This window comes from Psychrobacter immobilis (genome assembly GCF_904846175.1).
GTDB classification, from domain to species: domain Bacteria; phylum Pseudomonadota; class Gammaproteobacteria; order Pseudomonadales; family Moraxellaceae; genus Psychrobacter; species Psychrobacter immobilis_E.
Genome location: NZ_CAJGZM010000002.1, coordinates 230,685 through 288,355, shown reverse-complemented (window position 1 = coordinate 288,355; position 57,671 = coordinate 230,685). Strand labels below are relative to the sequence as shown.

At 41.6% G+C, this 57,671-nt stretch carries 48 protein-coding genes and 1 pseudogene (2 of these 49 cut by a window edge); 12 read left to right on the top strand and 37 right to left on the bottom strand.

All coding sequences use genetic code 11. From position 1 onward, the window contains the following. Both JMW39_RS03760 and JMW39_RS03755 read left to right on the top strand, forming a co-directional pair. Positions 1-1,361 carry the 3' portion of a hypothetical protein gene (locus tag JMW39_RS03760; protein ID WP_201543962.1) on the top strand. It extends 247 nt beyond the left edge of the window, so 1,361 of the gene's 1,608 nt are visible here — the last part of the coding sequence; the start codon falls outside the window, past its left edge; its stop codon occupies positions 1,359-1,361. Then, positions 1,336-4,740, top strand: a complete 3,405-nt coding sequence (locus JMW39_RS03755) for a site-specific integrase (RefSeq protein ID WP_201543960.1) — start codon at positions 1,336-1,338, stop codon at positions 4,738-4,740. Before JMW39_RS03760 ends, JMW39_RS03755 begins: the two co-directional genes overlap by 26 nt. Before the next feature lie 270 nt (positions 4,741-5,010). On the opposite strand, the gene JMW39_RS03750 is transcribed toward JMW39_RS03755, so the two are convergent. Beyond that, a complete protein-coding gene (locus tag JMW39_RS03750) occupies positions 5,011-5,667 on the bottom strand; it encodes a helix-turn-helix domain-containing protein (protein ID WP_201543958.1) in 657 nt (218 codons plus the stop codon). 188 nt (positions 5,668-5,855) lie between these two features. Between JMW39_RS03750 and JMW39_RS13300 the strand changes: the two genes are divergently transcribed. From JMW39_RS13300 to JMW39_RS03735, 4 genes are all read left to right on the top strand, one after another. Continuing rightward, a complete protein-coding gene (locus JMW39_RS13300; RefSeq protein WP_265088440.1) occupies positions 5,856-5,978 on the top strand; it encodes a hypothetical protein in 123 nt (40 codons plus the stop codon). Next, on the top strand, positions 5,975-6,166 hold the full coding sequence (locus tag JMW39_RS03745; protein WP_201543957.1) for a type II toxin-antitoxin system HicA family toxin: 192 nt from the start codon (positions 5,975-5,977) through the stop codon (positions 6,164-6,166). The genes JMW39_RS13300 and JMW39_RS03745 overlap by 4 nt, the downstream gene beginning before the upstream one ends. 367 nt (positions 6,167-6,533) lie before the next feature. Then, positions 6,534-6,812 carry a hypothetical protein gene (locus tag JMW39_RS03740; RefSeq protein ID WP_201543955.1) on the top strand — a complete coding sequence of 93 codons (279 nt, stop codon included), beginning with the start codon at positions 6,534-6,536 and terminating at the stop codon, positions 6,810-6,812. Positions 6,813-6,962: 150 nt separating this feature from the next. Continuing rightward, complete coding sequence (locus JMW39_RS03735) at positions 6,963-7,616, top strand: hypothetical protein (RefSeq protein ID WP_201543953.1); 654 nt, start codon at positions 6,963-6,965, stop codon at positions 7,614-7,616. 184 nt (positions 7,617-7,800) lie between these two features. On the opposite strand, the gene JMW39_RS03730 is transcribed toward JMW39_RS03735, so the two are convergent. From JMW39_RS03730 to JMW39_RS03710, 5 genes and pseudogenes are all read right to left on the bottom strand, one after another. Beyond that, positions 7,801-7,983, bottom strand: a complete 183-nt coding sequence (locus JMW39_RS03730; RefSeq protein ID WP_201543951.1) for a hypothetical protein — start codon at positions 7,981-7,983, stop codon at positions 7,801-7,803. Positions 7,984-8,278: 295 nt separating this feature from the next. Beyond that, a pseudogene (locus JMW39_RS03725) lies at positions 8,279-9,444 on the bottom strand (IS3 family transposase). A 63-nt stretch (positions 9,445-9,507) separates the two neighbouring features. Then, positions 9,508-10,026: an IS630 family transposase gene (locus JMW39_RS03720; RefSeq protein WP_265088443.1), complete on the bottom strand. Its 519-nt coding sequence runs from the start codon at positions 10,024-10,026 to the stop codon at positions 9,508-9,510. Then, a complete protein-coding gene (locus JMW39_RS03715) occupies positions 10,001-10,369 on the bottom strand; it encodes an IS630 transposase-related protein (RefSeq protein ID WP_320157908.1) in 369 nt (122 codons plus the stop codon). Before JMW39_RS03715 ends, JMW39_RS03720 begins: the two co-directional genes overlap by 26 nt. 209 nt (positions 10,370-10,578) lie before the next feature. Next, positions 10,579-11,319: a sulfite exporter TauE/SafE family protein gene (locus JMW39_RS03710; protein ID WP_265088439.1), complete on the bottom strand. Its 741-nt coding sequence runs from the start codon at positions 11,317-11,319 to the stop codon at positions 10,579-10,581. Positions 11,320-12,029: 710 nt separating this feature from the next. Between JMW39_RS03710 and JMW39_RS03705 the strand changes: the two genes are divergently transcribed. Beyond that, on the top strand, positions 12,030-12,830 hold the full coding sequence (locus JMW39_RS03705) for an XAC2610-related protein (protein ID WP_201543949.1): 801 nt from the start codon (positions 12,030-12,032) through the stop codon (positions 12,828-12,830). 71 nt (positions 12,831-12,901) lie between these two features. Here the strand turns inward: JMW39_RS03705 and JMW39_RS03700 are convergent, their stop codons facing one another. The 6 genes from JMW39_RS03700 to JMW39_RS03675 all read right to left on the bottom strand — a co-directional run bounded on the left by JMW39_RS03700 (position 12,902) and on the right by JMW39_RS03675 (position 19,799). Continuing rightward, on the bottom strand, positions 12,902-13,738 hold the full coding sequence (locus JMW39_RS03700) for a tetratricopeptide repeat protein (RefSeq protein ID WP_227679225.1): 837 nt from the start codon (positions 13,736-13,738) through the stop codon (positions 12,902-12,904). Between the two features lie 105 nt (positions 13,739-13,843). Continuing rightward, entirely contained in the window at positions 13,844-15,067 is a 1,224-nt protein-coding gene (locus JMW39_RS03695) for a tetratricopeptide repeat protein (RefSeq protein ID WP_201543948.1), read from the bottom strand. Between the two features lie 297 nt (positions 15,068-15,364). After that, positions 15,365-17,017 carry a WG repeat-containing protein gene (locus tag JMW39_RS03690; RefSeq protein ID WP_201543946.1) on the bottom strand — a complete coding sequence of 551 codons (1,653 nt, stop codon included), beginning with the start codon at positions 17,015-17,017 and terminating at the stop codon, positions 15,365-15,367. A gap of 640 nt (positions 17,018-17,657) precedes the next feature. After that, entirely contained in the window at positions 17,658-18,143 is a 486-nt protein-coding gene (locus JMW39_RS03685) for a hypothetical protein (protein ID WP_201543944.1), read from the bottom strand. A 297-nt stretch (positions 18,144-18,440) separates the two neighbouring features. Beyond that, the gene (locus tag JMW39_RS03680; RefSeq protein ID WP_201543942.1) at positions 18,441-19,193 is read right to left on the bottom strand and encodes a hypothetical protein; all 753 of its coding nucleotides are present in this window, start codon (positions 19,191-19,193) and stop codon (positions 18,441-18,443) included. A 216-nt stretch (positions 19,194-19,409) separates the two neighbouring features. Then, positions 19,410-19,799, bottom strand: a complete 390-nt coding sequence (locus JMW39_RS03675; RefSeq protein WP_201543940.1) for a hypothetical protein — start codon at positions 19,797-19,799, stop codon at positions 19,410-19,412. 1,316 nt (positions 19,800-21,115) lie between these two features. Here JMW39_RS03675 and JMW39_RS03665 point away from each other — a divergent pair. Beyond that, positions 21,116-21,967 (top strand): leucine-rich repeat domain-containing protein, encoded by an 852-nt coding sequence (locus JMW39_RS03665; RefSeq protein ID WP_201543937.1) that lies wholly within the window; start codon positions 21,116-21,118, stop codon positions 21,965-21,967. 242 nt (positions 21,968-22,209) lie between these two features. Here JMW39_RS03665 and JMW39_RS03660 read toward each other — a convergent pair whose 3' ends face one another. Both JMW39_RS03660 and rluF read right to left on the bottom strand, forming a co-directional pair. Continuing rightward, positions 22,210-22,488, bottom strand: a complete 279-nt coding sequence (locus tag JMW39_RS03660) for a peptidylprolyl isomerase (RefSeq protein ID WP_201543935.1) — start codon at positions 22,486-22,488, stop codon at positions 22,210-22,212. A gap of 166 nt (positions 22,489-22,654) precedes the next feature. Beyond that, on the bottom strand, positions 22,655-23,653 hold the full coding sequence (rluF, locus tag JMW39_RS03655) for a 23S rRNA pseudouridine(2604) synthase RluF (protein ID WP_201543933.1): 999 nt from the start codon (positions 23,651-23,653) through the stop codon (positions 22,655-22,657). A 415-nt stretch (positions 23,654-24,068) separates the two neighbouring features. Here rluF and JMW39_RS03650 point away from each other — a divergent pair, with 415 nt between their 5' ends. Beyond that, positions 24,069-25,064 (top strand): diaminopimelate dehydrogenase, encoded by a 996-nt coding sequence (locus JMW39_RS03650; protein ID WP_201543931.1) that lies wholly within the window; start codon positions 24,069-24,071, stop codon positions 25,062-25,064. A gap of 197 nt (positions 25,065-25,261) precedes the next feature. On the opposite strand, the gene JMW39_RS03645 is transcribed toward JMW39_RS03650, so the two are convergent. The 13 genes from JMW39_RS03645 to JMW39_RS03585 form a co-directional block, all read right to left on the bottom strand. Next, a complete protein-coding gene (locus JMW39_RS03645) occupies positions 25,262-25,975 on the bottom strand; it encodes a DUF6977 family protein (RefSeq protein WP_201544287.1) in 714 nt (237 codons plus the stop codon). A 459-nt stretch (positions 25,976-26,434) separates the two neighbouring features. Next, entirely contained in the window at positions 26,435-27,001 is a 567-nt protein-coding gene (gene tehB / locus JMW39_RS03640) for a tellurite resistance methyltransferase TehB (protein ID WP_201543929.1), read from the bottom strand. A gap of 40 nt (positions 27,002-27,041) precedes the next feature. After that, positions 27,042-27,707: a glutathione S-transferase gene (locus tag JMW39_RS03635; protein ID WP_201543927.1), complete on the bottom strand. Its 666-nt coding sequence runs from the start codon at positions 27,705-27,707 to the stop codon at positions 27,042-27,044. A 317-nt stretch (positions 27,708-28,024) separates the two neighbouring features. Then, the gene (locus JMW39_RS03630) at positions 28,025-28,660 is read right to left on the bottom strand and encodes a hypothetical protein (RefSeq protein ID WP_149489158.1); all 636 of its coding nucleotides are present in this window, start codon (positions 28,658-28,660) and stop codon (positions 28,025-28,027) included. 344 nt (positions 28,661-29,004) lie between these two features. Further along, positions 29,005-29,589, bottom strand: a complete 585-nt coding sequence (locus JMW39_RS03625; protein WP_201543925.1) for an alpha/beta hydrolase family protein — start codon at positions 29,587-29,589, stop codon at positions 29,005-29,007. A 57-nt stretch (positions 29,590-29,646) separates the two neighbouring features. Continuing rightward, positions 29,647-30,561 (bottom strand): hypothetical protein, encoded by a 915-nt coding sequence (locus JMW39_RS03620; protein ID WP_201543923.1) that lies wholly within the window; start codon positions 30,559-30,561, stop codon positions 29,647-29,649. A gap of 755 nt (positions 30,562-31,316) precedes the next feature. Continuing rightward, positions 31,317-33,362 carry a choline BCCT transporter BetT gene (gene betT / locus JMW39_RS03615; protein WP_201543921.1) on the bottom strand — a complete coding sequence of 682 codons (2,046 nt, stop codon included), beginning with the start codon at positions 33,360-33,362 and terminating at the stop codon, positions 31,317-31,319. A 331-nt stretch (positions 33,363-33,693) separates the two neighbouring features. Continuing rightward, positions 33,694-35,394 carry a choline dehydrogenase gene (gene betA, locus JMW39_RS03610; RefSeq protein ID WP_201543919.1) on the bottom strand — a complete coding sequence of 567 codons (1,701 nt, stop codon included), beginning with the start codon at positions 35,392-35,394 and terminating at the stop codon, positions 33,694-33,696. 116 nt (positions 35,395-35,510) lie between these two features. Continuing rightward, positions 35,511-37,037 (bottom strand): betaine-aldehyde dehydrogenase, encoded by a 1,527-nt coding sequence (gene betB, locus JMW39_RS03605; RefSeq protein WP_227679223.1) that lies wholly within the window; start codon positions 37,035-37,037, stop codon positions 35,511-35,513. Between the two features lie 200 nt (positions 37,038-37,237). Further along, the gene (locus JMW39_RS03600; RefSeq protein WP_149489153.1) at positions 37,238-37,810 is read right to left on the bottom strand and encodes a TetR/AcrR family transcriptional regulator; all 573 of its coding nucleotides are present in this window, start codon (positions 37,808-37,810) and stop codon (positions 37,238-37,240) included. A 14-nt stretch (positions 37,811-37,824) separates the two neighbouring features. Next, positions 37,825-38,019 carry a hypothetical protein gene (locus tag JMW39_RS03595; RefSeq protein ID WP_201543910.1) on the bottom strand — a complete coding sequence of 65 codons (195 nt, stop codon included), beginning with the start codon at positions 38,017-38,019 and terminating at the stop codon, positions 37,825-37,827. A gap of 504 nt (positions 38,020-38,523) precedes the next feature. After that, the gene (locus tag JMW39_RS03590) at positions 38,524-39,657 is read right to left on the bottom strand and encodes a flavin monoamine oxidase family protein (protein ID WP_201543908.1); all 1,134 of its coding nucleotides are present in this window, start codon (positions 39,655-39,657) and stop codon (positions 38,524-38,526) included. 1 nt (position 39,658) lies between these two features. Continuing rightward, positions 39,659-40,372, bottom strand: coding sequence for a cupin domain-containing protein (locus JMW39_RS03585; RefSeq protein WP_201543905.1), 714 nt, complete (start codon positions 40,370-40,372; stop codon positions 39,659-39,661). Between the two features lie 106 nt (positions 40,373-40,478). On the opposite strand from JMW39_RS03585, the gene JMW39_RS03580 reads away from it, so the two are divergent. Beyond that, positions 40,479-41,414, top strand: a complete 936-nt coding sequence (locus tag JMW39_RS03580; protein ID WP_201543903.1) for a LysR substrate-binding domain-containing protein — start codon at positions 40,479-40,481, stop codon at positions 41,412-41,414. 136 nt (positions 41,415-41,550) lie between these two features. Here the strand turns inward: JMW39_RS03580 and JMW39_RS03575 are convergent, their stop codons facing one another. The 6 genes from JMW39_RS03575 to JMW39_RS03550 form a co-directional block, all read right to left on the bottom strand. Then, positions 41,551-42,837, bottom strand: coding sequence for an NAD(P)/FAD-dependent oxidoreductase (locus tag JMW39_RS03575; protein WP_201543901.1), 1,287 nt, complete (start codon positions 42,835-42,837; stop codon positions 41,551-41,553). Positions 42,838-42,854: 17 nt separating this feature from the next. Then, complete coding sequence (gene nhaC, locus JMW39_RS03570) at positions 42,855-44,315, bottom strand: Na+/H+ antiporter NhaC (RefSeq protein ID WP_201543899.1); 1,461 nt, start codon at positions 44,313-44,315, stop codon at positions 42,855-42,857. A gap of 279 nt (positions 44,316-44,594) precedes the next feature. After that, positions 44,595-46,085: an aldehyde dehydrogenase family protein gene (locus JMW39_RS03565; protein ID WP_201543897.1), complete on the bottom strand. Its 1,491-nt coding sequence runs from the start codon at positions 46,083-46,085 to the stop codon at positions 44,595-44,597. Positions 46,086-46,253: 168 nt separating this feature from the next. After that, positions 46,254-47,654, bottom strand: a complete 1,401-nt coding sequence (locus JMW39_RS03560; protein WP_413786214.1) for a VOC family protein — start codon at positions 47,652-47,654, stop codon at positions 46,254-46,256. Between the two features lie 199 nt (positions 47,655-47,853). After that, entirely contained in the window at positions 47,854-49,125 is a 1,272-nt protein-coding gene (locus JMW39_RS03555; RefSeq protein ID WP_201543893.1) for an aspartate aminotransferase family protein, read from the bottom strand. A gap of 269 nt (positions 49,126-49,394) precedes the next feature. After that, on the bottom strand, positions 49,395-50,342 hold the full coding sequence (locus JMW39_RS03550) for a LysR substrate-binding domain-containing protein (RefSeq protein ID WP_201543891.1): 948 nt from the start codon (positions 50,340-50,342) through the stop codon (positions 49,395-49,397). Between the two features lie 415 nt (positions 50,343-50,757). Here JMW39_RS03550 and JMW39_RS03545 point away from each other — a divergent pair, with 415 nt between their 5' ends. Continuing rightward, positions 50,758-51,957 (top strand): sugar transporter, encoded by a 1,200-nt coding sequence (locus JMW39_RS03545; protein ID WP_201543889.1) that lies wholly within the window; start codon positions 50,758-50,760, stop codon positions 51,955-51,957. A gap of 108 nt (positions 51,958-52,065) precedes the next feature. Here the strand turns inward: JMW39_RS03545 and arfB are convergent, their stop codons facing one another. Further along, positions 52,066-52,479 carry an alternative ribosome rescue aminoacyl-tRNA hydrolase ArfB gene (gene arfB / locus JMW39_RS03540; RefSeq protein WP_201543887.1) on the bottom strand — a complete coding sequence of 138 codons (414 nt, stop codon included), beginning with the start codon at positions 52,477-52,479 and terminating at the stop codon, positions 52,066-52,068. A gap of 354 nt (positions 52,480-52,833) precedes the next feature. Between arfB and uvrA the strand changes: the two genes are divergently transcribed. Then, positions 52,834-55,401, top strand: a complete 2,568-nt coding sequence (gene uvrA / locus JMW39_RS03535; RefSeq protein WP_201543885.1) for an excinuclease ABC subunit UvrA — start codon at positions 52,834-52,836, stop codon at positions 55,399-55,401. A gap of 111 nt (positions 55,402-55,512) precedes the next feature. Here the strand turns inward: uvrA and JMW39_RS03530 are convergent, their stop codons facing one another. The 3 genes in view from JMW39_RS03530 to JMW39_RS03520 are tightly spaced (at most 45 nt apart) and all read right to left on the bottom strand, a layout consistent with a single transcriptional unit that may run on beyond the window. Continuing rightward, positions 55,513-56,274 (bottom strand): SDR family oxidoreductase, encoded by a 762-nt coding sequence (locus tag JMW39_RS03530; RefSeq protein ID WP_201543883.1) that lies wholly within the window; start codon positions 56,272-56,274, stop codon positions 55,513-55,515. Between the two features lie 45 nt (positions 56,275-56,319). Continuing rightward, entirely contained in the window at positions 56,320-57,102 is a 783-nt protein-coding gene (locus JMW39_RS03525; protein WP_201543881.1) for an SDR family NAD(P)-dependent oxidoreductase, read from the bottom strand. Positions 57,103-57,105: 3 nt separating this feature from the next. Beyond that, on the bottom strand, positions 57,106-57,671 hold the 3' portion of the coding sequence (locus tag JMW39_RS03520; protein ID WP_201543879.1) for an NADP-dependent oxidoreductase. It continues 442 nt past the right edge of the window; only the last 566 of its 1,008 coding nucleotides appear in the window; its start codon lies beyond the right edge, outside the window; the stop codon is at positions 57,106-57,108.

Sequence of the window (57,671 nt, the reverse complement as noted above, 5' to 3'; positions counted from 1 at the left end):
TACCTGAGGTTGGTTGCAAACTTGTTTTCAATAGATTGGCTACTGATATTAAAAGTAATGATAGTGAAGTTAAGGCTATCTCATCTGTCCTATTACTATCCATGATTACTGCATGTCCAGTTTCCACATTAATGGAAAAGGGATTTTTGACGGATTCAGGCCTATTCGTTATCGGTAAATATAGATCGTATCTACAGTCAGATTTAAACATTACACAAGTAGAAAACTACGATCCACAAAAGAACCTGAATGAAAAATCTTTGATAAAGCTTCCACTACCAACTTATTTGTTGAATCACGTGAAAGAAACTGCTTATAAAGTAAAGAAAGAGCAAATTACCAACTATTTAAAAATACTGAAAGCTGAGCTAGGACTGACCAATTTATCTATTTCTAGTATAGAACCTGCATTACATAATTTTTTGTTACGTTACACTGATGGTAGCGACTCTCATATTGCTGATCTTATCTGTCGAACGCCATCATCAAAAGCTCCAGCCATTTTTTATAGCAGTCATAGTAATCAGGAGCTGGTCAGTCATTATAGAGCAGCCCTGGAAACACTGGATATAAATAATATTTTCGATCTTGGCTTCATTGACAAATATAAGGAAAATTTCACCACTGGATCTGGATTTGCTCTATCGTTAGACTATGTAAAATCACTCATACAAAAACTGGCGTCTTGGGTATTTTCTAGCAAATCTGAAAATGATTTCTTCAATCGTTTTACCACTTATGTCTGGTATGTATTCTGTATTTTGACAGGTGCTAGGCCAAATAATGGACTGACCAATGTAATGGATTTAGACCTTGAGACCGGTTGGTTCTTAGTTGATGATAAGCCAAATCGCAAAACCCAAAGCCATCGTTTGATTCCTCTTTGTAATTCTCTTATTGAACTATTTGAGCTATATAAAATTTACCTAAGTGTGTTCGACGCCCCTTATAAACATCAAATCAGTACTGATATCTATAATATAAAAAACGGGCATGATATAAGTCTATTAAACCTTCTTAGTAAAACCCACGACTCCTTGGACGCTATAAAACGTGGGCAAATCATTGAGCTGAGTCGAGAATTCGCACCGTTCTCTGATCCATATTGGACCAGGCACTTCGTACGCGTACAACTAGAAGTTCAGCAGCTTAACATGTCGCTAATTAACACTATCATCGGTCATGAGAAACCACGACAACAAGCATTAGGTAGCTTATCCTCAATTAGCAAAGCTCAAATCTTTAATGCTCGTAAGAACTTTGAGCATATAGCTAAAAGCTTAGACTTTAAAAACCATACTCCTTTTATTGATAAAATTATTGAGATCTACCCTTATGCTAAAGCCTATTTACCCACCTAAAATTGTTGATGGCTTTACTCATCCACATGGCAACTTGGGTTACCAACTGATCAGAAATGAACAGGATACGCCAAGTCATATCTATGATAAATATCAATTTTTAATTTATATGCAAACACAGTGGGATAAGAAAATCACACTTCAAAATACTGTGAACAACATCCAAAACGATAATTACCGTCAACTCAAATCTGGAAATAAATATCTTCAAAACTTCAAAAATATTCTCCCTGTATTGCAATTCTCATTTGCAACGAAACCTTTATTAGACAGTGACTACCTCACTTGGCATCAATACATTGACGCACACCAGCAGATGTTAAATGCTCGTAGGCAAGTCTTATCTAATGAGAATTTTGAAAAACTTGTAGATACAATCGAAAACTATATTAAAAAAACCTATATCACTGCTGCCAAGTTTAGGTGGTCTTATAACACGTTAGCTAAATTTATAAAATTTTATAATCATTACTATATTTTAGAGCCTTATCATTACCCCATACCTCAAGAGCCCAAACAGGTTAAAGTCAACCCACTGCGTATAGGGGCTGATTGGCTACATAACGGTAAGAACATAAAACAAGTTATTGATGCCGTTCACTGTCATTGGCAAACTCAAAAAACATTTACTTTAGAGCAAACAGTCGCATGGTTAGTGTTTTCTGGGATAGTCTACGGTGGTATAAATAATAAAAACTGGCTGTTGCCATGGCTACATCAATGCTTAAACAATAAATTTCAGCCCTTTATTGATTACCACTTAATAACGACGATTCGCTACTCTCATCCTAGCTACGGTAATGAACGTGTTGAATATAATGAAAGAAGTAAAGATCAAATCAAAAGTAAAATGTATAACAGCCAGCAAATTGTATTAGACCGAGTTAGTCAGTGTTGGCTAATTCACTATCATCAAATTAGAAAGGACAATCATTTTGGATTGAGCTCTATAAAAGATATAGAGCAACTACTAAAGCAAGCCCTATCACCTTTGCTCAAACCATTAGGCATTAAGGTACCAACGCTAATTAATTTGCTTGGACTTTCAAGCTACCATTGGGAAATGCTACCAGGTGTTAGTATTGATCAAGCATCCGTAGGTGTGCTTCAAGGAGATGAGAGAACGACTGGGTTGATGGCTCATGACTTTATCACTTTAATGGGTAAATCATACGTCAATATAGACAAACCCTACTCTCTTCAGGAGCTACTGAAATTATCAATAAATGCCAAAACCTATCAAAGCAGTCAGAAAAATTTAAAAACTGATTATCGTAAGGCAGATATTGTTAGCTATCTAAAGAAAATACTACAAAAGACTCAACCTAAAAAATCACGCTATCCTAAGTTTTGTCAGTCATCACTTCAGTGGGATCTAACACCGTATTATTTAAAACCACCAAACTTACTCATTGACTGGTTGACTCATGGGGTAGATAAAGAAATAAGCATCTTGCTGACTGAGCAGCGACCATTATATGAAAAAATTATCGTTCAATGGGTTATCTTGTTATTAAAATCACCTGAAGAGCCCAAGCGTACAACTATTGATGGATATCTTGGCGTTGTCGGCTATGAATGGTGTTACTTTTATAAAGAACAAGATATCGAAGGATGGGACGAAGAGGACTTTACTGACCTTTATGAGGATATTCTAGAGCACAAAGCTATAGAACGAGGTAATACTGACATTCAATACTCAGCAAAACTCTTACAGAGGCTGCACAAAGTAGCAGAAAAATATTTTGATTTTCCATCTGTCACAATTAAACAAGCCAAATCGCAAATTAAAGTACGATCAGAATGGGTATCACCACAAGCCTACTATGCAACTCTCAATCAAATAAAGATTTCAATAGACAGCGTTGAGCGTGACATGCTGATGTCATTATTTATCTTAGCCTATCGAACGGGTATGCGCAAAAAAGAGCTTCTAGGTTTAAAAATTAATGATATTGAAGGGCTAAAAATAAGCGAGCCTTCTGCTGTATTACGACCGAATAGCTATCGTAAGCTTAAAACAGAAATTAGCAAAAGACGAGTGCCTATATTTGCACTATTGACTCCTACTAAGCTGCGTTTTTTTAACCGTTATGTTCGGTCGCGTAGAGGACAAGGTGAACAGACTTATATTTTTAGCTTGTCAACAGACACTCAGCCACTCCCTTCACATGTGCCATTACAGTTATTTAAGAAAATTATGGAGGATATTAGTAATAAGCAAGTTAGCTTTGCTTTTCACGGTTTTCGTCACACTGCAATTACTAACCTGGCTTTGGTACTAAACGCTAGATCCCAGTTGGCAACGGCCCTTACTGGTTATAGTGACACTCATATTAGCACTCTTAAAAGAGGAGTACTTGGTGTAGATACGGAGGGGCCTGATAAGTGGCATGCCTTATCAGGTATTATGGGCCACCTATCGGTTAAACGTAGTTTTGAGTATTATCATCATGCTGCAACTCTGATAGGAACTTTTGAGCTTGCTCATGCAAATATCCGTTTGCCAGCATCTATGTTTACAAACATCACAGGCATTAAGAATCAACGTATCAAAGAAAATAAGATTATTGCTCAAGGTGATTCGATCGCTTTAAGGGATGTTGCAAAGTTACTATTTAAAGACTCTACGCAAAGGCACTATAAAAATTCAATAAAGCACCCTATTTTTACAACTAATATCGATGAGTCTGCTGAAGTGAAACTATTCGACTCCTTCTCATCAGATGAGCTGTTGAGTCGTTATGGTATCAAGCAAATAACTACTTTATTGAATGAGGTTCAAAGTAATTACACGATTGAAGAGGCTGCCAGTAAAGCAACATTAATGGTGGCGGATGCTGAAGTGCTAATATATAGAGCTAAAAAAGTTGCTGCTATAACTACAACAACACCCGGACATTATCGATTTGTACTTCTAAAAGATCAAATAACACCAATGCGTATTTATGAACGTATTGAGTACAAATTTTTGGATATATTTTTTAGAAACATTATGAGCTTACGCCGTGACAATAATGAGGATTATCAGTGGTACCTTACGAAGGCATCTTCGGGCATCACTGCGCACTCAGCTACTATCTCATTCCCGGAAAAAAGCCTTAACGAATTTAAACGGTTCTTGATGATTAGCACTTATCTGTTACCTAACAAAAAAGCGTGGCTAGTGACCAGTAACAAGAAGTTGATTAAAGCCGTTCGAGACTTGGCTGAAACGAAGAATATGAAAAAATCTGAAAACGAAGATTTTTCAACTTGGCTTTTTGGCATTTGTATACCCGATAAACATGAGAATAATGCAGGAAAGATACGCTACTCCTCATTACTAAGATTTATTGTTCATATGATGTTAATTATGGATGAAGAAGTTGTCCTTTAGTTGACTCTTACTGAGATCTTTTATTCATGAATCTACTCTGATAAACACAAACACCTAAAACAGTCTGTTATAAGTGGTCTGTTAATAGGTTTGAAGGGTGAAATAGCTGGTTCCCTTGGGGTATACACCATTCATACGAGACTATTCGATAAAAAAGCCACGATATAAACAATGTTAGTTTATATCGTGGCTTTTTATTTTAGTAAATATGGACCATAGCCTTTTGAATCAATGAAAACGTTTACTAGCTCCACATACCAATAGAGCTTTTTAAAAACAGCCATCTACCGCTATGCCTTTCATAGCTTCATTCTCTAGGAAGTCCTTCAATAAAGAATATATCTGTTTACTTGATAGCTTAGGCAACTCTATCTTTTCATGCTCACTTTCCGTTTCTACCTCAGTAATTTCAGGCTCAATATTTGTACTTTCTATATTCTTTTTTGATTTATTACCCTTGTACCTTGATAAGGCAGCTAGCGCTAGAGGTGTTGCTACACTTCCTATTCCCACACCCAATAATGCTGCCGGTGCTACTGCTAATAGTGCCGCGAATCCTGCTGCTCCAGCACCTAGCGACAATAAAGAGTTATCAGTGTCTACGACCACTGTATGTTCTTTGATTTTTAAAGATTCAGATTCAGATTTCTCCAAATATGTAAAAACTTTTTCTTTCTGTAGTTCCAATACAGCTAGTTCAACAACTTGAGCAAAATCCCTTAATGAGATCTTATAAATACCGCACAGTATAAAAATATGCTCTATCGTTATATTTGCAGAACCGGATTCTAGCTTAGATATAGTTGAAGCAGGTAGATTGGATATTTCTGCGGCAGTAGCTTGGTCCATATTACTTACGTGTCTAAAGTGCTTAAAAATACAGCCGGCTGTCATATTAAGGGATGCTGACCAAATATAAGAAGCCATTTTCTCTCCAAAGTTATTGTATTTGGTTGGAATATAACCTTGAATCGAATAATTGTCAATTACATTGTATAATCAATGTAATAAATATATTCAATAGTTTACTTACTTTCGATAATCGAATATTATAGCGTTATTGCATCAGTGGTCGCTGGGCAAATCCTACCCAAATATTAAAAAGAGATGCTGTTATGGAAAAAATTTTACAAGCAATCATCAAAGCTGTTGTCACCGAATTAGCGAAAGTTGTTGTTACAAGCTTAAATGACTTTTTATCCAGCTACTTTTCAAGAGACAAAGGACAAACAGCATGAAAGCACTGAAAATAATTAGAATTCTTAAAAAAAATGGTTGGATACTAAGTCGTACTAATGGAAGCCATCTACATTTTCGGCATCCAGAAATAACACAATTAGTAACGCTACCCTTCCATGGATCGAAAGATTTAAGCCTTAATATATTAAATAGTATTTCAAAAGCATCGGGGGTGTCATTAAGATAAATTTATCTTAATTTTTTTAAATGATTCAAGGCTTTGTGTTAATTAATAGATATTAAGATATAACTACTTAAGAGTATAGACGTCAACATAAGTAGTTTTTAAGTAGATTTGTTTTTTTGGGGTCCAAATAGAGCAATGCCCCTTTCATGACTGCTTACTTGCTTGAGAAGTATACCTACGGCTAAACAATAAGGTGCTCTCACTGGTTCAGTTCATTAGTTAAGACTTGAACATTAGGCCGTAAGCCAATAATTCAAATTAACGAAATATTGGTTTAAATAGGATTTAAGTTAAATAATTACTTTAAAAAGGATGTCTCATGGAAAAAGAAGTTAAAAACTCGACTATTGCGGCTGGGGTTGGAGCCTTGGCTACAGGAACTGTAGCTGCTACCACAGCATCTGCTGTTGTAGGTGGTTCGGCTGCAACCATTATGGCTGCTACAGCGGGAACAACTGGTGCAGCTTTAGCTGGTACGGCTGGAGTTGCAGGTACAGCAGGTGCTGCTGCTATTGCCTCAGGTATGGCTACAATTGGCAGTGTTGTTGGCGGGGGGATGGCTGCAGGTGCCATTATTACTGCCGCTGCACCAGTTGCTGCCATTGCAGCTATAGGTTATGGCTTATTTAAATTATTCGAAGACTAATATTAATTCAAGTAGTTGATATTGTTGGTTGTATTGGTAAAAATATAGTTATTTAACTTACGTTTTGTTGGCACTCTTTTTTAGAGTGCCTTCTAATTCCAGCTATTAATAACTACTTATATAACATAAATCTTTAATGTGAGAGATAACTTGGAAGACTTTAATATTAAAACTATAGCACCGTGGATGACAGATATTTGGTTGGATAGTATCCCCATTACTCATTTATATATGCCATCAATGAAGAATTATTGTTTATCTGAGTTTGCATTTTTTCTCATTGATGATGGTTGGGACGTAGCATCACTGACCAACCTAAAACATGAAACAGGAGCGGCATTCTTATTTGGTTTGCAAACTACTAGCAAACGTATTGATAAGCTCGATGTAGTAGACGGTATTATTGTCTGTAAGACTAATGAAGTGAAACAAGTAATGAAAGTATCTGAATTCATGTCAAGTAGGAGGGGTAAATTAATTACTACAGATTCTGATGTTATTAAGCAGGCACTCCAATTCACAAAGCCTGCTCGGTTTATACAGGCCACTGCAATGGGTACAGATAAATTAGACCGAGCAAAAAGAGCAATTAATCAAATTATCAGCCAGATTCCTCAAAATATTAATATGCATGTTCTGATACTTAGGATTAAAGCTGACTATGAATTATCACTTGAAGAGTACTTCGTTGTAAATGAAGCTATTGAAAATATAGTTACTGATGACATAAGTATTTGGTACGGCAATGGTCTGATTAATGTATCTGATTGCTGTTCGGTAGAGGCGATATATATGGTCAAATAAATATTTCGCAATATTAATTATTGGCTTATAAAAGACTTAATTATTTAAATAAAAAGCCCAGCATATTCGTGTTGGGCTCTTTTATTTAATTACGTCTAAGCTATAGATTAATAAAAACACTCAAAACAGCCATCTATTTTTCCAATTGCATATAGGTATAGTTTATAGGCTTTATTAGATAATTTTACTCAGTTTTTTTTCTTTTTTTATCACCTGCTTTTTGTGCAGGTGTTCGATCATCACCTGTATTTGTAGTATGATTGTGCCCACCAGTTTTTTTATTCTTCCCAGTTTCTATAACTCCATGCGCATTGTTTGGTACTTGCTGATCAGTTACGGCTTTAGTGAATCTATCAAAAATACCCATAATCTATCTACCTCTAATTCAAAAATTGATTAGGTTAACTATATCCGTTTTTCTAACGTAGTCAAGATATGTATAAATAAAAGTTCGGTTTAATCAAATGGTTTTATTAAAAGTAATAGCAGTTTTAAGATTATTTTATAGATTAGCTGTATATGAGTAAGTAGTGCTTGAAGACCTATCTGAACCGCCTCGGTGTTGTCGGAGACCTAACTTTCCGATAAAGTACGACAATTAAAACACTAAACTACATGACCCCTGCCGTCAAATCCGTACAGTTAAACTTGGGAGATTTTAGTTACGCAGCCTGACGATAAAAGTCAAACCACACCTGTCTTGGCGACTTATAGCCCAAGCCCTTTTGAATTCTTGATTGGTTGTAGTACAGCTCAATATAGCCGATGATATCGTTGATGGCTGCAAACCTTGTTTTATAGTATTGGTGATACACAAGCTCATTCTTCAATACGCCCCAGAAGCTTTCTATGGGTGCGTTGTCGAAACAATTGCCTTTACCACTCATTGAGCCTTTAAATTGATGCTGCTTGATAATCTTGTGGTAGGCATGGCTGCAGTACTGACTGCCTCTATCAGAGTGAACGATTAGCCCTTTGCTTGGACGTTTGTTCTTAATCGCCATGTTGAGTGCACGACAGACCAAATCTGCGGTCATGCGCTTATTGATAGCGTAGCCAACCAGCTCTTTGGTATATAAGTCTTTAACGCCAGCCAAGTACAGCCAGCCCTCATGGGTCCAGATATAGGTGATGTCACTGACCCACGCTTGATTAGGCCGGCTGGCATCGAACTGCTGATCAAGTACGTTTGGATAAACTAGCTTATTGTGACTAGAGTCAGTGGTGACTTTAAAACGCTTATGACGACGGCATTTGATGCCATATTCTTCTTTGATACTTCTAACCATGTATTGGCTAATATGATGCTCTTGCTAAGTTAGCCGGGCATGTAAACGCTCATAACCATAGCGCTCTCTACTTTCACTGTGAGCGGCTCTGACAAGTAGCTCACAATGGTTACGGTGTATTTGTTGCTCACTGATATCGCGACTCAACCATTCGTAGTAGCTTGAATGCTTAATCTTTAGCACACGACACATAGTAGTAATGCTGAAGAGGGGCTGGTTATCTTTAATAAAGGCGTACTTCACTAACTGTGCTTTGCGAAGTACGCGGTGGCCTTTTTTAATATTTCCCTTTCCTCTTCGGCCACTTTAAGCTGTCGTTTGAGCTGCTTTATTTCCTGAAGAGCCGTCATAAGATCAGGATCATATTGTTCTGTGCCGATAAGCTTACCTTGATTGGCTTTATTATTCCAATTAGATAAGGTCTGCATGGCGATGCCAAGTTGCTTTGCAGTAGATGAAATATTACCATTATTGTCTGCTATCTTCTTAACGGCTTCAGCTTTAAATTCTGCACTGTAGATTCTGATTTTCTTGGCCATGGTAAACTCCTGTGAATATGCTTAGTTTACCAAGTTTATTTGTATGGTTTCTTCAGCATATAGTCAATTCACAATAAAAGAAATACAGCCCATATCCTGGAATAGTTTAGGCAGATTATTCTCCATCCAGCCTTGGCGTAGAAACTTTGCCTGTGCCCATTTTTTCTCAATGGGGTTTAGATCAGGACTGTAGTGTGGTAGCCATAGAATGCGATGACCATGCCTGTTCAGTAGTTTCTGGATACGTTTATTCTTGTGAAAGCGGGCATTATCCATAATGATCACGCATTTGGTTTTAAGACTTGGAATGAGCGTGTGTTTGCACCAGTGGTAGAATATGTCACCATTAATATTCTGCTCAAAGTAATCAAGCGCAAACAGTATCTTGTCATACAGAGCACCGATGACGTTAGTTCGCTTTTTTGCTTGCCAGTTGTAGCTATCGATACAGGGTTTGCCTATCGGTGCATAGCCATGAGAACGAATGGTTTCAGCCTCAAAGCCGCTTTCATCCATATAAATAATGGGATAGCCTTGCTGTATAAAACTATCAAGTTTACTCTGATAAGCCGCTCTTTTTATCAGACACGCTTTTGGATGCTCTAAGGTCTTTTTTTTGACTGATACCTAGACGTTTTAAAGCAGTGTGCATGCCTGTCTTACTACAGTTGAAGCGCCTAGCTCGCTCGTACAGATAATCATCAGGATATTGTTCAACGTCTTTTAACAGTGCTTCATTCAGTATTTTAGTCGGTGGCTTATCCCGAGTTTGTTTGATACTTGAATCTTTGAGCCAGCGCTGTAATGCGGTTTTGCTAATATTATAAAAAGTACAAGCCTGACGGATACTCATGTCTTTGTTTTTGACACTTTTAATCACTTGTGCTCGAAAATCTGCTGAATAGGTCATTTGTTCTTCTGCCATTTCGCTTGTTTTAAAACGATTGTATCTTATTTAAAAAGAACTGACTATAGCTCAGCTATATAGATTCCAAAGCTTAATTAGATATCATCATTAACAAATTTAACCTGTTCCTAATATGATTTTAGGTTGATCTAGGCAACATCTACTTAATAATGGATTTGTAGTGTGCAAAATTACCACCAATATAGCTATGCCTTCTTTATAAGTAATTAAGTAGCTGCATTAACCATCAGCAGTGCTCCAGTTATCACCAATAATCCATAAATTAATTGCCGGAAACGCTTCTCGTTTAGACGGTTATGCAGGTATTCCCCTAATAGAACACCGACCACTAGCAATGGCAGATAGAAGACAAGACGTGGCAAGCTAGGAATCAACGTGCCGTCAATCAGAAATAGCACTGATAAACAGCCATTTAATGTAAACCATACAAACAACAGAGTGGCACGCATGCGACTCTTGTCTAATTTTATGCCACCCAGGGCATAAACTAGTAACGGACCGCCTGATGCGAAAAGACCGTGCGTAATGCCTGCGCCAAAGGTTAACGCTCGACTCAGCATCAAAGTATGTGGGACGATTTGTATACCGCGATACATACGCCAGAGCTCACGACTGGCAAACCAGAACACCAACGCGCCAAACAGCAGTTTGAGTAAAGAGTCACCAAGCCAAGGTCGCAACCCGTATCCAGCCAGTGTCCCTAATATCATTAGCGGCAAAATTAGTTTAAGTAATACGGGCCAGTAGATATGACGACGATTACGCCAGACCAAATAGCCGGTCATTATAACGTTGAGAGGCACCACCAACGGCATCATTTGATTTATTGGCAGTATCAACGCCCCTAGGGAAAGCGCTATCACTAAGCTGCCAAAGCCAGTTATTGCTTCTACCGTGTAGGATACCAGAATGAAAAAGCCCAGCCAAACCCAAGGATCGAAAATCAATTAAAGTCCCTTATTATAATTCGTTGGCAAAGCGCTTACGCATTTAGTGCAATTATAGAGCAAAAGTATTTATAGCTAAACCGAGTCCTAATATTGCGGACTGCATTAGGATATTTATTTATATTCAGCCTTTACTGCTGCTCACTAAGTTAGTTGCCGTCATGATCAATCAACACTACTCTCTAAGCAATAAAAGATATTTAGTCGACTTATTAAACACCGAATGATTAAATGTATATTGATTTCCATACAACGTTAAACCAAACCATGCATTTTTCTGTCACTGCTGTGCACAATCTGCCCTTTAGCAAATATAGGTCACATACCTCACAACTGTTCCTCACTTAACCTATGAAGTATATTGGTCCATAAATAAGAGCTGACTGATCCAGATCTCAATCTGCCTATTGTTTAGCACAAATTCCTATATCCATATTAAAAACCCCATAAATCATAAAGTCTTAACCAGCCCTATTAACAATAAACGCTCGGTGAAGCTAATTGAACAGCGCTATAATAAAAAATCAGTGCAAACAAGGAAGGTGAGCACAGTATATAGATCTTGTTTAATCGATAAATAAGATTTGGACGTATAACCACACAAATGCATTATAGGGAGATAGGCGATGTCAAAGCTTCGATCGAAATGCCAATATATTACTTTCAAAAGTCATTTAAGCTGCTTCATATTGCCAGCGCTACTAGTTAGTATGATACCTAGTACACAAGCAGCTACTCCCACAAAGGCAACTTCGACCAACAAATCTGCTATTACAAAACCTGTCGAGCTAATCACGGATGTCATCACTTATGCCGAGCGTGATTGGCGCTCAGATGATGGAAAATTCTTATTAACGATATATTCAGGGGTGTGGAATCCGCATGGCACCTTATTTTATCTAAACAAAGAGGGCGGTGTATCAGTCGAAGGATTTCAGAAAGGCTTGAATATAACCTTAAAATCATATGATCCAGAGCTTGGTTTAGAAGCGCCACCAGAATATGCCATCGATGGCACCCTAAATCTGCGTAATAATACCTTAGTAGGAACAGTCACCCACTATCCTGAGGGCAAAGCGACAATCAAAAAAACCACTTTTGCCCCAGCAATTCCTGTTAAAACGTATCCACAGTTTGTCTTTAAATATTATGGCGTCGACGATGAGCGTTGGTATCGCTCTGCCATTACCCAAGTTGATGTCATTAATAAAGATACGAATAAAGTGGTGCAGAAGTTAACGGGTTTTAAAGCAGCGGCGCACAGTACCAGATATGTGGACATGAACTACGACGGCTATTTTGATCTGGTATTAAACGTCGCAGAAGGCGATCACAGTGATAAATATATTTACTGGCTCTATGATCCACAAAGCAAAAAGTTTGTGCGTAATAAAACATTGGAGTCAGTTTTAGGCTATGCAACACGTTATCCGCATAAGCAACTGGCACGCTTTAAAGACGACACTCTCAAACGTGTAGAGGGTCAATGGAAAAGAGTGCCCTGCTGCTAGACATGCTAGATATACACTGCTGCAGATGTCTGTTAGCTATTTTGGACGGGATATATCTTGATTAAAAAATCTTAATGACGGCGCAGCTCTTTCGCATTTAGCCTCCTATCATAAGCTTTGCAGCCTTTTGCATAACCGTTATTACAAGCGATTTGATACCACTCTTGTGCTTCGATTTTATCCTTAACAACGCCTTTCCCCGCTTCATACATCACCCCAAGGCGATATTGAGAACTGGCATCATCTTGATCAGCAGCGTCTCGGTACCACTTCAGCGCCATATTATAATCTTGACTAACGCCTTCTCCTTCCTCAAACATCAGACCTAGATTATATTGTGCGTCTGAAAAACCTTGCTCCGCAGCTTTTTGATACCATTCAAAAGCCTTCTCATAGTCTTGAGGTAAGGCGACGCCTTGGTAGTAGCTTATTCCCATATTATACTGACCGACTGCGTCTCCTTGGTTCGCAGCCTTCGAATACCACTCAAGGGCTTTGGCATAATTTTGAGTAACCCCTTTACCACTATAGTACATTGATCCAACGGTGGCTTGAGCCGAGGCATAACCTTGGTTAGCAGCTTTTAGATACCACTCAACCGCCTTTGCATTATCTTCTGCCATACCATAAGCATTTTTATACATCCAACCAAGGTTATATTGCGCGTTTGCATATCCTTGATTAGCAGACTTTTGGTACCACTTAAAGGCTTGGGCATAATCTTGATCTATGTCTTCGCCGTAGTCGTACATTAGGGCAAGGCGGTACTGGGCATCAGCATACCCTTGTTCCGCTTTAAGCTTAGTGGTTGCAAAGTCTGCGGCTATTACTGGCACAGCTAACGCAAGCAATAAAGCTAAAATCGTTACTGTATGAATAGAAACCGTTTTCAGCATAGAGACAGTCATAGCTTATCCTTAATAATACAGACACTCATAATGATAAAGATTTTGCCTAGATACAGCGGATATGCGGAACGCTTTATTAATTTAGTGTTCTCGAAAAGACAGCGGTTACTGATTGCAGCTCATTTCTACTCCATTCCCACAAGCTTTATTTAACCATGTATCAGCTTGGGATTTATCTTGCGCTACCCCTCTGCCATAGTTGTACATCTTGCCGATGACATATGCTGCCATCGAATCACCTTGCTTAGCGGCTTTGAGATACCAGTTAAACGCTTGCTTATAATCTTGCTTTACACCATAGCCATTCTCAAACATCCAGGCCAGATTATATTGGGCTTCAGATAAGCCTTGAGCGGCGGACTTTTGATACCACATCACTGCTTTCGCATAATCCTTAGCAATACCACTGCCATTTTCATACATGACCCCAAGATTATTTTGCGCATCGACTTGTCCTTGTTTGGCCGCTTTTTGATACCACTCAAACGCTTTACTATGGCTTTGAGCAACGCCTTCGCCATGACTGTACATGACTCCAAGGTTGTATTGAGCTTCGTCATAACCTTGATCGGCTGATTGCTGCCACCACTGCCTAGCCTTGCTATAATCTTGCTCAACCCCTCTTCCAAAGTAGTACATCGCTCCGAGAACGTACTGGGCTTTTACTTGTCCTTGATCAGCTGCTTTGGTGAGCCATTCAACAGCTTTGCTATAATCTTGTGTTATCCCATCACCTTCGTGATAGAGAACGCCAAGTTCAAACTGAGCATTCTCATTACCTTCGTTGGCGGCTTTGGTAAGCCATTCAATCGTTTTAGCTTGATTTTGAGGTCTGCTTTCTCTATTAAGGGTTAGAAGCTGCAAGTTATTCTTGGCACCATTATTCCCTTGAGAGGCAGATTTTAAGTACCACTCTATGGCTTTGCTATCACTCTGCTCGACCCCTTCCCCTTTGTGATAAAGAGCACCAACATTGAACTGCCCCTTAGCATCACCTTGCTCTGCTGCTTTCAGATACCACTCAAACGCTTTACGAGTATCTTGCTCAACACCTTTGCCTTTATCATATAATTCGCCAAGATTATTTTGAGCCTCAGCATTACCTTGAGAGGCAGATTTTAAATACCAATCGAATGCCTTGGCATAATCTTGCTCAACGCCTTTACCCATATAATATTTAAAGCCAAGCCTATATTGAGCATACGCATCATCTTGCTCTGCCAACGCTTGAGTCGTAGCAAAGTCTGCACTAACAGCTGGTAACGTTAATCCCAGTGATAAGCTCAAAATCAACACGTTATAAATAATAGACGTTTTAAATCTAGTCATGACTACCACTCTCCTTACGAAAAGCAAATATCTAAGCAATTAAAAGCAACAGCAACTTCTTAATTCTAGCTATATTTAGCTTGATTGGATATTGATATTATATATCTTGTAAAACTACCATTCGATTAACTGCTACTAGCAACAGCTTAAAAAGCTTGTAGCAGCTTATACAAGAGCTCCGAGAGATTACGAGATTGTCGTAATCTCTCAGAATGGTCAGTCTCTGCCAATACTTGGTCGGTTCAGTTGTCCGATCTTTTTGTAGTGGGTAGCCAATAGTAGTACCATTATTTCTCACTATTTAAAGGTACAAGTAACTTCATCATCATTCGCATCTATGCTTCGTACTTCCAAGTTTAGATTCTCGTTTTCAGGTTTAAAAAACTCTTCTAAGCTTCTTGCTATACCAAGTTCTGCTCGCGCACTCGAAGTATTAAGCATAGTGACATCGTAAATATAAAAAGGTTGAAATCCTTTCTTTTGCCACTTATAGAACTTCTGACTAAAGATTGAATCAACATTACAATTAGAGGGAATAAGACTTAGGTCTTTTTGATTAAAAAGATCACTAGCATGATAAACTCCTTCAAGGTGTTCGCTTTCTAATGCACTTTGATCTGATGATATGACGATAATATTTGGCTGATTTTGACTACCATAAGCTGCTATCCAACCGGTATCACTTAAATCGGCACTAATAGAATAGTTTGAGGCTCCAGAATCGTCGTTTTTGACCGGTTTTTTATTAAACCATTCTTTTGCAGAGGGTATCGCCGCTAGCTTATCCCATGTCCAATTTTCATTAGGTTTTAAAGCGAGATAATCAGTTATGGCGATGAATTGCGGGGCACCAGAACTCTTCGCATCTAGAGTCTCCTCATCTAAGTTATCAGCCTCATCATCGAGTTTATTATCAGTAGTACCTACCCCATCCGGGCATTGAGTCTCCTTACCCTTTTTATTAATACAGAAGGTACGACCCTCTTTATCATTAACGACAGCAATACCATTATTAAAATCTATTAGACCTTCACTATCATCCCAATAAGCCTTGATAAACTGCATGGGGATTACAAGCTTACCTGTCTTATCAATGTATCCGTATTTAAGGTTGTCACTGTTTTCTTCGTAGCTAAAGACAGCAGCCAAGCCATCTGAGAAATCATTGACAATTTCATATGCTAAATTTATTGTGATAATCGCTTTGTTTTTTGTATCAACATAACCCCATTTACCGCCCTTCTTAACAGCGATGAGCGACTCGCTTAAGTTGCCCATACTTTCATACATAAAAGGTATAACCACCTCATTCTTTTTATTAATCAGTCCATATTTACTTTCATAATCTTCTGGATCTTTAGGTGGACGAGCTGCTGTGGCGAATCCATCATGGAAATCAGCTAAAGCTTGGTATTCAAACGGGATAACGGTTTTACCTTGTTTATCAATAGCGCCATAAAGATCTTCAACACTGACAATAGCGAGTCCGTCAGAGAAACTACTTGCCCACTCGTACTTTGGCTCTATGACTACCTTACCCTTTGTGTCAATAAAACCGTACTTATCGTTTTTACTGACAGCAGCCAAGCCTTCTGAGAAGTCATTGAACGCTAACGATTCTCCACCCTCTCCTGCCACTATCGCATCAAACTCAAACGGAATAATTAATTGTCCGTCTTTATCGATATAGCCTACTCTATTGGTTTTATCATATCCATCGTTACTCTGCTTAATGACCCCTGCAAGTCCGTCTCTTAAGCAACCGACTTTGTCATAGCCCTCTCCATCAGGTATAACGCACTTTTCTTCTTTTTTATCATTTTCAACTTCAGCAGTATCGACTGCCTTTTTTTCACTTACTGACGATGGCGTCACTTCAGCATTATTTTTGTCACTACATCCTGATATGGCGAGAAGGCTAAAAACTAAGGGTAAATAGATAGGTTTCAATGCAACGGTCCTTGTTAAGTGGGGATATTTAGAAATTTGAGGTTGATATAAATATTTGATAATAATTTCTAAGATTATGATTGATCATTTTTGAGTCGTAAAAGCTATAAACTTCTGGAGTCATATAACTATCACTTTTAGATTTAGCAGTATGCAAAGGCTGAAACGTTTAGCGGGCTTTATAAGGCTAGATTAAGCCCTTATTTAAAAGATAACTAGATTGATATTAACGATTTTGAACTGGCAACCCTCTAATGGATAGACTGGTTTAACAAAAAACGACTACATAGCAAGATTAGTTATGTGCCAACTTTCGAGTTTGAAAAATAGTATTATGTTAGTTTAGTCCTGTCACGCACCGATGCCTAACTTAAGTTAATCAGCCTCCGATAAAGTCGGGGCAGTTCAAAAATGTTACCTGTGAGTCTTAGTAGATATTTTTACAATCTAAGTAAAACAGTAGTAAATTTCTAATGAAATTGCATTTAAGAAAGCTTCAAAACTTGTATATGATGAAGTTCTGAGGCTTTCTTAAATCTACTGATTTATGTAGATAAGCTTATTAATATAAAGACTTGAGCATAATGATACTTTTTTCATCCTCAAACTTACTCTTCATTAATCGTTCAAAATAGCAATTCTACCAATCACAGGTGATAGTTTTTTGTTTTGTATTGAAAATCAACGATCTATTCCGTTGGTCATCTGACATTTTTACTTCATATCCACTGGCATTATTTTCTAGCACCTTCATGTGTACTGGATTAATTTTTGGTAGTTTGAATTTTGGACGTAAAGTCTTGAACTTATTATCTTTAAAAAATAGTGTTAAATGTCCCCATTCGTAACCTGATAGTACTTCAATCTTTACCAAAGGCATACCGAATGCTGTGGAATCTTTCAAAGTATAAGTAATGATAATTTCGTCACGCTCATCATTGTTATCACCTTTCACTTTTTTACTGGCAATTGAAGCCTTGTAGCGATTGGGTATATCGGTATACTGAAGATCCTCATCACATCCTAACAACATTGGCTTTAAATACGGTGTCCAGTCTGTGGCAGCGTTTACAATAGTTGTTTGACCTAAAAACGCAATACCCAAAATCATTAAGGATTTTTTCATTTCTCTTTACTCTTATATTATGATTGTTTAATTGGTGTTAATTTTTAAAAATCTATTTAAATTATCTTAAATAAATTCTACTGCCTATATCTTTGAAAGCTATCTATAAACTACTAACTATCTTAGGATGCCAACATACTTTGCTGTAGAATACTGAAAAACATATCATGGTAAAGTTGATACCTCTATCGAAAGTACTATCTATTACTTTAGTTTCAGCACAGCTTAGTAGGATAACTAAAAGCAAGTATATATCTTATAATTTAATTCGTTAGCGTTCAAAATATTGAATAAATATTAGAGCTCAAAAGTACAAGTTATTTCATTACCATCATCATCAGAAGCTATTAAATTAGGATACATATCTCTGTTTTCAGGCTTATAAAACTCTTCAAAGCTTTTAGCGATACCAAAATCTTTAGATGTACCGGAATTTCCTTCATCTGTCATTGTAAGAACATAAAGAGGCTGATAGCCTTCTTTTTGCCATTTGTAAAAATGCTGGGAAAAAGAAAAGTCTTCGTCTGTATCACAATTAGACTCCACACGCGTTAATTCTTTTTCTCTAAATAGATCTTCAAGCTTATAAACGGCGCTTGTTGTTTCATCTTCTGCTATGCCCTGACCAGAACTAATATTAACTAAACTTGGTTTTGTTTTAGTACCATAAGCTGCAACATGGCTATGATCATCTAAATCACCAATGATGGAATAGTTAGTATCTCCATCTAAAGTGGGTGTTTTATTTCGCCATTCTCGCACACCAGGTATTCCAGCTAGCGTTTCCCACTGCCAATCAGTATTGGGATTTAAAGCGAGATAATCAGTAACCCTAGAAAATCTAGGCGGGTTTTTTTCTTCGACAACCACTTCTTCAATAACAACGACCTCTTCTTCAGCAACTACTGGCTCTACCGCATCCACTTCGACAACAGCCGAATCTTCCGTAGTAGCTTCTTGAGTTGATTCTGCTTTTTTATTGTCCGCACAGCCAGATAACGCAATAATACTGCTTATAGCCACCAATGATAAAACATGAACTGATTTCATAGTTAAGCTCTTAATGTTGTTAGAAAATAAGTTGAAGTGCTATAGGAAGAAGAGTCAGTCTTTAGCAAAGGATAATGGTTACGAATAAATCTTCATTAATGTACCGAGCGCTTTTGCAGCTTTAAACTCATAAACCTATGGATCTGCTAGACAAACAAAAAAAGTCGTCCATTGTTTATATGGACAACTGTTAATGGCTTAATAAAATGGTAATAGCTATTTACAGAATTTGGCAAAGAGGTTGTTCACTACAGGGCGAGGTAGTGTGTAATCAGCCATCGCTTCTTTTAAGCTTCTATAATCTGCATCACTTACTATGTTTGAATTTATTGGACTTGAACAACTAATGTTTAAAACTCCTCTAAAGGAGCTTGTTTTGCCATCAGCTGTTAAAGCAATCAGCAGATTATCTGGCTTTTTAAGATTAGCGCCTGTATAGCTCTCTATTGTCATAGGATATGCAGTCCAAGTAGTGGTATAGACACCACCGTCTTGGCTGGTATAGACATTAATACCATCTGAAAAACCAGGTGCCGCTAGTGCGCTAGTAGATACAAGAGATGGCAAGGCTAAAAAAGCTAAAGATAAAAAGTAAGTAAGTTTCATTACCGCTCCAATAATTGACATTCGTCGTAACTTCTTATTACTCTCATAATATAACACAAATGTTTTATATTGTTACGTAAACTTAATTAAATGTATTGAGTGACATATAAGGCTGATAGGCTAATTCCTACACTACCCTTTGATGTTTTATTTAGAAATTATGGATTAAATCAGAATCCTACAAATGAGATCTAGAAAATAAAAATATTTGAGCTAGAAATTGGTAAGATTACTAGCATTAGTGGATTTTTATTTATTTTAGTAAAATGTAGTGGTCAACTAATTTAGGACACCTGATAAGAGGTTTTGATTAAAGTAACGTTTCTCTTTTTCTAGCGGTGTTAAACAACCATTAAAACGGTGTGGCCTTACGGATTGATAATAAACCCACATATAATTACTGATGGCGATCTTAGATTCAGTAATATCCTCATAACCGCCCTTTGGCATCCACCCTGTTTTAAAGCCCCTGAAGAAGCGTTCAGTTGGCGCGTTGTCCCAACAATTGATCCCTGCTGTCAAATCCGTACAGTTGAACTCCAGAAATTTTGATGACGCAGCCTGACGACAAAAATCAAACCACACCTGTCTTGGCGATCTATATCTCAACAGAACCAGTCATTTCACTCTTTAAATCTCTTGATAGACCACTTAAAATAGACTGCCCTAATGGAAATACTTATAACAGACTGCCCCAGTAATATTAAAGACTCAGCATGCTGACACAATACAATAGCCTTCATTCGCTTTATTCTGCCAGTTAGATAAGGTTTGCATTGCTATGCCTCACTGCTTTGCAGTCGCTAAGATATTGTTATTCTCTAAGATTTCTTCAGCATAGCTTAATGTCACTTTTGACAAATGCTAAACAGATTGTTATGATTAAAAAAAATCGTGGGTTTACGGCTACTTCCAGCGCGATGAAAAACAAAGACTGGTAAAACGCACAACTCCTTTTCGCTCTGTAAGGTGACTGTGTCGTTTTAATTTGGCACAGACAGAGCAACAGGAGATTTCTTTATGACTACTTCTAGTCTATTGATTCCAAAATTCATACTTCTAAAATATTCTTCTCATACTCAGCTACTGAGTCTTATGAGAGCTTTCTGCTTTCCTGCTTTTTTAAGCCAACCCTTCAAACAGCTTCATAAAATGTTATCAGTTTCAGTTACTGATAGATCAAGCTATGTTAAAAATATGGCTTACCTTGGTTTTATTACTGTGCCCAACGACTTTGAAGTTTGACACATCACAATAAAACCCACTAAAAATTTGAATGCATTCACCTCATTTAACGATTATTAAAAGGTAACCTTATGACAGCATATAGCGATAAAACCAACCAAGATAACAACGCCACTCACAATCAAGATACGCGCGTTGAAGACTGGATGACAGAGATATGGGACTGGATTGATAACCATGATATAGGAGACAGCACTGTACCTCGTGAACCTGAAGCATTACGCCAGTTAGAGCGACTGGATTTGGGATATGGAAAATCCACAAGTTATAGCTATATTAATAAATCAGTATTACAAAGCGAAAGTGAGTCTACTGAGCCATTACCTGGCGCTATCGGCCATTTAAAAAACCTAAAGTACCTTAGGCTAAGAGGTTTTAATGAACTACCAGAAGAGATTGCTCAATTAGATAGCTTAGAGACGCTAGTTTATATGAAGTGCTCTTTTACCGAATTCCCAAAAGTACTTTGTAAGTTAAAGAATCTTAAATCGCTTAATATCTTTTCAAAAAGCTTAGAGAAGCTTCCTAATGAGATCGGTAATCTATCATCGCTGACCAGTTTTGATATGAGAGGAACGCAGATTCAGGAGTTACCAGACTCTATTTGCAATCTAAGCAAGCTCACAAGTATTCAACTGTGTGCTAATGAGTGTTTAAAGGCTTTGCCTGATAGTATAGGATATTTAACAAACCTTATAAAATTAGACGTGCGTGGTTCTGATCTAATCACCCTGCCAAGCTCGATAGGCAATTTAAATCAATTGAAAAGTCTTGGACTCTATCAAAACGGTCTAAAAACTTTGCCCGATAGTATTGCACACCTAAAAGCATTGGAACAACTGGATGTTAGTGAGCCTATTCTCTCGGGTGTATCAGAAGCTGTCAGTCGATTTTTGAGTAGTATAGGTGGTAAGGCTACTTAGACGATGTTGTATGTGAATACTGCAGTTATGCTTGCCCGATTGTAGTACGTGCATACACTCCTTATATGTGTGCAAACTCTAATTGGTTATGCATCATATGTGAGCATGCTTTGTAGTGGATAGACAGACAAAAATAAGTATTGATCACAAGAAAAGCCAGACAACTTAGTTGTCTGGCTTTTTTGTATATATCATCTATTAAAAATAGTTTAAGGCTTCTGTGCTACTAAAGAACCTAAGGCTTACGTCCGGTAAAGCACTTTAACCACATGCCAGCCAAACTTGGTTTTTACTAAATGTGGGGTAAAGAGTTCACCGTTGAAGCAGATCTTATCAAATGCCGGTACCATTTGGCCTTTTTTAAACTCACCTAAGCTGCCGCCTTTTTTAGCTGATGGACAGGTGGAGTGTTTCTTAGCAAGCACATCAAACTGCGCGCCTTTTTTAAGCTTGGCAATAATATCGTCAGCCAGCTCTTTGTCTTTTACTAAAATGTGTAGTGCGCTAGCGGTACGAGCCATAATGTAAACCCTTCATAAAATATCGATTATCAGAGTATTATATCACTGCTTAGTTTGGTTACTAACCTACTTGACTGTACTACTACATCAAAATTATTCTCTACACAGGGACTACAATTTGGATGAGAATCGATACTTTTGAGTGTCGTTGCCACTACACATCAGTCTATCTTTTTGATGACCGCGAAGAACCTCGACCTTTTGCAGGACGCTTGCCACGGGCAGCAGGTTTTCCATTGCCAGCAGACTTCTTACCATCACCAAAGGGACGCCTATCTTTACCTTTAGAACCCGCTGGTTTTCTAGCATCATCTTTGGGATGTTTAGCATTCCCCTTTGCTGCATCCGTTGATTTTAAAGATACTTTTGACTTTGTCGGGGTATCAGTACCCGGTTTTTTTCGTGGCGTATTACGCGATTTCTTAGCCGCAGTATTGTCTTCCGAGGAAGAACTTTCTATAGATTTAAGTAAAGCAGATAACTCTTTTGGGGTTAAATCTCGCCAGTCTCCAACCGGAATACCCTTAAGGCTCACATTCATAATCCGTGTACGTTCAAGCTTCATGACTTCATAGCCAAAATGCTCACACATACGGCGAATTTGACGGTTTAAACCCTGTACTAGCGTGATATTAAACACGGTAGGCGCCACCTTAGTCACCGGGCATTTTTTCGTCATTCTCCCCAAAATAGGCACACCACCTGCTAAACCTTCAATGAAATTATCCGTTATCGGCTTATTTACCGTCACCACATAATCTTTTTCATGATTATTACCCGCACGTAAAACCTTATTAACCAAATCGCCATTGCTCGTTAAAAATATTAAACCTTGGGAATCTTTATCCAAACGCCCAATTGGGAAAATACGTACGCTATGTCCAACAAAATCAACAATATTGTTTTTCTCGGAGCTTTCTGTGGTACTCACGATGCCCACTGGCTTATTCAACGCAATAAAAATGAAATCATCTGCTTCTCGTGGCTCAATAAGCTGCCCATTAACTTTTACCGTATCTCCAGCAATCACTTGCGCGCCTACTTGAGCACGCTTGCCATTGACGTACACGTTACCTTGTTCAATAAAACGGTCAGCGTCGCGCCGAGAGCAAATACCGCTTTCGCTAATGTATTTATTTAAACGAGTCGAGGAAGTGTTAAACATAAAGTGCCATTTTCACCTAATAAAAAGCTTTTTGTGCTAAAAAAAAAGACTGAATTGAATGTATTATAAATAATGAGATGACTGACATTATATAGGAAATTCAGTGTCTATTTTAGGAGAGATGGCCAAAAACCTATTTCTGATCACCGAAAGTAACTTAGCTACTCATTGAGCCGTTAATATTATGTAAAATACATCCTTAAACACATCTCAAATTTAGTATGACAGCGCTCTATCACTTGCAATAATAATCATCTAAAATGGATGCCATTTATATAGACCATCAATTTATTACAGGGCAGATTACTGCAAACCCTTATTGCATAATACATATGAATTATATAGCTATGCTACTTGATACATGCCACATCAGCAGTAAGTGACTGTCCGCTCCACCAACGTAAGGCTAATCATAATGATACCAGTAATTAGAGTCGCCATCGCAGGTTACGGCAACCTCGGCCGCGGCGTCCAAGCCGCCATCAAGCAAAGTCCAGACATGCAATTAGTCTGCGTATTCAGCCGCCGAGATCCCGCCTACGTCACCCTAATTGACGACAGCGTACCCATGTACGCGATGGACGATGTCGCTCAATACAAAGATGATATAGACGTGCTGATTTTATGTGGTGGCTCAAAGTCTGATTTACCTGAGCAAGGCCCAAAGTTGGCTGCTTTATTTAATATCGTCGATAGCTTTGATACTCATGCTAGGATTCCTGAATACTTTGCAGCGCTTGATACGCCTGCCAAAAAAGCTAACAAAGTTGCCATGTTGTCTGTTGGCTGGGATCCCGGTTTATTCTCTATCAACCGCTTATACGGTGAAGCCATTTTACCGGTTGGTAAAACCTACACCTTTTGGGGCAAGGGCTTAAGCCAAGGGCACTCAGATGCCGTACGCCGCGTGGATGGCGTGAAATCTGGCGTACAATATACCCTTCCATCAGAATCTGCCATGGCACGGGTACGGAATGGCGAGCAACCAACGCTAAGCACCCGCGAGAAGCACACCCGCGAATGCTATATTGTGTTAGCAGATGGTGCTGATGCCGATAATGTACGCAAAACCATCGTGACTATGCCGGATTACTTTACTGACTACGATACCAAGGTGCATTTTATCGACGAACCAACGTTTGAGCGTGATCATCAAAAGATGCCGCACGGCGGTTTTGTTATTCGCAGTGGCGTGAGCGGTATGGATAATGAGCAGAATAACCAAGTGCTAGAGTTCTCATTAAAGCTGGGCAGCAACCCTGAGTTCACCTCTAGTGTGCTCGTGGCCTATGCCCGCGCCGCCTATAAAATGAACTTGGCAGGTGAGACTGGAGCGAAAACCGTACTCGACGTCGCACCTAACTTATTGTCGCCTAAGACACCTGCGCAGCTGCGTAGAGAGCTGCTATAAACGTCTGATCTAGACTAGAAATAAAAACTGAGCTAAAAAAAGCACAAGGCCATTAAGGTTCGGTGCTTTTTTTATAATCTGGTTTTTGGTGAGCTATGCTAAATAAAAAGTTGAAACCTTTCTACGTGATTTCTATATAATTTCTACGTGATTTAAAGCTCATTGATGATATATAAGAATTTTGCTTTATAAATCATTTAGACCCAACCCTCTTCCAAAAGCTGCTCGGTGTTACTCACTTTAAAATCATGATATAAGTTAAAAAACACCGTTGGATCTTCAATATTATCGAGCAACCCACGTTTATTGAGTGCGACAAACAGCGCCAGTGCATAAGCCGCACAATGGATAGATTTCTTAGGATTAAATTCACGATCGGTAAAAGCTTGATATTGCATGACTGCCTCATGCAGCTGAGGATTTTGCTTTAGGGCATTGACATACAGCCAGTCATAAAATGTAGTCAATGGCTCTACACTCCATTCCATGCCAAAATAATTATAGCCAATCAGTTCACCTGAGGTTATTAAACGCTCATCCTTTTTGGCTTGTCTTGGCGGCACTGTCAGCAAGTCAGTATAAGGGCCACCATCCTCAAAAATCATGCTGCTCTGAAAGGCGTTTTCGACACTATACGCTTGACCATCATGTTCATTGGTTAGCTTTAAGCTTAATGGACTGAGCGGAAAACTCAGTTTATTGCCAGATTTACTAGATAGCTCCAAGACATGACTAAAGCCATATTTTTTGCGAATGACTTGATGCATATCATTGATAGATTTTTTCTTTTGTCTACTTGCAAACCCCACGTGCCGCTCAAATCGCACCATGTCCGTTTTGACCAAATTTTCGCTATTGACCCTAGGCATAAATACCGGTCTGTGTTCTACCGCGCTTTGCATTTGTTCCATAGGGTTCTGTGTTTGTTGCATTACGATTTGCCTTATCTCTCAATTATCAATGGTCTGGTATAAATGTGTTTTCATAACTAGTATTCTATAGCTAGTTTTTTTCAATATAGTCAGTTTAATATAAAAAAGGTCGTTCAAAATAGCATTCTAATATAAGTTTTCTGCGCTATTGGATAGAACTGTCTACAGTCTCTTAAAAGCTTTATGATTAGTTTTAGGATGATTATGATACCCCATTAGCGGCAGTATTTCATAAAGGGATATTATTTTTTGCTTAACACGCTTTATAATAATGGCTTGCAGTGGTGTTATTAAGAGATAAGTGCTTGAACGTTATTATGCTTAAGCCATAAAAAAGGTAGTTAGCGCTATTTTTACTATAACGTCAACCACCTTTTTATTGACGACTTTACGGAATTGCTTAAGCAAAAATGACTGCTTAGAATTGTCTAACATTGTTTAACTGGGCTTACGTGCCAACATGGTCGCAAACTGTAATTGCGCGCCGTTGTGCATGGTACCGACATCTTCATTATATTTAATCAACTCCCAACCCTGATACATGTCGCGCAATTGACCTTCGTTTAAGGTAAATGGAAAATTAACGGGACATGGATACGCGGGCGTGCTCATGGCACAAACAATCAAATTATAACCCCCAGCCAGCGTACGCGCTTGCATATCGGCAATAACCGCAGCAACACGAGTAGGGTCAAGGAACATAAGGGTAACCGTGCAGCTGATAAAACCGTAATCTGCATCAAGGCTGGCACGATTAATATCGTATACTTCAGCTTTGATGTTTGTCAGCGCTTCTTGTTTAATAATATCTTGCAACATATTTACAGCGCTAGGATTGGCATCTATCGCCGTCACATTAAATCCAAGTTGGCTAAGATACAAAGCATTGCGCCCATTTGAGCAGCCCATGTCCAGCGCATTGCACGGTTCAATAATTTGGCACGCTTCTACGACTTCACTGTGAGCAGCATTCAAGCCGTAGTGGCTATTGAGATCAACGGTCATGGCAACCCCTTATATTTAATTGAGAGATTTTATCATAGCACTAATGACGGTTGATGAAAGCGGCAGGAAAAACCACCACGTCATCTTTTTCTTGCCACGGATGGAACTTAGTCATCGCTTGTAAAAAAAGCGGATGGGAGAGCCAGTCTTGTAGCCAGCGCTGTAAATTTGGATAAGGTAAATCGTAAAAAACATCGCGATTTACATGGGCGAATTGACGGACAAAAGGCATAATACCAATATCAGCGATGGTTATGCTCCCCCCTAACAAATAAGAATTTTTAGTTAATAACTCCTCTAAAAGCTGTAAAAATACTTCACCCTGTTGTCGATACTCTGTTTGGCTCATCTCGAGATGACGGTCGGCGTATTTGTAGCGATCAAGCCAATATTTAAACTCATTGTCGTTTTTATCAATCAGCGCATTCGCTTCAAGCAAAGTCTCTGCATTAAGCAATCCTTGCGAATCTTGCTGCGCAAGCGCCCATGTCATTATCTCTCTACTCTCTTCAATCACTGTCCCGTCTAAAAGCTGTAAAACAGGCACCGTACCCTTTGGGCTAATCGCTAGCATCTGTGGCGACTTATTTTTCAGCGTTATCTCGCGCAGCTCCACCTGCAGCTCGGCAAACAGTATGCCAAGTCGGGCACGCATGGCATAAGGGCAACGACGAAAAGAGTAAAGACAAGGATAAGAGGGAGTCATAGAGGTGTTTCGCAGTTTGATTAAAGTTAATAGCCTTATAGGTAAAAGCTATTATTTATTATAAAGGCACGTTTCGATTTTAAAAATGATTGTATTAGCCCCTTTGCTTGCTCATGATAGCAATGCCAGTAGTTGCCTTCAATGGTAGGTTTGATGCTTAAAAAGATAGTGCGTTAAGATCAGTGATGTTAATTAAGTTCACACCATACAAAAAGCCTCACTATCATAAAAAGTAGTAAGACTTGTGTTTAATCTAAAACATTATAAAGGCGGTTTTTTAGAATTATAAGATTATAAAATTAATATTGCTTAGGCTATTAAACACTTTTAGATTTTGGTAAGTCGTACTCGAATCTCTCGACTTCTTTATCTTGCAGTTCAATAATCAAGCGATAGCCTTTTATAGTGCCATCGTACGGTACATTAGCCCCACGCTCTTGATAATGCGTGCGGATACGCTCTTTAATAATGCTTTTACGCGCAGCTTCCTCTAGTTTAGCAAATCCAATTGGCAAATCTACATGAGTCCAAAGTGAAGCGCCCCAACGAGACAACCAATTTGCGTTACCATCAAAATTAAAATCAACATCGGCGTGTAAACGATATTGAGGTTGCGGCTTAGAACCCTGTGCTATCTCATCCTTAATCTGGGCGATATCTTCTGCAAATGGCTCATAAGGCAAATCGAGCACCAAAAATAGCTTGGCTAAAAACTCATCGGCGGTAAAGTATTTATCTCTATAGCTGCCATCAAGGCCAATATGTTTATTAGACAACACATGACGTAAGCGTTCACAGGCAGGCATGGTATGTTTTAAAGGGTAACCCATGGCTTTGACAATATCTTGCGCACGATATTCTAACGTATCTATTTGAGCGATGACGTATTGTGCGAGAGGATGACACGGCTGATAACGGCGAGTATATTTGGATGGATTGCTAGATTGGCTCATGATAGTGAAGACCTTAGATTCCTATAACTCCGACGAAAAATTATAAAATCAGGCACAAATGAGGATGTCGGAGTACAGGCTCATGCGCTTTACCAGGATTGTTTTATATCGTGCTGGAAGTTGCAAGGTTTGTACGCCGCCACCCATTGCAATTACGATAATTTGCAATAGCGAATGGCAATGACAAAACTGTTAAACCCACGATGAAGGACTCAATGATGATAGCACATCAGCTGATAGAAAATAAATACTGATATGTTTACTTATTCTTTAACAGGGCTTTTTGTTTACCCTTAAATACCTGCTTTTTCAGATTGTCTACTCTTTTAGGTTGAGCACGCGCTTCAGTCTTCACCATGATACGTCGCCTCATCCATCCAAACGATAGGGTCTTCACACAAATGTACCAAGTGATACCAAATATCACTGCTACGGGCGATACGGTGATGACCGCCGTCAAAATAATCGACTTCCCAGCTATCAGGCAGATTGACTAAGGTTCGTTTAGCGACCGCCACATCTAAGCTTTCATCGTCGACTTCCACCATGACTCGTACCATCTCAGAGTTTGAGGTCGGAAAAGACAATTTCATATCCGCCACTGCTGGAATACGATCTGCTAAAACCTCACTTGGATAAATACAAGGCGCAATCAATAGCGCCCGCAAGTTATATTTGTGGGCAAAATGATTGGCAAACCAACCACCAAGCGAGTGCCCTGCCAATACTACGCGTGGATACTCATGCATCTTCTCTTGAATTAAAGCGTCATAAATCTCAAATATTTCTACAAAATCATCTCGATAATTGACCGTTTGACAATATTTTGGCTCACGCGTAATACAAGTATATTTACTGGTCTCGCAACTCGAATCGAGACCATGGAAAAACAGTAAAAACGTGCCGTTATTTTCGATAGGAAACATCATAGCTTTCTCCTTTTTTCATTATTATTTAGATTTATTGTTATTAATCTGGCCAATTATTTAAACCGCTTTTTGATTGGCTATCTGCGCTTGGTATAAACTCAAAATCTCTGCACAAGCTTGCATTGAGATATTCTTTGCAAAACCTTTATCAAACCAAAAATCATAAACGGCTTGGACAATAGCTTTTACCGCCTCAGCATCTTTTGGCTTTTGCTCTTTTAATTTACGCGCAATATCTTTTGCCTGAATATCAGACTCATTATAGGGCGCACTCCAGCCCACACAATAGCGATAGAGCACATCATTAATGGCCAATATAAATATGGCTTCAGCCACACCATACTGATCGATAAATTGCTCTAACACCCAACAGCGCTCCTCATAAAGTGCAGGCTCTATCGGCATCTCATCATGCTCAGTCACACACTCACTACTCACTACGTGCGAGGGCTTGCTAAAATTCTCCCAAAGTAGTGGATAAGACCCGCCAATACCGCCCTTCTCCACCACATTAAACTGCCAAATACCATAATGCGTATCAATGCCCTTGTAAGGCACACTGATAAACCACTGCATCAGCGCATCGCTATCATAAATGATATGAATACTGCCAATAAGCACCCCTTGCTTGGGTAAAATGTCCGTGTATAAACTATCCATATCATCGCTATAAAGTTTTACTTTTTCCACGTTTTCAACATTGACATCACCAAGCTTAGCCCTCGCTTCATCTATGTTCCGGCACAGCCTAAACGGCGCGACAAAACTCAGTGTGTCATCAGTATTATTTACAAAATACACATCATCTTCATAATTATTTATTGAAACCGTCTCAAGATAAAATAATGGGCTTTTACGTACGCGCCCTTTCTCATCACTCGCCAGTGCCGTTATTCCAGACAGTTTTGCGCCATGCGACCACTGCACATTGTCTATCCGTTTTTGCTCAAATTGATACGTTAACTTTGTCATCGTCATATCCTTATTATTTTGATTTTAGTTTGCTCGTTGCAGTATTTTTCGTATTTTTTTTCTTGCTTTCTTATTTTTTGGTTTTTGTTAAGCGCAATTTTAAGCCAGCCGAGTCTATTTGCCATTTGGTTAAATGACATCATTAGCTATAAAGTAGAATAAGTTAATTAGTTTGGTTGCGTATAAGTTTTATGCTTAGCTGGTTTTTAGCCGCAGTTTTGCATTATCGTAAAGCTACTTTTTATCGTTATTACTCTTAAAAAATGAAAATTGAAGAGCATTTTTCTATTCAGTGTTTATGATTATCAATCAATATATTTTTTGGGGCTTAGGTTTGGATTTTTGCAGGCGAAGCGGTTTGGGAATAAACGAAAATAACATTGTTCAAAGGACATTATTAAAAATGCTTGCTAAAGACAACTCAGTTAAGAAGTGAAGCGTTGCGCTCCGAGGGTTAACGGTTTGTCATGTTATTTTTGCCTGACTCAATAACTATAATATAAAACCTGATGAAAATAAAGAGGCTAAAATAAGCCGCGCGACAACTGCTGTCGCTCAATCATTGATTATTAGATTTATCACTAGATTTCTCATTAAATTCACTATTCATTGAATCAGTTTATACAAAAAAAACCCATAAGCTGCATGCAACTTATGGGGTTATCTCTTGCCAAATTGTTAATCAAATATTTAAAATGTAGCACACAATATACTAGCGTTTGATGAATGATTTGATGAATGATTTGATGAATGAATTAACGTTCTAAATGGAGATACTGCATATGACATTCATACTGATGCAAAATATCGACCAGCACTTGCTCTTTAGTATAGCCAACTAAGTCATATTCTTGCGAGCCATCACTTAAAAATACCTCAGCGCGGTAATAAAACTCGGCCTGCTTGCTTGAAGTATTAAGTGTAAAGTTCGGACGCTCAGCTTTGATGAGATTGACTTCATAAATAAAATCATCTTCATCACCATGACCGACGCGCAGTTTTACCCCATCTATCTGACCGTCATCTTCATCCATCCCAGCATCTATATCTTTACCGATACTCGCCAGATTTCGGATATCCAATGAGGTTTTAAGACCACCATCTTTTAGCTCTTTTTCAACTTCAATCATAGCAGGCTTAACGACCGTTTGTAAAAAACGTTCGACTTGTTTATGACTGGGGAAGCTAACGATACGTTGCAAGCGCGCTTTCCAACCTTTACCACTATCGAGCACGTTTGCCGTGCCAACGGTACTGGCTTTGCGCTTATTGCCCTCTTCTTTTAATGAGTTCCACATAGCCATCATGTAAAGCACTAAAATAAGAGAGAACGGCAAACCGGCAATCACAGAGACGGATTGTAGCGAGGCAAAACCACCCGCAAATAATAGACCCAGAGTAATCAAACCTGTAGCTGCCGCCCAAAATAAACGTAACCAAACAGGTGCGTCGGTATCATTGGTCATACCTCTTGAGCTGAGGTTCGCAAGGACTAAAGCGCCTGAGTCAGCGGAAGTCACAAAAAATATCAGTCCAATAATCACGCCTGCTAATGAGAAAATATCGCTATAAGGGAAGTATTCAAACAAGGCAAACATACCCATCGCCGCGTCATTAACGGCGATTTCACCAAGTTCGGTGGCGCCATTGGCGACCAAATCTATCGCTGAATTACCAAAGATAGAGAACCATGCAAAGATAAAACCAAGTGGGATAAACATCACACCAAAGACGAACTCTCGCAGGGTACGGCCACGGCTAATACGCGCGATAAATAATCCTACAAAGGGTGCCCAAGCGACCCACCATGCCCAGAAAAATATCGTCCAACCTGACTTCCATTCGGCACCAGCCGTACCATCATAAGCATAGACATCAAAGGTCTTAAAAATAATGGTTTGGAAATATTGACCAATATTTTGGGTAAAGGTATTGAGCAAATAAACCGTATTACCCAGCACCAATATTGCCAATAGTAGCAGTATTGATGACAGCATATTAAATTCAGATAAACGGCGTACGCCTTTTTCAACGCCCGTCATGGCAGAGATAGCTGCAGCAATAACCACGCCTAAGATAATAAAGCTCTGCACCATTTTGCTAGATTCGATACCGAAAACATGAGTCAAGCCGGCATTGGCCTGCAATACGCCAATACCTAAGCTAGTGGCAATACCCATCAGTGTACAGACGACGCCAAAGGTATCAATACCATCACCAAGCCAGCCCTTTATTAAGCGCTCGCCAAAGATAGGTGTCAGTGGTGAACGTAGTGCCAACGGCATGTTTTTACGATAAGCAAAATACGCCAATGCCATACCGATTAGTGCATAAATACCCCAACCATGTAGACCCCAATGTAAAAAGGTCTGCGACAGTGCTTCACGCATCGCTTCTGCACTGGCAGACTCTAAACCAGTATGCGGCGTTAGATAGTGCATCAAAGGCTCAGAGGCACCAAAGAACAATAAATCAATGCCGATACCAGCGGAGAATAACATCGCCGCCCATGCTAAAAAGGGAAACTGGGCTTTTTCGTGGTCTTGCCCAAGCTTGATATCGCCGTATTTAGAAAAACCAACAAACAAGGCGAAAATACTATAAGCGGCAACCACCAGCATGTAATACCAGCCAAAGCTTTCTGATACCCATGCCATACTGGCGCTTAATAATGTCTCACTATAATCTGGAAACACAATCGTCCAGATAATCAATAAAATAGAAATAATAGCTGAACCTAAAAAAACCGTCTTATTTAGAGTCAGGGGTTTCGTCGCATCTTCTGATGGCGAGCTGTACATAAAAGACCTCAATAGGTAAATTAAACAGGGTCTGATATTGCTTTGTCCGTCATAGTTTTATGACTGATAGCCAGATGAAATATGTATCACCGCATGACGCACAAAGCAGTACCAATAAATAAGATTTGCTATATATAAACTGTTATTAACATAGCAAAGCAAACGCTAAACAGAGGCCGCCTTAAAGGCTCGACCTGCTTAACATGAGCGCTGATAAAAAAGACCTTTACTGTGAAAGGCCTTCTTTTTTGAAATTGTCTTATATTAGTTATTGTTTAATAGTTTGCTCAGTTTCTTAAACAATCGTTTAGATACTGATTTAGACAGTCTTTCAAACAACAGATTTATAAACGCGCATCGGCTCGGCTCTGAGCGGTGCGCCATTTGCAACGTAATAATCTACCGTCGAGCGTGGTAGCTGTATGCCACGCATCTTATCGACGATTTTTTCGGCCAGCATAATGGTGGTTGCGTTCAGGTTACCACTGATAATATTTGGCATAATTGACGCATCGACGACGCGCAGGCCATCGGTACCGTGTACCAGCCCTTCTCCATTAACCACCGAATCATTGCCCTCGCCCATCGAACAGGTGCATGACGGATGATAAGCCGTTTCGCTATGGTTACGGACATACTCGTCTAACTGCGCATCGGTCACCAAATCATCGGTTGGCGCGATAGCACGACCACGATAATGGTCAAGTGCTGGCTGATGCATAATCTCACGGGTGATACGCATGGCAGCGCGGAACTCTTGCCAGTCTTGCTCATGCGACATATAGTTAAATAAGATACTCGGATGCACACTTGGGTCTTTCGAGGTCAGCTTGACGCGACCGCGACTTGGCGAGCGCAATGAGCCCACATGTGCTTGGAAGCTATGAGATTTCACCGCACTGCGACCGTCGTAACGCACTGCTAACGGTAGAAAATGATACTGGATATTAGGATGAGTAAACTTCTCATCGGTACGGATAAAACCGCCACCTTCGAACTGATTTGACGCCCCAAGCCCTGTACCATTAAATAGCCATTCAGCACCAATCGCCGGCTTATTCCACCATTTATTGGCGGGCGCAATCGAGACCGGCAGCTTACATTCATACTGCATATACAGCTCTAAATGGTCTTGTAGATTATTACCGACCCCTGGTAAATCTAGAATCTCATTGACTCCCAAATCTTTAAGCCATTGACCAGGACCAATGCCTGAGCGTTGCAATAATTGCGGCGAGGCAATCGCGCCAGAAGATACAATCACTTCACGAGACGCATAGAATTTTTTGGTTTGACCTTGATGTGCGACTTTAACGCCCACAGCACGTTTGCCATCGAACAAAATCACATCAGTCAATGCAGCCGTTAAAATGGTGATATTGCTACGCGGTTTAGCACGGTCAAGATAACCGCGCGCTGTTGATGCGCGGCGACCATTTGGCGTCACAAAACGATCCATTGGCCCAAAGCCTTCTTGCTGATAGCCGTTTAGATCATCCGTACGTGGATAGCCAGCTTGCACGCCCGCTTCAATCATCGCTTCAAATAGCGGATTGACACCTGGCTTGGAGGTGGTTATTTCAACCGGACCGCCGACGCCATGATAGTCGTTCTCACCAGCGTCACTATCTTCTAGTTTTTTAAAATACGGTAGGCAGTCTGAATAGGTCCAGTCTTCTAAACCTTTGATTTTGGCCCAATCGTCAAAATCCAACGCATTGCCACGGATATAGCACATCCCATTAATCAGTGATGAGCCGCCCAGTCCTTTGCCGCGACCACAGTCCATAACACGGTTGTTCATATACGGCTCGGGATCGGTTTTATAGCCCCAGTTATAAGTGGTTCCTTGTAACGGCATCGCGAGCGCCGCTGGCATCTGTGTGCGAAAGTCTAAGCGATGGTCCGGACGACCCGCCTCTAACAGCAACACCTTAATGTTGGCATCTTCGGTCAAGCGGGTGGCCAGCACATTTCCTGCTGAACCTGCGCCAACGATGATGTAGTCATATTCAGGTGTGGTTGATGTCATAAAACGCTCCATAATATTAAAAAATCCATCATTTGATATCAGTAATGCGGTGTAAAAGGACAAATTATTCCTAATACGCCAACCTTACTGTTTTAAAACTCTTACCATGCAACTGATTAAAATACCGATTCAAACTTACCCAGCTCTACTTGGATAGATTTAGTCTGCGTATAGTGCTCAAGGGCTTCAATGCCATTTTCGCGGCCAATACCTGAATGTTTATAACCGCCAACTGGCATTTGCGCTGCAGACTCACCCCAGGTATTTAACCAGCAAATACCGGCTTCAATCTGCGCAATCACGCGATGCGCGCGGGTTAGGTCTGTAGTCACGACCCCTGCCGCCAAGCCGTATTCGGTATCATTGGCACGGCGAATGACCTCTTCTTCCGTCTCATACGTCAATATTGACATTACTGGACCAAAGATTTCCTCACGTACGATAGTCATATCATCGCTGCAATCTGTAAACACGGTCGGCGCGACAAATGCACCGTTGGCAAGCTCGCCTGTCGTGATACGTTCACCACCCGTTAATAAACGCGCGCCGCCCTCCTTTCCTTGCTGGATATAGCCAAGCACTCTGTCCATATGCGGGAAGCTAACCAATGGACCCATATTAATATTTTCATCCATCGGATCGCCAAGCTTGATACGCTTGACACGCGCTAAGATAGCTTCTTCAAACTTGACTTGTAAGGCTTTCGGGATAAAGACGCGTGTGCCATTGGTACAGACCTGACCTGTGCTATAGAAATTCGCCATCATCGCAATATCAGCGGCGGTATCGATGTCCGCATCATCAAATATAATCAGTGGCGACTTACCACCAAGCTCTAAGGTCACGTCTTTAAGAGACGATGATGCCGCACTCGCCATGACTTTTTTACCCGTTGGTACACCACCGGTAAACGATACTTTAGCGATATCAGGATGCTGGGTTAATGCTTCGCCGACTTGATAATCCCCTTGCACAATATTAAAAACGCCGTCTGGTAAGCCTGCTTCTGTGAAGATTTCTGCCAATTTTAGTGCCGTTAACGGTGTGACTTCTGATGGTTTGAAAATCATTGCATTACCAGCGGCTAATGCTGGCGCTGCCTTCCACATCGCAATCTGAATCGGATAATTCCATGCACCAATACCTGCTACTACGCCGAGCGGCTCGCGGCGGGTATAAACAAAGCTAGTATCACGTAGCGGAATCTGACGACCTTCAAGCATTGGTGCGAGACCCGCATAATATTCAACGACATCAGCACCGGTGACGATATCGACATATTTGGTTTCAGAGAGCGCTTTACCCGTATCTTTGGTTTCGAGCAATGCCAGCACATCATTACGCTCGCGCAATATGGCAACTGCGTTTAATAAAATGCGACTGCGCTCAACCGCTGTCATTGCCGCCCAAACCTTTTGGCCTTTTTGCGCCGCTTTTACCGCCTCATTAATCTGCTCATTAGTTGTTTGCTGAATGGTTGCTAGCACTTCACCCGTCGCCGGATTAATATCTTCAAAAATCGCTAAGGATTCATCGATAGCCAAATAACGACCGTTGATATAAGCGGTTTGTATTTGCTCTAAATCGATGATGTCTTTTAAGTTGTTCAGCTCTGTTTTTGAATCAATATTTGTAGCTGTCATAGGTTCTCCTATCGACGACTGGTAAAGGCTTTATCAAAAGCCAATACCAAATAATGTCGTCATGGGTTAAGTATTTAAAAAAATTTATATCGTCTATTTCTAAAATATTTTCTTTCAGTGTTTCTTTAAGTATTTCTTTGATAAACGCTTGAAGCGACGCATTTAAAGCATTGTTTTTGAATCAAAGGAAAACTAGCGTTTTACTCATGCTCAGGTTGGGTCATTTTTAGCAAACGCTCACGTAATGATTTTTTATCGGATATATTAATGCCGGAAAAATCAGAGAGCCAAATACCATCAGCGACCAGACGCACCATACATAGCGTTTCAGTATTATCAGTTGGTTTATGCTTATCTAATTGCGCATTTGACCACTCAGCCCACAGCTTGCGCAGCTCACTGTCCGCCAACATCAATACATATAAGGTTGCTTGATTATCAAACTCTTCCTGCCCTTTTTCGCCCAAGCTAATCGTGGCATTGATGTAGGCACGGGTAAACGAACCGTAAGGCACTGGGTCTTTGGCCATTGCCGTATCGACCTCTGTCTCAAACTTTTTCATCGCGTCATGGAATACTTCCAAAATCAAAGCATTCTTGGTGGTGAAATGATGCATCACCCCACCTTTGGTCACGCCAACTGCATCAGCCACCGCTTGAAAGGTAACTTTAGACAACCCTTGCTCTAGCGTGATGCGTGCTGCCTGATCAAGCAGCGCACGACGTACGATTTCTGGCTGTTTTTTACGTTTATAAGCATTTTCTGTTTTCATTTTTATCTCGATGTTCATGCACCAAAGAGTTTGAGAATAAGTTTGTCGCCACTATTGCTACTGTTGCCGCTTCCTATGCCATCAATAATTCTGACAATTTTGACAATGCTAGTGATAGCAACTAACACCGTATAACCAGTCTTTATTAAATATCTTGCGCCAAGCACTTGAAAAATAATGACTCTTGCAAGCTCGTCATAAGCTTTCATTAGTGATACTAAGACGCAGCTGTGGAGTTTCAGCTTTACGAAAGATATGGATTATTTATTTATCCTAAGCTCAAAAAGCAGTTTTATAAGGATACAGTTATCTACCGTACAAAAGAAACCACACGGTCGGTATTTTATAGAAATAATACAGCAATGTGAAGGGCTGGTATGTATCTGGGTTTTACAGAACACTATTCTAGAGAAAATCGTGTTAGAAAATACTATTCTAGAAGATGCTGATTTAGACCACACTGGCTTAAATAAAGCCGCATGGTCTAAATAGGTAGAGAAGTGAATGTTGAAGTTTTAAATCAAGTAGACTGATAGAGATTGTTAAGTATCAATCTTAGGCACTGGCAGTATCAACCAGCTATAGTAGAATTACTTTAAAATCGATACAGTGCGACTGGGATGAATTTTTCGTAGCCTCTGTGATAACAGCAAGCAAGGAAAATTTATACCAGTCGCACATAGCTATAACGTAGCGCTTTTATTTTGAACTGACTATACTATCAACTCAGGTAAATTTTTAACGCCGATACTTGCTGCATCGATAGCACCCGCAATATAACCGGGGAACTGTTCTGACCACTCGCTACCAATACCGGTCAGACCGTTTGCCCATATGCCAGATAATGCTTTAGACATAGGTGCAGCGGCATGCTGACCATCACTATTAACGTCGGCAGCAGTTGCCGTAAAGGGCTCTTGCGCCCAATCTTTAAGATACTCAGCCTTAGGCGAGTCTGCTTGCTCCCCAAATAAACGCACCAGTTGCGCACGACAATGCGCCTTCAATACTTCTGCGGAGACACTTTGGCGTGTGGCTGCAGGTACACCTATAAAGCCAAATAATGCCCCGCTGCCATCTGCCACCGATGCATCATGAATCTCAACCATTGGTCCTTGTCCGCTGCGTGCTGAGCCTGACAATCCTTGTTCTTGCCAAAACGGACTGTCATAAACAGCAAGGTACTTAGCGTGCGGCGCCATCCAAGTAGCCGTTCCTCGCCACTGTGTCGTGATATTAGCGGGTAAAGCTGGCTCAAAGGTTATGCTTTCTTCTGCCAATCGAGGCGGTAGCGCCAGTAACACATGCTGCGCTTGCCATTGCTGTGTCTGAAAAACAGCCACTTGCCCAGACTCATCTTCGCTAGTGATTTCAATATACTGCCCAGTATTATGCAACTGATGCACTTTTTGATTGGTCAAAATTCGCGTGGCATCTAAACGCTGATAAAGTGCTTCAATCAATGTCGCCATACCACCCTTAAGCCGCATAGACGGCGGCGCACTTTTATAGCCATGTGTACGCATAGCAGACTCATTAGGCAAGCGCTCAACCAGCATATCTCCCTCCTCGAATTGCGCAAAACTCTCTAATTGCAATTCATCAATCAGACGCGCCAACTGCTGCTGATATTCTGGCCAAAACCATGATGGTCCCAAATCAAAACCATTCATTTTATCCGTTATTTGTGCAGTATTTAAATCCGTTGGCCGCGCTGTTACAATACGACCGCCCAAGGTTGGACGCGCTTCTAAGAGCACATAATCAACGCCTTTTTTCTCTAATAAATAAGCCGCATATAAGCCACTTAAGCCACCACCTACAATCGCCACAGTTACTGTTTGCATATTATGCTCCTTCCACGTCAGCGCCGATGATATGAGACAAATGACCAGTTTTGAGATAAAACGTAGCGCAGTACTCGCCTGCTTTTATTTTGGGAAGCGCACCTACCGGTAAGCGTATCCAGCCACCGCGAGTATAGGTTTGAGGGTTAGCTGTTATCTCTCCTTTTATAAGCTCGTCCTTTATCAATTCACCGTCTAGTACCAGTATCTCTGCGCCGCCTTTGACTGCGTCGGTAAATAGCACTTCATGAGCATCTAAGCGCTGTAAGCTGACCTGTTCGCTGGCGTCTGAAAATAAATGACAAACATCACGATTACTTTGTTTCTGCCAATTTGCCGCATCGTTGGTATCGATGGCGACATAACGTGCCTCTTCTGCTGGCATTTGCCAAAGTTTGACAAAAATAACCGCGCCTTCTTTACTATACGGTTGATGGCCAGAGTTTGGTGGATTGCGTAAGTACCAACCCGCTGGATAATCGATATTATCTGCCGAAAAAGTACCCGACAACACCAAAATCTCTTCGCCGCCCGGGTGCAAGTGATGTGGAAAATTAGAATCAGGGGCATAGCGCACGATACTGGTGGCACGGGCTTTTTCTGCGCCGACACGGTCAAGCATGACACGTTCAACACCATTTTGCGGTGATGACACCCATTGATATTGTTCGGGCGCTAATGAAGCACGGCGGGTAAAATCTGCATTGATAAGCATAAGATATTTTCCAAAGATAAAGTTTAATGCCGTCGATTATCAACTGATTTACATCGGTTGACAAACGAGATAATATTCACTTATCTAAAAGAAAATATTTGTCGCTATGAAAAAACTTGTGTATTTAAATGCCCTACGTGCGTTGGAAGCGAGCGCCCGTCATCAAAGTTTTTCTGCGGCAGCAGAGGAACTCAACGTGACTCCTGCTGCCGTTGGACAACTGGTTCGTAGTTTGGAGGATTCGGTAGGACTACCGCTGTTTTATCGCAAGACCAGTGGTAAATCGCGCTTAATCCCCACTAAAACAGTCGAGCTGGCATTGCCTCATATTCGTGCCGGATTAGACAGCTTGGCACAAGGATTGGCGCAGTTACAAGCAGGATCAAATAGCGGCGTGCTTACGGTAACCGTCAGCCCTGCCTTTGCCGCTAAATGGCTGTTACCGCGTATCGATCGATTCCAAAGCCTGCAACCAGATATCGATGTACGGCTTGATATCAGTGCCAAATCGATAGACTTTGCCGTTCAAGACGTGGATATCGGCGTACGCTATGGTGCTGGCACTTGGGCAGGATTGCTGAGCGAAAAGCTGATGGAAGAGGAGATTTATCCGGTTTGCTCGCCGCAATTATTACAAGGAAAAAGCGCGCTTTATTTGACCCAAGAAACGCTCATTCATGACCGCTCAATGGATGGTTATATTGGTTTTCCTTCGTGGGATGATTGGCTTGCACAAGCAAGTTTAACTAATGCAGCGCTCACCAAAGTAGATACCTCGCGAGGGATGCAAATCAATAACTCAGCAGCGGTGCTACAAGCGGTCATCAATGGTCATGGTGTTGCGTTGGCGCGTAGTGTGATGGCACATGATGATGTCGCTGCCGGACGTTTGATGCGATTATTTCCTGAGATTACCTTTAGCTCGCCACTGGCTTATTACGTCGTTTATCAAGCGGAATCTGCCAATATGACAAAGCTTAAAGCCTTTCGCGATTGGCTATTTGCAGAAGTGTTGTCCACTCATGAGAACAAATTTATTTAAGTATAGTCAGCTCAATATAAAAAGGTATAGCCGATTCAATTTAGAGAAAAATACTGCCTAAACCTATTCAGCGGTTTAGGCAAAGTTCAGCATTCTTCTCAGAATAGGGCGTGTTCTTATTCCCTACCCAACTTTCCTACCCAATGATTCTCAAGCATTGACCTGCATGATACAAAGTCAGTCCCAGCTCAGTAAAGCCAGACTTGATACTTCCAAAAGAGACTTTTGCCTCTTCTAAAGTCTTAAATGGTAAGGGGATACTGTCTCTATTACCCGTCATTATATAGTCTGCAAAGCACTTACCCATTAGCGTGCCTGTCGTAATGCCGCGACCGTTATAAGCCGTTGCTGTCAGCAAGCCCTCAGCGGGCTCCATGACTCGAAAAATATGATCTTGCGTAAAGCCAAAGCTACCAGTCCATTCATACTGCCACTTAAATGCTGGCAAATCTGGATAATAGCTTTTTTGCACCGCATTGGCCCATGATTGATAAAAGGATTTTGGTTTAAGCTGTGTACCACCCACCGTTCCCAATAATAGGCGATCATCGTCATCACGGCGAAAGCTAGACAAGGCCAAGCGTGTATCCCATGCCCCTGTTTTGTATGGCAAAATCCGATCTGCCGCCTCTCCGCTGAGCGGCTCAGATGCAATCTGATAATAATAAACCAGATAAAATGTCTTTTTAATTTCTGTCCATTCGCCTTCGGTATAAGCGTTGGTTGCAATAATGACGCGCTCAGATTTCACGCGCGCTTTAGAAGTCCTTGCATACCAATAGCCATCCACCTTTTCTAAGGCTTCAACAGCGGAATGCTCATAGATAGTGACGCCAAGATCTTTTGCTACTTTGGCCAGCCCTCTGACATAAGCTAGCGGGTTTATGGTACCAGCACGATGATCGAGTAGTGCCTTATTGATATTCTTGGTACCACAATATTCATGGCATTTACTGCCGGTTAATACCTCAACATTCGCACCGCGACGGCTAAGCTGCTCGTATCTAATATCGACATCGACTTCACCTTTAGCGTTATGTGCCATATGGATATTACCGGCTTGGGTGGCTTGTGCATCGATATTATAACGCTTGATTAAATCAAACACTAAGCTTGGCGCTTGTCCAAGGGCTTCTGTCAGACGCTCACCGGCTGCTTCACCTAGCGCAATATTCAAATCATCAGGGCGTGCCCAAGTACCTGCATTGACAAGACCGACACTTTTACCCGAGCCGCCACTGCCTATCGTATGGCTCTCTAAGAGGATAACTTTGACACCTTTTTCTGCCAAATGAATCGCAGCCGATAACCCTGTATAACCGCCGCCTATAATACAGATAGTTGCTTCAGTATCGCTATTCATCTGGCTGTAGGTATCAATAATAGGTGCGGTCATATTCCACAAACATTGCTCTTGCAACATCTTATATTCCTTCTAAATTACGCGTTGTCTACAGTGGAGAGCGTGCTTGTGTCGTTATTAACAGTAGGTTCTTCACGGGGGATGAATTTGTTCAAGACCACCCATAACAAGCCAAATAGAGGCGATAACCAGCAGGCGAAAGCAAATGGCGCATAAGTGAGTGTCGCAATACCTAAGGTTGCGGCGACGAAACTACCGCCCATGTTCCAAGGAATAAGGGGAGATAACAGGGTGCCAGTATCTTCGATAGAACGGGTAAGCGTCGTGCGCTTGTAGCCCATCTCTTGATACTTGTCTTTGAGTAGGCGACCTGGCAACACCAATGTGGTATAGACGTCACCGATGAGCGTACCCACACCGAGCGTGCTAGCATAAGTGGTAATCACTAAACCGAATCTCGATTTCACCATTTTATTGATTTTTGCCATGATGGCTTTGAGCGTACCGTAATGCTCAATGGCGCCGACGAATGCTAAGGCAAATATGGTTAAGGTCACAACCCATGTCATCGACATGACACCGCCTTTAGACAGCAGTTGGTCAACGACAGCAAATCCAGTCTTACTGACAAAGCCATTTTGTAGGACGTTAAAGATATCGTGAATACCCACACCTTGCATAAAGAAAGCGACTAATCCTGCAACCACCACACCTGATAATACCGTTGGAATGGCTGGCATTTTCATCACCGCCGCAATGACAACGACAACAGCAGGCAATAAAGTAATAATACTAAGGTTATAGTTAGCTGCTAGCGAGGCTTGAATGTCTCTGATTGATGTTAAATCGACATTTTCTGCGCCGTAGCCCATCCCAATCCAAGCATAGATAATTAGGGCAGTCACCATGGCAGGTACCGTGGTGGGCAACATACCGCGAATGTGTTCCCAAAGGTCAACACCGGCAGCGGCTGGTGTTAAGTTGGTGGTGTCAGATAATGGAGACATTTTGTCACCAAAAAAAGCGCCAGAAACAATAGCACCGCCTGTTAGTGACGGCGGAATACCTAGTCCTAAACCAATACCCATCATCGCAAGGCCGACCGTGCCGACCGTTCCCCACGAGGTACCCGTTGCGACAGATATAATGGAACAGATAAGACAAACAGAGACTAGGAATGACGAGGGAGAAAAAATGCTAAAGCCATAATATAAAATCGTGGGAACGGTACCAGCGATAATCCAAGCACCGATGAGCATACCAACGCCCATCAAGATGATCATGGCAGGTAGACCGATTTTCACGACCTTTAAGAAACTCTCTTCCATGCCATGCCAGTCACGGCGCCGCAGCTTCATAAACAAGCCAGTAATTAAAATACCGCAAGCCAAAGGAATGTGAGGGGTAAAATCTTTGAATACAAAAAACTGAACCATCAGAATAATGGCAGTCAACACCAGAGGTGCAATATCTAATAAAAAACTAGAAGACGGACCATAGCCATCTTTAGCTTCGTCATAAGGTTTATTATCCATCATAAGACACCTACCTTCCTTAGTAGTGGAAACTACTGCCATAAAAATAACAGTAGTAGAAACAACCAATCCATGGCTGCCGATAATTCTAAAAAGGGGATAAAAAGCCTGTTTTTGAAATCATGAATATTTATTCATCACTTCCGCAGGCTTTATTAATAAAATAAAAATACTTGATAATTAGTTTGTTAAATAGGCTCTGAGCCTACTTAACAAACATCACAACACGTGATTGATAAAGACTATTAAATGACACTATTTATTAGTGACATACCGTTGTTATTAGCCAAAGTTGATGCCTTGCGCGAGTGGTAGCTCGGTTGAGTAGTTGACCGTATTGGTCTGACGGCGCATATAGGCTTTCCATGCATCTGAACCTGATTCGCGACCACCGCCGGTTTCTTTTTCACCGCCGAATGCGCCGCCAATCTCAGCGCCACTGGTGCCGATGTTGACGTTAGCGATACCGCAATCACTGCCGCGATCACTGAGGAAAGTTTCAGCTTCACGTAAGTCATTGGTAAAGATACAAGAAGACAGCCCTTGTGGGACATCGTTCTGCATCGCCAGCGCATCGTCAAACTCTTTATAAGGCATGACGTATAAAATTGGCGCAAACGTCTCACTACGTGCCACGTCATTTTGCTCATCAAGCTCAACAATCGCAGGAGTCACATAATAGGCATCGGGGAACTTATCCATCAGGACTCGTTCGCCGCCCGTGATTTTCCCGCCAGTCTTACGAGCCTTTTCTAACGCCGCTTGCATGTTATTAAAGCTGTCTTCATCAATCAGTGGACCGACCAAATTACCTTCGAGCGGATGGCCGATGCTCACAGTATCGTAGGCAGACTTAACGCGCGGTAAGATATCGTCTTTGACCGACTCATGAACGAACAGACGACGTAAGGTGGTGCAACGCTGACCTGCCGTTCCCACTGCGGAGAATAGAATGCCACGTAGCGCCAAATCCAAGTCCGCCGTTGGTGCCAAAATCATGGCGTTATTACCACCAAGCTCAAGCAAGCATTTACCAAAACGCTCAGCCACTTTGGGTCCTACTTCCCGGCCCATGCGTGTACTGCCCGTAGCACTAACCAAGGCAATGTCTTTATTTTCAACCAAAGCATTACCGATATCGGTTTTGCCCAATATGATTTGCGATAAATATGCTGGTGCCTCACCAAATTTTGCCAACGCTTTTTCAAATAATGCTTGGCACGCTAAGGCGACGAGCGGGGTTTTTTCTGAAGGCTTCCAGATGACAGGGTTGCCACAGACGATGGCCAACGCAGTGTTCCAAGACCAAACGGCGACGGGGAAGTTAAAGGCAGAGATGACGCCGATGACACCAAGTGGATGCCATGTCTCACGCATGTGGTGACCCGGGCGTTCTGAGGCGATGGTTAGACCATAAAGCTGACGCGATACGCCCACGGCAAAGTCACAGATATCAATCATTTCTTGGACTTCGCCAAGGCCTTCTTCTTTGATTTTTCCGGCTTCTAATGATACTAAGATACCTAAATCTTCTTTGTGCTCACGCAGGACTTCACCCAACAGACGAATCAACTCACCACGTTTAGGGGCAGGAACGACACGCCATTCTTGAAAAGCTTGTTTGGCATTTTGGATTTTAGTATCGACGTCGGCGACTGTATCTAATGTGACTTTACCGATGACTGAGCCATCAATTGGGGTGGTGACTTCAAAGTCGCCATTTTGATAGTGTGCTTCTTCTACGCCCATTGCAGACATATATTGCTTAATCATAATCAATCCCTTGCATATTGGTATAATGGTTTACTACGTCCTTGACTGACTTATAAAATTACCCTGCTACCTACTAAGTTGCAAAATAATAAATTTCTTGCAGTCATTCCTTTTTGGAATGACGTGCTAATAAGTCGGCTATACGCTAGACATTTCTAGCATAATTTGTTAGATACTAACACTAGACAGGCACTGCTCAAGACTTTGAGCTTGCATCGCTTCATACAATGCCATCTCATCGTGAATAGCTGCTCCCAAATCACGCTCAAAACTTTGTTGGCTTGAGCGACCGTCATATTGGCTTGGCTGCGCCTGTTGCAGATTTGATTGGAAAATGCCAGCGGCACTGACGGGCAAAAAATCCTCATAAACGATAGGTTCAATGCGAAGTACCTCATCATTAATCAGAGCGCTCAGCTTAGCATTAGGCACTTTATTCAAATCATCATTGGTTAAGGTAGCGGCCAATAATGCTTGACCATCTTCAGAATCTAGGGTGCTATCCGTCAACTGGTAATAAAAATACGCCAGCCCTTCATCGTGTAGAGTTTGATAATTATCAGGAAAAGCGGTAAATGCTTCGGCTAAAATTTGATTGTACTGAGCCGCATTATCCTCACTTGGGGTAGCGCCAAGCTGGCGGCGAGCTGCAGCCAATAATTCATCATAAAGCGCGCGACCCTTTTGCGTTAATGCCACACCGCGTTGCTCAATCTCTCCAAAGCGCGCGGTATGATACCCTTGCTCATACTCTTCATGGCTAGCGTCTGAGTTATTAGCAACTTTAAAGCCAACCGCTTCTTGTAGCGCCTTAAAACTGGTTTGCCTTAATAATATAGGACACGCTCTACGCGGCGGTCCTTCGATGATGGCTTTTGAGGGTATGCCGCGGGCTTGCATACCATGTTGTACGGCATCAATATCCAAGGTTCGAGGCGTTAAATGATTGATATGCGGGCCCTTAAAGCCGACCACATCAGCGACAAGTGGATGCTGATCTAGTAAGCGCTGATAGAGCGCTTTTGCCACCGGCGTTTTATCATGCCAACGAAATGTCTCTAGCGCTTCTTGGACAAACTGCTGTGCTTGCTCAGTGGTCAAGCCACCTTGCGCCTCGAAAATCTTAATTAGCTCAATAACTTCAGTAGTGAATATCTGACGCTGCGCCAATGTGGCCGTGGCTTCTTGTTGTAAGGTCTCATCGGCAATCAAATCTAAACGCAATAACGAGGTAAATACTCGAAAAGGACTTTTATGCAATGCGTGCGAGTCAAGCGCACGAAAGGCTGTTGAGTGGACTGGCACACCAGCAGGTGCTAAATCGTAGTAGCCAACAGGGTACATACCCATCACCGCAAAGAGACGGCGCATCATGCTCAGCTCTGCTGCGGTACCCAGTCGAATCGCCCCGTGGCGCTCCATGCTCAGACGCTCAATCTCGCCCGTATGTAGCAGTTGTGATTTGACATCGGGGTGTGAGGTTAACACCTCTGCATTGACATCACTGACCAAATCAACCAAGTCACCGTATAGCGGCACCTCATTTTGGTACATGGCTGACATGGCCATAGAAAAATGATGACGTATATCATCGCTGCAGATAAAATCCTCATCTAGACTGACGCTATTATTTTTCACAAATAAACATCCTTGTAATAGAGTTAATAAATTTTTAGCTTAATAATAAGTATTTTATTTCGAGCATTTGGTTATAACGATGCGCTATCTGTCCTAAGTACTCTTAAATATTCCTAAACATACCTAAGCATTAAGCGACAGGTAACCCATCAGGAAGTGCGATGAGCACCTCTTTTAGAATAGCTAACCCTTCTTTTAGGATCTCAGTTTCTATGGTTAGTGGCGGCAATAAGCGGATGATATGGCGATGTTGCCCACTTGGCATCAGCAATAGACCACGCTCGCGTGCTTTGGTTAATACTTGCGCCATCACACTTGGATGCACATCATGCTCAGGATGGCGCAGCTCGATACCGCGCATCGCACCGATACCCGTAAGACCAAACAACCAAGGCGAGATACCTTCTTGCTGCCATTGGCTGATGGTCGTCTCAATCGTCTGGGCATAATGCTTAGCGGACTGCCAAACGTCATCGCCCTCCATGATATCGAGCGTGGCATTGGCAGCGGCGCAGGCGACTGGATTGCCCGAATAGGTACCACCCAAACTGCCTTTGGGTAGACCATTGACCACACTAGCCTTGCCTATGACTGCGCCTAAGGGCAAGCCGCCCGCGATACTTTTGCCAAGTAAGATAAGATCAGGCTCTATGCCTAAATGGGTAAAAGCAAATGGCGTGCCAGTACGTCCATAACCAGATTGGATTTCATCCATGATGAGTAACATGTCGTGCTCATCACAAAACTTACGTAGATACTGCGCAAAGGTGGGCGACAACAACTGGAAACCGCCTTCCCCTTGTACGGGTTCGACGATGATGGCACCGATATTGTCGATATCGGTTTCTACCACAAATAAACGCTGTAGCGCGTCAATCGCTTGCTCGTCGCTGACGTTGTTATCGTGACTGGGGAAAGGAATGTGATAAACGCCGCTGGCCAAGGCACCAAGTCCGCGCTTATAAGGCGCGACCTTACCATTGAGATTGACGGCAGCCAGAGTGCGTCCATGAAACCCACCATCAAATGCAATGACGCCCGTGCGACCCGTTTTCATACGCGCTATTTTTATGGCATTTTCGGTCGCTTCTGCGCCGCAGTTGGTAAGCATACCTGCCAGCTCACCGCTGATAGGCACAAGCTCACACAATCGCGGCATAAAGGTTTGGTACGGCTGATGCGCTGCCGCATTGTAGGCATAGTGAATCAGCGACTGGGCTTGATGAATGATGGCGTCAACGATGTGAGGGTGGCAATGACCAAAGTTTAAAACACCAATACCGCCGACAAAATCTATATAGCTGCGGTCATTATCGTCCCAAACTCTGGCGTTTTTTCCTTTGATGAGCGTGAGCGGATGCACCATCGTAAAGGCATCGGTCACGTTATAAAGCTTGTCCATGATGAATCTCTATCTCTTCCTTGAGTTAGACTCATTTCAACAAAACATCACTTAGGCAGCAAACGAATAATAGTTGTGGTGGCATTCCTTTTCGTCATTGCCAGTATATTTATTCACCAAACCATTTCTTTAAAAACAAAAAACTGCGTATTAAGGCAGCTTTTTAGATTGGTGTAGCTGCTCACATCGGGTAATTAAATTCTCACCACAGTTAGTTTTTCAGGATAAAAGTCACAAAAATATCACTATAAAAATACGACCGAAGGGCGTTATAAAATCAGCCCTAACGCCTTTTCGCGCTCATCTGAGATTGCCAAATAGGCCGTAATCCATTCTAAAACTGCTTTTACCTTATGTGATTGTCCCGAAGAGAGAGGATAAGTCACATAATAGCTGCCGCGACCCTTTGCCGCATAATCCCACGCCATCACCAAAGCGCCTGATTGCAGCTCGGGTTCGACCAAACGTAACGGCACCAAAGCAATACCATAGCCAAGTAAGGCGGCAGAAATGCAAGCATGAAAGGTCTCAAAACGCGGACCTACAAAGGTGCCATCAACGCTGACATCTTGCTGCTTAAAATACTCATACCACGCACTTAAGCGCGAGCTTATTTGCAATAGCACATAGTCATCTAAACACTCAGCACTCAGTGTTTTATCTCGCAAATACTGTGGCTGACAGACTGCAACGCAGTATTCATCAAACAATTTTATAGCTTCCATATTGCTCCACATGCCATCACCATATAAAAAAGCAATATCGACATTTTGGTCTTCAGAAAAAAATGGCCCCGCCAGCTCTTTAATATCCAAGTTAATAAGGGGGTATTCTTGACAAAAGCCACTCAGCGCTGGAATCAACCAACGGGCACAAAATGTAGGATGCGAGACAATTTTTAGCAGCTCGGTATTACTGCTATGCGACATCAAATTGGTGGTCGCTACCTCGATATGCTTTAAAATCTCTAAAACTTCAAGATAATATACTTTACCAGCAGGGGTCAGTGAAATCCGATGCGGCGTCCGATAAAACAAAGACAGGTTTAGCATCTCCTCCAACTGCGCCACTTGCTTACTGATGGCGCTTTGAGTCATGTGCATCTCTTGCGCCGCATTGGTAAAACTCAAATGACGGGCAGCGGTCTCAAAACATTGCAGCGCCGTCGTTGAAGGGTATCTTCTAAAGGCTAATGGTTTATTGGTGTCGGTTTTCATAGATTGTTTTTCTTTTATCCCATCTTAGTAAAATATTAATAACTATTTAAAATCACGTTATCAGGCATTTCTAGCCTATGGCGTCATCATACCTATATTCAAGCTTAAATAGCGATACCTCACCATAAGCACTATGTAACTGACACTGCTACCATTATCGGTTTTACTTAATCATGAATTTGAAAGTCCACTTAATTATTCAGTCGCCAATTTTAAAGACTCTCGTACAAAAAACACCGTCGATTACTGATAAAATAGAGATCTCTGATGATAGGCTCTGACATACCGCAACTGATTTGCTATCTTGACCTCGTCCTTTTCATCATAACGACGTATTTCCGCCATTATTCTTAAGCTCAAAATTATTTTAAGCTAACTTTCGTTATTAGCGCCCTCTTTATTTGTATTGGATCATATGAAACATAACCTTGAGGTGAGCGCAAATGCTCGCCGAACTCAGTATTTTCAAGTATTTTTGATGGGCGTCAGCGCCTTTATTATGAATACCACCGAATTTGTCCCCGTTGCTCTATTAAGTGACATCGCCCAAGATTTTTCTATCACCACGGCAGAGACTGGCTGGATGTTGACGCTGTATGCGTGGATTGTCGCGGCCATGTCATTGCCATTGATGCTGCTTACCAGCCGCTTTGAGCGCAAAAGCTTACTTTTGGGCTTGTTTGTGGTTTTTATTGCTAGCCACGTATTGTCAGTATTCGCATGGAGCTTTGATGTATTGCTGATTAGCCGAGTGGGCATTGCGCTATCACACGCGATATTTTGGTCCATCACCGCCGCAATTGCTATCCGCGTGGCACCAGAAGGTAAAAAGGCGCTAGCACTTAGCGTACTCGCGACCGGTACTTCATTGGCGATGGTGCTAGGCGTGCCATTAGGGCGCTTAGTCGGTCAATGGTTTGGCTGGCGGGCAACATTTGGTGGTATTGGGGTGATTGCTTTTATCGTATTTATCTTGCAAGCAAGGCTATTGCCAACACTACCAAGTATGTTTGAAGGCTCTTTTAGAAAGATTCCAGAACTGCTCAAAAACCCGTTATTGGTCTGTCTATATTTACTCATTTTATTGGTATTTACCGCCCACTATACGGCTTATTCTTATATCGAACCCTTTATGCGGCAGGTTGGTGCTATTAGTGAAAACGCCGCGACTGTTGTCTTGCTATTATTTGGAGTAGCTGGGATTGCGGGCAGTGTGATATTCAGTCGGTGGGGTGATCGTTTTAATACCAGATTGATGCTGACATCGATAATATTAATGCTAATCTCTATGCTGGTTCTATTGTTTGCCGTGACCTCCATCTGGGCACTCAGCTTGATTGCGTTACTTTGGGGCGCGGCGCTTATGCTGCTGATTATCTCCATGCAAGCAAAGGTCATCATGGTAGATGTCACAGCACAAGACATGCTGATGTCGATGTTCTCAGGGATTATTAACTTAGGGATTGGTGCAGGTGCGCTATTCGGTGGTTATGCAGTGACGCATATTTCCATATCAAGCGTGGGCTATGTAGGTGCAGCTATCGCCAGTGTGTCACTGCTATTGATGTTGTTTATGATAAAACGCTTTCCTGAGTTAAGCAGAAGACTTGGTTAGCTAAAAATCTGATAGTAAATAAGCCTATAAAAAAATGCCAGCCACTTAAAGGCGCTGGCATTTTGCTGTTTGGTTTATTTAAAAGTAGCAAAAAAAAGAGCTGCCTATTTAAAAATCCACTTTACCGCGTAACACTTTGGTTTTACCGCGCTGGGTTTTTTGATCGACGCGTTTACTTTTGGCATTTCTACTCGGTTTGGTAGGCTTGCGAGTTTTATTGACATAAGTGGCTTTTACAATAAAGCTCTGCAGCCGCTCAAACGCATCAATCCTATTGCGTTCTTGAGTACGAAACTGCTGCGCCTTAATAATAAGCACGCCTTCTTTGGTGATTCGATTGTCTTTACTGTCTAATAAACGCTGCTTGTTGATATCACTTAAACTTGACGCATGAATATCAAAGCGCAAATGAATCGCAGAGGACACTTTATTAACGTTTTGCCCACCTGCCCCTTGTGCGCGTATAGCGCTAATTTCAACTTCACTGTCATTAAGACTGATATTACTGCTGATAAAAATCATAAAATACTTTTATAAATCATGGATAGATGAGGTTAATGATAAAGCATTCTCAATTAACTCGCTACTTGCCTGCTTAACGGTTCTCAAAAATCCATATTTCTTAACATCTATAATCTGCAATTTATAAGGTAAACCTCATAAATGTTATCGTTTGACGTCACTATGTCTATCCTCTGTCTGTAAAGCGTAAGCCCGTCCAAAAATTCTTTTTTGCCATGCTAGGATGATTTTAAATTACTAAGACATTTTTTGATTAGCTGTCTATTTAACAATCAAACTTTTTAATAAACAAATTCTTAGCCCATACTTTTAAAACTAAAACTAAAACTACGAGCTGATAGGAATAAGTCCTTTATGAGCAAAAATAATAATAAAACTAAATCTTCTTTTACCACCAACCAAGTCTCAGCTGATAACAGCATTCAGGTCAGAGGCGCGCGGGTGCATAATCTCAAAAATGTCGATGTTGATTTACCGCGCAATGCGTTGGTTGTTTTTACGGGTATATCAGGCTCGGGCAAATCTTCGCTGGCATTTGGTACTCTCTTTGCAGAGTCACAGCATCGCTATCTTGACTCAGTATCGCCTTATGCGCGGCGCTTGATAGACCAAGTTGGCGAGCCTGATGTCGATTCGATAGAAGGCTTGCCACCAGCCGTCGCCCTACAACAACAACGCGGTACGCCATCGGTACGCTCATCGGTTGGTAGCGTGACCACCATCTCAAATGGTCTGCGTATGCTGTACTCGCGAGCAGGCGAATACCCTGCTGGGCAAGACATGCTGTATGCCGATGCCTTTTCACCAAATACGCCAGAAGGTGCTTGCCCTACTTGCTCAGGTATTGGTCGCGTGTTTGAGGTCACAGAAGATTTGCTCGTGCCCGATAAGACTAAAACCATTCGAGAACGCGCCATTGCTGCATGGCCACCGGCATGGCAAGGGCAAAACCTAAGTCGGATATTGACGACACTTGGCTACGATATCGATAAACCTTGGAACACGTTACCCAAGCAAACCCGCGATTGGATTTTATTTACCGATGAAACCCCAGAAGTGCCGGTTTACCCAGAATACAATCTCGAGCAAGTACGCGAGGCGATTAAAAAAGGTGAAAAGCCCAATTATAAAGGCACCTTTACCAGTGCAAAAAATTTCGTCTTACATTCTTTTGCCACCACCCAAAGTCCGCGTACCAAAAAACGTGTGGCGCAGTTTATGCAAATTTCAGAATGCCCGAGCTGCCATGGTAAAAAACTTAAAAAAGAATCGCTGTCGGTTAAATTTGCGGGGCTTGATATTGGTGAACTATCACAATTAACCTTGACTGAACTGGCGCTAAAAATTCAAGACGCTGCTAATAAAAAACTCAGCGATGATATGCTCGACCGTGAAAAAGCCATCGTTGCCAAGCGTATTTCCAGTGACATTTTATCGCGTGTGCAAGCGTTAACCAAACTTGGGCTAGGTTACTTATCCCTTGAACGCACCACACCTACCTTATCGCCCGGCGAGCTACAGCGCCTAAGACTTGGCACCCAAATTCGCTCTAAACTATTTGGCGTGGTTTACGTGCTCGATGAACCGTCTGCTGGCCTGCATCCTGCCGATACTCAGGCGCTATTAGGCGCTCTAGACGAGCTGGTAGAGGCGGGTAATTCATTATTCATTGTCGAGCATGATATCAGCGTCATTCGCCATGCCGATTGGATAGTCGATGTCGGACCAAAAGCGGGCAATCATGGCGGTGAAATCATGTATAGCGGCCCTGTCGAAGGCTTGCGAGATATCTCTGATTCCTATACTGGACAATATCTTTTCAATTATGATTCCATAGACCATCAATCGAAAAGCCAGCAATTAACAAGCCAGCAGCCAAGACAACCTAATCATTGGCTAAAGCTTGCTAATATCGAGCGCAATAATTTACAAGGGTTAGATATCGCATTTCCTTTAGGGATATTAACAACGGTAACAGGCGTTTCAGGTTCGGGGAAATCGAGTTTGGTCAGTCAGGCGTTGGTTGAACTGGTCTACAATGCGCTAGGGCAAAAAACCGTGATTGAAACGCCCACTGATGAAGCGACTTTACTTGAGCAAGAGCAACAAACGCCAATAGGCGGTGAGATAGTCAGTGGTATGGAGCATATAAAACGCTTAGTCACCGTCGACCAAAAAGCCATCGGGCGCACGCCGCGCTCGAATTTGGCGACTTATACTGGACTGTTCGACCATGTGCGCAAATTATTTGCCGCTACCAAAGAAGCAAAAGCGAGGCACTATGATGCCGGACGTTTTTCATTTAACGTTAAAAAAGGACGTTGCCCAAATTGTGAAGGCGTCGGTTTTGTCAGTGTTGAGCTGCTATTTCTGCCGAGTGTTTACTCGCCTTGCCAAGTTTGTCATGGTCAACGCTATAATGACGAAACCTTAGAAATTAATTATCAAGGTAAAAATATCGCTGAAGTGCTCGATTTAACGGTTGAAGCCGCTTCTGAATTTTTCGTTGATGACGCCCCGATAATGCGCGCATTAGACGCGCTATTAAAAGTTGGGCTTGGCTATTTAAGACTTGGGCAACCAGCGACCGAACTGTCTGGTGGCGAAGCACAGCGCATCAAACTTGCTACCGAACTGCAGCGTACCCAGCGCGGCGATACGCTGTATGTGCTCGATGAACCGACCACTGGCTTACATCCTTCTGATGTCGCGCTGCTGATGGCACAATTAAATGGGCTGGTCGCAACCGGTAATACCGTTATTATGGTTGAGCACGATATGCAAGTTGCTAGCAACAGCGATTGGATTATCGATATGGGCCCGGGTGCTGGCGATGAAGGTGGTCTTATTGTCGCAGAAGGTACGCCTAAAGAGATGGCTAAGTCCAAAGAGAGTCGCACTGCGCCTTTTTTATTGAGTTAGTATTGATATAGCAATGCAAGAAGTGAAATGGATGAATAAAAACATCGGTATAAAAAAACCGCATTACTATTAAAGTCATGCGGTTTTCTATTTTTAAACATGCATTGCTAACTAAGCAAGCATACCGCCATCTACAACGATCGTAGCGCCCGTCGTATAACTTGAGGCATCAGACACCAAATACAATACCGTGCCTGCCATCTCGTCAGGATGGGCAACACGCCCTAGAGGAATAGCGTGTAGCGCCATTTTTAAAACTTTATCATTGGTGGTCAACGCCGAGGCAAACTTGGTATCCGTTAAACCTGGCAATAAGGCATTGACGCGAATATTTAATGGACCGCACTCTTTGGCAAAGGCTTTGGTCATGCTGATGACAGCCGCTTTAGTGATTGAATAGATACCTTGCTTGTCACCTGCGACTAGGCCATTGACCGAAGCAGTATTTAAAATCACCCCGCCGCCCTGCTCGCGCATCATCTTGCCAGCAGCCGTCGACATAAAGAAATAACCGCGAATATTGACTTCAACGGTTTTATCAAAAGCAGCTAAGTCAGTATCTAAAATATGACCGTAGTAAGGATTTGCGGCGGCGTTATTTACTAAGATATCGATTTGACCAAACTCACTTTTTATATGCTCAAAAATCGCCTCAATCTGCGCCATCTCGCCCACATGACAAGCAAATGCACTGGCTTTATGACCGTCAGCGACGATGCTATCCGCCACTGCTTGGCAAGCATCAATCTTACGGCTAGAGACGATGACATGCGCGCCTCTTGAAGCCAATAGACGGGCGATAGATTCGCCAATACCGCGGCTAGCACCCGTCACCAAAGCAATTTTACCGGTTAAATCAAATAAATCTTTCATAGGTGTTCCTTATATTTTTAAATATTTTAATAAATACTTTTGATGTTAAGCCAACATACCGCCATCAAGGGTAAACGCATGACCATTCATAAAGCTGCTTTCATCGCTCGCCAGCCAAGCAATGGCTCCCGATACTTCATCAACTTCACCCAAACGGCGCAGTGGACTGGCATTAATAGTGGCTTTTTGCGCGCGCTCGCCCATCTTCGCCATGGTATTTTGCACCATTGGCGTATCAATAAAGCTTGGGCAAACGGCATTAAAGCGGATATTGACTCGAGCATATTCATGAGCAGCAGATTTAGTCAGCCCCATCACGCCATGTTTAGCCGCACTATAGGCGGATAACAGCGGCGCAGAACGCAGGCCTGCGATTGATGCCACATTAATCACATGCCCGCCACCATTCGGTGCCATACAAGTAACCGCAGCACGCATACAATGCCAAACACCTTTTAAATTAACGGCGATATTGCGATCAAAATCCTCATCGCTAAGCTCATGCATCGGCGCAGGTTGATGGTCGATACCCGCATTATTTATAACGACATCAAGACCACCAAGCGTTTCCATGGCAAAGGCAAATAATGCGCGTACTTCATCGCCGCTAGTGACATCAACTTTTTTAAAGACGATACTAGTACCAGCATCTTGCGCTTTCTTGGCAACAGCAGCACCCATCTCTTCTGCCAAATCGCCAATCACTACTTTAGCCCCGCGACTGGCTAACAATAGCGCACTTGCAACGCCAATTCCAGACGCACCGCCCGTGATTAAAATACGTTTACCGGTTACGTCTGAGGCAATTTTATTTGTATTCAGTGTCATGATTTATCCCTCTACCTTAAGTACCAGTTTGCCGAAGTTTTCACCTTTAAATAACATCATCAAAGTATCTGGGAAGGTTTCGATACCCTCGACGATATGGTCTTTTACTTTAATGTCGCCCGATTGAATCCAGCCAGCAATGTCTTTCATCGCTGTCGGGTATTCTTTAATATTATCAAAGACGACAATGCCTTCCATACGCGCACGATTGACCAACAGTGACAGATAGTTTGATGGACCTTTGACTTCTGTGGTGTTGTTATATTGGCTAATCGCACCGCAAATCACAATACGCGCGTGCAAATTAATCTGTGTCAGCACATCATTTAAAATATCGCCGCCGACGTTGTCAAAGAATACATCGACACCTTTTGGACAGGTTTCTTTTAACGCTTTTTTTACATTCTCATTTTTGTAGTCGATTGCCGCATCAAAACCTAGCTCATCGACTAAGAACTTACATTTCTCAGCACCACCTGCGATACCGACCACGCGGCAGCCTTTGAGTTTGGCAATCTGTCCAACCAAACCACCAACCGCACCAGCAGCGCCAGAAACAACGACCGTCT

Excerpts from the sequence above, each read along its gene's own strand:
- JMW39_RS03755 (WP_201543960.1), top strand. The coding sequence starts at position 1,336 with ATGCTAAAGCCTATTTACCCACCTAAAATTGTTGATGGCTTTACTCAT.
- JMW39_RS03750 (WP_201543958.1), bottom strand. The coding sequence starts at position 5,667 with ATGGCTTCTTATATTTGGTCAGCATCCCTTAATATGACAGCCGGCTGT.
- JMW39_RS13300 (WP_265088440.1), top strand. The coding sequence starts at position 5,856 with ATGGAAAAAATTTTACAAGCAATCATCAAAGCTGTTGTCACCGAATTA.
- JMW39_RS03745 (WP_201543957.1), top strand. The coding sequence starts at position 5,975 with ATGAAAGCACTGAAAATAATTAGAATTCTTAAAAAAAATGGTTGGATA.
- JMW39_RS03730 (WP_201543951.1), bottom strand. The coding sequence starts at position 7,983 with ATGGGTATTTTTGATAGATTCACTAAAGCCGTAACTGATCAGCAAGTA.
- JMW39_RS03715 (WP_320157908.1), bottom strand. The coding sequence starts at position 10,369 with ATGGCAGAAGAACAAATGACCTATTCAGCAGATTTTCGAGCACAAGTG.
- JMW39_RS03705 (WP_201543949.1), top strand. The coding sequence starts at position 12,030 with ATGATACCTAGTACACAAGCAGCTACTCCCACAAAGGCAACTTCGACC.
- JMW39_RS03700 (WP_227679225.1), bottom strand. The coding sequence starts at position 13,738 with ATGACTGTCTCTATGCTGAAAACGGTTTCTATTCATACAGTAACGATT.
- JMW39_RS03695 (WP_201543948.1), bottom strand. The coding sequence starts at position 15,067 with ATGACTAGATTTAAAACGTCTATTATTTATAACGTGTTGATTTTGAGC.
- JMW39_RS03685 (WP_201543944.1), bottom strand. The coding sequence starts at position 18,143 with ATGAAAAAATCCTTAATGATTTTGGGTATTGCGTTTTTAGGTCAAACA.
- JMW39_RS03680 (WP_201543942.1), bottom strand. The coding sequence starts at position 19,193 with ATGAAATCAGTTCATGTTTTATCATTGGTGGCTATAAGCAGTATTATT.
- JMW39_RS03675 (WP_201543940.1), bottom strand. The coding sequence starts at position 19,799 with ATGAAACTTACTTACTTTTTATCTTTAGCTTTTTTAGCCTTGCCATCT.
- JMW39_RS03665 (WP_201543937.1), top strand. The coding sequence starts at position 21,116 with ATGACAGCATATAGCGATAAAACCAACCAAGATAACAACGCCACTCAC.
- JMW39_RS03660 (WP_201543935.1), bottom strand. The coding sequence starts at position 22,488 with ATGGCTCGTACCGCTAGCGCACTACACATTTTAGTAAAAGACAAAGAG.
- rluF (WP_201543933.1), bottom strand. The coding sequence starts at position 23,653 with ATGTTTAACACTTCCTCGACTCGTTTAAATAAATACATTAGCGAAAGC.
- JMW39_RS03650 (WP_201543931.1), top strand. The coding sequence starts at position 24,069 with ATGATACCAGTAATTAGAGTCGCCATCGCAGGTTACGGCAACCTCGGC.
- JMW39_RS03645 (WP_201544287.1), bottom strand. The coding sequence starts at position 25,975 with ATGGAACAAATGCAAAGCGCGGTAGAACACAGACCGGTATTTATGCCT.
- tehB (WP_201543929.1), bottom strand. The coding sequence starts at position 27,001 with ATGACCGTTGATCTCAATAGCCACTACGGCTTGAATGCTGCTCACAGT.
- JMW39_RS03635 (WP_201543927.1), bottom strand. The coding sequence starts at position 27,707 with ATGACTCCCTCTTATCCTTGTCTTTACTCTTTTCGTCGTTGCCCTTAT.
- JMW39_RS03630 (WP_149489158.1), bottom strand. The coding sequence starts at position 28,660 with ATGAGCCAATCTAGCAATCCATCCAAATATACTCGCCGTTATCAGCCG.
- JMW39_RS03625 (WP_201543925.1), bottom strand. The coding sequence starts at position 29,589 with ATGATGTTTCCTATCGAAAATAACGGCACGTTTTTACTGTTTTTCCAT.
- JMW39_RS03620 (WP_201543923.1), bottom strand. The coding sequence starts at position 30,561 with ATGACAAAGTTAACGTATCAATTTGAGCAAAAACGGATAGACAATGTG.
- betT (WP_201543921.1), bottom strand. The coding sequence starts at position 33,362 with ATGTACAGCTCGCCATCAGAAGATGCGACGAAACCCCTGACTCTAAAT.
- betA (WP_201543919.1), bottom strand. The coding sequence starts at position 35,394 with ATGACATCAACCACACCTGAATATGACTACATCATCGTTGGCGCAGGT.
- betB (WP_227679223.1), bottom strand. The coding sequence starts at position 37,037 with ATGACAGCTACAAATATTGATTCAAAAACAGAGCTGAACAACTTAAAA.
- JMW39_RS03600 (WP_149489153.1), bottom strand. The coding sequence starts at position 37,810 with ATGAAAACAGAAAATGCTTATAAACGTAAAAAACAGCCAGAAATCGTA.
- JMW39_RS03595 (WP_201543910.1), bottom strand. The coding sequence starts at position 38,019 with ATGAAAGCTTATGACGAGCTTGCAAGAGTCATTATTTTTCAAGTGCTT.
- JMW39_RS03590 (WP_201543908.1), bottom strand. The coding sequence starts at position 39,657 with ATGCAAACAGTAACTGTGGCGATTGTAGGTGGTGGCTTAAGTGGCTTA.
- JMW39_RS03585 (WP_201543905.1), bottom strand. The coding sequence starts at position 40,372 with ATGCTTATCAATGCAGATTTTACCCGCCGTGCTTCATTAGCGCCCGAA.
- JMW39_RS03580 (WP_201543903.1), top strand. The coding sequence starts at position 40,479 with ATGAAAAAACTTGTGTATTTAAATGCCCTACGTGCGTTGGAAGCGAGC.
- JMW39_RS03575 (WP_201543901.1), bottom strand. The coding sequence starts at position 42,837 with ATGTTGCAAGAGCAATGTTTGTGGAATATGACCGCACCTATTATTGAT.
- nhaC (WP_201543899.1), bottom strand. The coding sequence starts at position 44,315 with ATGATGGATAATAAACCTTATGACGAAGCTAAAGATGGCTATGGTCCG.
- JMW39_RS03565 (WP_201543897.1), bottom strand. The coding sequence starts at position 46,085 with ATGATTAAGCAATATATGTCTGCAATGGGCGTAGAAGAAGCACACTAT.
- JMW39_RS03560 (WP_413786214.1), bottom strand. The coding sequence starts at position 47,654 with ATGGCCATGTCAGCCATGTACCAAAATGAGGTGCCGCTATACGGTGAC.
- JMW39_RS03555 (WP_201543893.1), bottom strand. The coding sequence starts at position 49,125 with ATGGACAAGCTTTATAACGTGACCGATGCCTTTACGATGGTGCATCCG.
- JMW39_RS03550 (WP_201543891.1), bottom strand. The coding sequence starts at position 50,342 with ATGAAAACCGACACCAATAAACCATTAGCCTTTAGAAGATACCCTTCA.
- JMW39_RS03545 (WP_201543889.1), top strand. The coding sequence starts at position 50,758 with ATGAAACATAACCTTGAGGTGAGCGCAAATGCTCGCCGAACTCAGTAT.
- arfB (WP_201543887.1), bottom strand. The coding sequence starts at position 52,479 with ATGATTTTTATCAGCAGTAATATCAGTCTTAATGACAGTGAAGTTGAA.
- uvrA (WP_201543885.1), top strand. The coding sequence starts at position 52,834 with ATGAGCAAAAATAATAATAAAACTAAATCTTCTTTTACCACCAACCAA.
- JMW39_RS03530 (WP_201543883.1), bottom strand. The coding sequence starts at position 56,274 with ATGAAAGATTTATTTGATTTAACCGGTAAAATTGCTTTGGTGACGGGT.
- JMW39_RS03525 (WP_201543881.1), bottom strand. The coding sequence starts at position 57,102 with ATGACACTGAATACAAATAAAATTGCCTCAGACGTAACCGGTAAACGT.